This is a genomic window from Actinoallomurus sp. NPDC052274 (genome assembly GCF_040679475.1).
Taxonomy (GTDB): domain Bacteria; phylum Actinomycetota; class Actinomycetes; order Streptosporangiales; family Streptosporangiaceae; genus Actinoallomurus; species Actinoallomurus liliacearum.
The window spans coordinates 1-55353 of sequence record NZ_JBFAUT010000043.1; the positions used below are offsets into that span (position 1 = coordinate 1).

Sequence of the window (55353 nt, forward strand, 5' to 3'; positions counted from 1 at the left end):
GGCCTTTCCGCTCGACTTGCATGTGTTAAGCACGCCGCCAGCGTTCGTCCTGAGCCAGGATCAAACTCTCCGTTAAGGCCAAACGACAACCACCCAAAGGGTGGCCGCCAAACCTTTGTAGAGAAAAACAATCCCGGCAAGAATCATTCTTGCCAAAGGAATCCAAACCAACCATGACCAACCCCGAAGAGCCGACCACGATCAGCGAGGACCATAAAGGCACTGGCTTTTAGCACACTGTTGAGTTCTCAAGAAACGGACACACACCGTCCGAGACCCGACTCCCGCCGGACCCCGTCTGGGGCAACCCTTCTATCTTAGCACCCCCGCCCCGCTTGTCAACCCCGATCCGTAGATCTTTATGGGACCGACACACACAGCCGGAACGCCCCCTCCAGACAGCAACAACCCCGACCGGCGAACCGGCCGCAGCAGCACCATCCAGAAGTTCCCCACAGGCCGACCACCGCCTCAGCGATGTTCCGCATCCCGTCTCGGGGCGACCACACCATGCTACTCCGCTCCAGACACCGTCCGGACCAGAACAACTCCGTGTGGGCTTCCCCCGGGCCGGCCGCCTTCCGGCGTCCCGCTTCCCTTGGGGCGAAGAGAACATTACGTCCGCCTGGAAACCCCGTCAAATCGAGCGATCTACCGCGAGAACTTTCGAGTGAGAGTCCCGCCGATCTCTCGCCATTGACGCGGGCCCTCAACATCAGCAATGGAAACCCAGATCCAGTTCGTCGCCCGCCCAGCGGTGTCATGACCGAGGCGGCGTACGTACCGGCCGCGTAGCGGGTTGAACGATCACCTGTCGTGGACGGTCTCGCGCCGTGGGCTCGTCACCCCGGCCGGTGCGGCGGTCGAGCCGCGGACGACCAGCTCCGGCGTCACCTCGACCACCGAACCCGCGATGCCGTCGGCGCCGGTGTCGACGAACAGTTGCCAGGCCCGCAGGCCGAGATCCTGTTTGTTGACCGTCACCGTGGTGAGCCGTGGGGAGACCAGGCGGCTGAGCGCGATGTCGTCGAAGCCGGTGAGCGAGATCTCGTCGGGCACCGAGACGCCGAGCTCGTCGAACCGCGCCAGCGCGCCGAGGGCGACGTAGTCGCTGAACGCCATGATGGCCGTGGCGCCGGTCGCGAGGGCCGCGTCGGCGGCGGAATGCCCGTCGACACTGCTCGACCCGCAGGGGATCTGAACGATCTCCAGGTCGGGTCCGCCGGCTGCCCGCAGGGCCCGCTGCCGGGCGCGTTCGGACCAGGCGCGTGCGGGACCGCGCAGGTACGCGACGCGGCGGTGGCCGAGTTCGCGCAGGTGACGGCAGATCGACGCGACGCCCGCCTCGAAGTCCACCGCCACCGCGGGGATCCGAGTACCACGGCTGCGCCGGTTCACGCAGACCAGGCGAGGCACGGCGGCCGCCAGCTCGGTGAGCTCCCACTGGCTCATCCGCGGCGAGCACAGGACGATGCCGTCGGCCCACCGGGACAGCTCGAGGGCGGCGTCGCGTTCGGCCCCGGCCTTCTCGCCGGTGTCGGCGACGAGCGTGCGGAAGTCGGCGTGCTGGGCCGCGTTGGTGACGCCTTTGAGCACCTCCGCGAAGTACGGGTTGCTCAGGTCCGGGACGACCACGCCGACCGCGGAGGTGGTGCCGCGGAGCAGTCCCTGTGCCGCCGGGTTCGGCCGGTAGCCGAGCCGCGCGACGGCCGCGCGGACCCGTTGTTCCGGCTCCGCCGAGACGGGTTTGGAACCTGTGAGGACGCGGGACACCGTGGCGGGAGAAACGCCGGCCTCCCGTGCCACGTCGATGATCGTCGCCCGGGGCGGCCGCGCCCCCGTGCCGGTCTGCGCCCTGCCCATGGCGGCATTGCACCATACGTTCAGCCCGCCCGGCGCGGGGGCTCCGCCGTGAAAGGCGGTGGAAGCGGGGTTGACGTCCCCGGACTCGCGTGCGACGTTTGGAAAAGGTTTTCCCTCGGCCCTTCCCCGACGTGCCGCCGGCGCCCGGTCGGCGGCGGCGCGACCCGCCCACCGCGGCCGGAGAAGTCCACCGACGCAGCAGGGAGGCGGACATGCGTGGAGTGCCGGCTCGATGGACGTCACTCGTTGCGGTGGCCACGACCACCGCGGCGATCGCCGACGGCCCGACCGCCCCCACCGCCGACGCCGGACGGCGGGCCACACCCGCCAGGCTCTCCCCCGTCGGTCTCCGCCAGGACCAGTGCGTCGACGCGCCGTTGCGGCCCGGCGCGGACCGCCCGCTCCAGCCGGGGACCTCCGGCCGCATCGAGGTGCACCGCGCGGACGGCACCGTGGCCGACACGATCGACCTGGCCGACCCCCGCTCGTACCACCGCGCGATCGGGGACGCGGTGTCCGACACCGGGGTCCCGCACTCCTTCGCCTACCGCCCGCTCCTCGTCGACGGGAACACCGCGACGATCACGCTGCATCACCGGCTCGACTACGGGCGGACGTACTACGTCACGGTCGACCCGGAGGCGTTCCCCGGCCTGCCGGCATGCAGGACCCGACGACCTGGCGATTCCGCACCCGGGCCGCCCCGCCTCGTACGAGGGTCCGGCGGCTCACCGTCGCGGCGGACGGGCGGGGCGACTTCTGCACGATCCAGAGCGCGATCGACTTCGTTCCGGAGGGAAACGAGCGGCCGGTGGTGATCGACGTCCGCGCCGGGACGTATCACGAGATCGACTACGTCCGCGCCGACCGTCCGCACCTCACGGGCCGGCCCGCCCCGATCCCGTACGTCGCCGGCGAGGAGCGAATTCCAGGAGGAACGCACCCGTGATCCACCGCCGAACGCCCGCCCGATTCCGCCGCCGCGTGCCGGTCCTGCTCTCCGGTCTGGACCTTCACCTCCGGCCCGTTCGGCGGCGTCGTGCTGAAGCTGAGCCCCCACGGCCGCGCCGCGGACGTGACGATCCGTTGACGTCCGCGCCGTCACGGCATGACGTGCCGCGACGGCGCGGACGACCGACCCCCTGGAGGAAGAATGAGCGGATCATGGCCTCGACGGCGATTCCTCGGAGCGAGCCGCGCCGTCCTCGGCGGCGGCCTGCTGGCGCCCGCCGTCGGCGCACCCGCGTTCGCCGACGCGGACCCCTGGCGGACCGCCGGCCGGATCCGCCGCCGGGTGCGCGCGCCGCGCTTCCCGCACCACCGGTTCCGGATCACCGACTTCGGCGCGAAGGGCGACGGCACGACCGACTGCACGCGGGCGTTCGACGCGGCGATCAGCGCCTGCGCGCGGTGCGGCGGCGGCCGGGTCGTGGTCCCGCCCGGCCGCTATCTGACCGGGCCGATCAGGCTCCGCAGCCATGTCGACCTGCACGTCGGCGCGGGCGCGACGGTCCTGTTCGACACGGACCCGGCACGGTACCTGCCCGCCGTCCACACGCGCTGGCAGGGTGTGGAGTGCTACAACTACGCGCCCCTCATCTACGCGTACGGCGCCCGGGACATCGCGATCACCGGCACCGGCACGCTCGACGGGCAGGCGAGCACCACGGCGTGGTGGCCGTGGAAGGGCAGGCCGGAGTACGGCTGGAAGCCCGGCGACCCGCAGGAGGGCCCGGACTGGACGCTCCTGCAGCAGTGGGCCGACCAGGGCGTGCTCGTCCGCGACCGCGTCCTCGGCGGCGGGCACTACCTGCGCCCGAACCTCATCCAGCCGTACCGCTGTGAGAGCGTCCTCATCGAGGGCGTGACCATCGTGAACTCCCCGATGTGGGAGATCCATCCGGTGCTGTCGCGCAACGTCCTCGTCCGCGACGTCACGGTGATCAGCCACGGGCCCAACAACGACGGCTGCGACCCCGAGTCCTCCACCGACGTCGTCATCACCGGCTGCACCTTCGACACCGGGGACGACTGCATCGCGATCAAGGCGGGCCGCAACGCCGACGGCCGCCGCGTGAACACCCCCAGCCGGAACATCCTCGTCGAGGACTGTGAGTTCCGCGACGGCCACGGCGGCGTGACGATCGGCAGCGAGATGACCGGCGGCGTCGCCGGCGTCTACGCCCGGAACCTGCGGATGACCAGCCCCAACCTGAACAGTTGCCTGCGGCTGAAGAGCAACTCGATGCGGGGCGGCTACATCCACGACGTCCACCTCAAGGACGTCGAGGTCGGTCGGTTGTCCGTCGCCGCGATCCAGGTCGACTTCTACTACGACGAGGGCCCCGGCCACCCGTACAACCCCGACGTGAGCGGCATTCACGTCGAGAACCTGCACGTCGGCAGCACGCAGTACGTGCTGGACATGCGCGGCTACCCGGACGCCCCGATCAAGGACATCACGCTCGCGCACTGCCGGTTCGACACGGCGACGGCGGCGGACATCGTGGAGAACGTGGAAGGCCTCGTCCTGACCGACGTCACCGTCAACGGCTCCCCGGTCGGCGCGCCCGCCTGACCCGGCGCCGCGCCCGACCCGGCGCCTGGCCCGGCGCCGCGCCTACCCGCCGTGCCTACCCGCCGAGCCTGTCCCGGAGGTGGTCGCGGAGGACGACGGCCTGGTTGTGCTCGGTGTCGCGCGCGGAGTACAGCAGCGTCACGGGGCCCTTCTCCGCGGCCTCGAGCAACGGGCGTTCGGCCTCGGGCCGTTCGTCGAGTTCCCGGCGGTACCGCTCGGCGAACTCGGCGAACCGCTCGGGCCGGTGCCCGAACCACTGCCGGAGGTCCGAGGAGGGCGCGACGTCGCGCAGCCAGCCGTCGATCTTCAGGTCGGCCTTCCGCACCCCGCGCGGCCACATGCGGTCCACCAGGAAGGCCGCTCCTTCCCCGTCCTCCGCCTCGTCATAGACGCGGCGGATCTCGATAGGCCCCATGCCAGGGCTCTACCCGTCCGGGCGCACGGTGTCACGGGGACGACCGCGGGCGTCAGCGCCCCAGCCGGCGCAGGACGTCGGACGCCAGCTCCTTGACCTGGCGGTCGCCCTGCTTCATCGCCCTGCGCAGGTGACGCTCCGCAGCCGCCGTGTCGGTGTCGGCGAGGACCACGCCGACGTAGCAGTGCCCGAGCGCCGCGACGTTCCGGTCCGGCGAGCCGGCGGCCGTCTCGAAGCAGGCGAACGCCTCGGGCACCCGGTTCGCGTCCATGTAGATGATCCCGAGGTTGACCCCGGCCTTCGGGGCGAACATGCCGGTGCTCACGCCTGTGCCGGGGCCGCGAAGCGGACGGCCATGATGGGCAGGCCGGTGACGCCGAGCTCCCGCATCGGGCGGAGGCGGTTCAGCAGCGGGAACAGCGCGCCGTACAGCGGTCCGCGACCGCGCGGAGGACGCAGGTCGCGAAGCTCCGCGACGCCGGCGAGCGCCCGGATCCGGACCTTCTCCGCCGCGTCCACGGCCCACGGCATCGGCGGCGCCTGATAGCCCTGGGCCGTCGTCATCCGGCCCTCCAGGGTGCGGCGGCTGAACCACGGCGGCACCCCGTCGAAGATCATCTCGGCGCCCGGGAACCGCTCCGCGCATCTGGCGAAGAGCCGGTGGACCTGGTCGGGCTCGAAGTACATGAGCAGGCCCTGGGCCGACAGGAGCAGGCCGTTCGCGGGATCCGCGTGCCGCGTCCATTCGTCGTCCAGCGCGGAACACGTCACCGTCCGCCGGCGGGGCGGGTCGTCGGGCAGCAGGCGCGCCCGCAGTTCGGCGGTCTCCGGCAGCTCGACGGTGAGCCAGCGGACCCGGCCGTTGTCGACCCGCCAGAACTGCGTCTCCAGGCCCTCGCCGAGCGCGACCATCTGACCGTCGGGATGCTCGTCGAGGAACCGCCGGACCTCCTGGTCGAAGCGGAGCGCGCGCAGGGCCTGCCACTGGCCCAGCCGTCCCGCGCCGAACCGGTCCGCGAACGGATAGTCGAGTGCGTCGACCAGCTCGACGGCCTTGGGATCGCGCAGGACCGCGTCCGGCCGCCCGGCCTCGGCCGCGCGCTGATAGAGGTTCCAGAGCAGTGTCTCCGGAACTCCGTCGAGCGCGATCTTCTCCCGATCCGGCATCCCGCTCTCCTTCCGTACGGCGGGCCAGCGGATGAGACGGTGCTGCCGTCCCCACGGTTCCGCGCGGAGGTCCGCACACGAAAAAAAGAGGCCCGGAGAGTCGGACTCTCCGGGCCTCACTGGGTAGCGGGGGCAGGATTTGAACCTGCGACCTCTGGGTTATGAGCCCAGCGAGCTACCGAGCTGCTCCACCCCGCGTCGGTGTGCCCTTACGTTATGCGGACACGACGCCCCGCGCAAATCGATTCCGCGATCGGCCCGTCCCCGAAGGAGGCGGCGAGGAGCCCGGCCCGGTCGGCACGGGCCCTGCGGACCGCGTCGTGCGCCGGAGCCCATCAGGGGCGGCGCCATAGCAGGGCCGATCCGATAACACGCCGAATGGAACGTATACGGCATTGGCCTGGTTCGGCCGTCCGAAAGAACTCCTCAATTCCTCAAAAGGCACAGAAAGAATATCGAATGGCCTCTTAGCGTGTGCTCTTCGTCAACCGAACGAAGGGGTCATTCATGAAGCTTCCCGCGCGTTTACTCGCCGTCGGCGGCCTCGCCGCGGTGCTGGTCTCGACCGTCGGACTCTCCGCGGCCGACGCCTCGACGACGGACTCGACGGTCACCATCACCGCGACCCGCGCGGCGGGTCCCGGACTGCGGGCGGCCGACGTGATCACCTGCAAGATCACCACGCACAGCCCGCACTACTCCCACCACGCGCACGCGAAGAACCGCGACATCGTGAACGTCACCGCCGACATCAAGTGCACCAAGAAGGTCGCGGCGATCTCCATCCAGGTCGCGCTCTACAAGAACAACACCTTGTACAAGAAGAGCGGCGTCAAGCGGAATGCCGGCAAGAATTACCTCAGCCAGAACGCCGCCCGCCGATGCGTCAAGAAGCAGCACTACACCGGGGTCTCCGTCGGAACGGTGGTCTTCCCGGCCGGTTACACGCCGCCCTCCCAGAGCGGCAGCAGCCGGAGCAAGACCGTCTATATCTCGGCGTGCAAGAAGAAGTGATGACGCGGTCAGCCGAGCGGATCGGACAGCTCGGCGGGTAGCGCCTCGAGGCGGGATCCGCCCGTCAGGTCCTCGACCAGGCGGGCGGATCCGCCCACGTAAGTGGAGTCCAGGTCGACGTCGGTCGCGACGCACCACGCCCGGTCCTGGGGCCAGATGAGGTTCGGCGACTGCGGGAAGAAGTAACCCGGCCCTTGGTCACCGAACTCCGTCGCGGCGTCGAGGGGCCCCTCGTACAGCAGGTGGTCGCGCCCCGGCAGGTGGAACCGCGGGCCGTCGGCGTCGAGCCAGCCCCAGCCGTCCCACAGGCCGAAGTAGCACTGCCGCGGCGTCGCGGTGTGCGCCGCGAGGATCTCGCAGAGGACCGGCAGCAGCACGGCGGGGAACGACCCGGCCCACGGCTCCTCATCCTCCGGCCCGGCGATGTCCTTGAAGCGCGTGCGTGAGTCGAGGGCCCGCCCGGAGCGTTCCGCGATCTCCCGCCAGCGCAGCGGCCGCCCGTCGGCGGCCTCCGAGGGGTGCGGCAGCCGCGCGTACGCCGCGAACCCGGCCGGCAGCAGCGCGTGCACGCCGGAGTCGAAGTCACCGACCCCCGCTTCGAGCCACGCGGCGGGCGAGACGTCGGCGCGGGGCCGCAGGCGAGAGACCATGGCTCAAGCCTCGGCGCGGCCGGTGGATCGCGCAAGCGAATGAAACGAAAGAGGCCCAGAGGGTGATCCTCTGGGCCTCTTCACCTGGTAGCGGGGGCAGGATTTGAACCTGCGACCTCTGGGTTATGAGCCCAGCGAGCTACCGAGCTGCTCCACCCCGCGGCGATGCCCCAACTCTAGGGGGCCCGTGGTGTGCTTGCAAATCGACGGCCTCACCGCGTCGGCCTCGGCGTCGGCGTGGGGGCGGCGGGCGGGGTGGTCGTGGGCGTCGGGCTCGGCGTCGCGGGCGTCGTCGGCGCCGGTCGCGCGCTGCTCTGTTTCTGCAGCCTGCCCAGCTCGTCCAGGGCCGCCTTCAGCCGTTTCTGCGCCTCGCCGTACCCGGCCCAGTCGTTGTTCTTCAGCGCGGTCTGGGCGTCGCCGTACGCGCGGTTCGCCGCGTCGATCGCGGCACGGATGTCCTCGTTGGCCTGCAGCGGCGGACCGCTGCTCGCCGCCGCCCCGCCGCCGAGCACCTGGCCCAGCGCGTCCTGGAGGGTGGCGCCGAAGCCGATGTCGTTGCCGTACGAGACGAGGACCCGTTTCAGCAGCGGGTAGGAGCCGGCTCCGGAGTTCGCCTGCAGGTAGATGGGTTCGACGTACAGGAATCCGCCGCCGAACGGCAGCGTCAGCAGGTTGCCGCTCACCGTCCTGGATCCGGGACCGCGCAGCAGCGTGAGCTGCTGGGAGACGGTCGGATTGTTCTCGAAGGTGTTCTGCACCTGCTCCGGTCCCGGGGTCACCTGGCTGCGCGGCACCTGGAGGATGCGGATCCGGCCGTAGGTCGGACTCGTCGGCACACTGTCGACGGCCATGAAGGCGGTCAGGTTGGTGACCTTGCCCTTGGGCGTGAACGTCGAGGTCAGCGAGAAGCCGGGGTCGTTCTGGCCGGGCATCTTGACGCTCAGGTAGTAGGGCGGCTCGACGGTGCCCTCGCCGGTCGGGTCGTCGGGGATCTGCCAGAAGTCGCCGCCGCCGTAGAAGGCCTGCGGGTTCTGGACGTGGTAGCGGGCGAGGATGCCGCGCTGCACCTTGAACAGGTCCTCCGGGTACCGCAGATGCGCCAGGAGGTCGTTCGGGATCGCCGACCGCGGGCGTACGGTGCCGGGGAACGCCTTCATCCACGTCTTGAGGACCGGGTCGCCTCCGTCCCAGGCGTAGAGGGTGACGGTGCCGTCATAGGCGTCGACCGTGGCCTTCACCGAGTTGCGCATGTAGTTGATGCGGTCTCCGGCCTGGGCCGCGACCGACACCCGGCTCTCGGTGTTGGTGTCCCGCGTGGCGTCGGCCAGGCTCGTACGCTCCGAGTACGGGTAGTTCGCCGCGGTGGTGTAGCCGTCGACGATCCACACGATCCGCCCGTCGACGACCGCCGGGTAGGGGTTGCCATCGACCTTGAGCCAGGGCGCGACCTTCTGCACGCGCTCGCGCGGCGTGCGGTCGTACAGGATCCGGGATCTGGAGTTGATCGCCCCGGACAGCAGGAGGTTCTTCTCCTTGAACCGCAGGGCGTACAGGGTCCGGTCGAACAGCGAGCCGATCGGGACGCCGCCCTTGCCGTCGTAGGCGGTGTTGGCCTGCCCGCTGGGGTTCTTGTCGTCCGGGTAGTCGACCTCGCGTTGCGCCGTGCCGCCGACGATGGAGTAGCCGGGTGAGCGCTCGCCGAAGTAGACGCGCGGCTGGGCGATGTTCAGCGACCCGGACGGGGGGATGTCCTTCTCGGTGAAGACCGGCGCGCCCTGGACGTCGACCTGGTTGCCCGGGGCGGCGACGAAGCCGTACCCGTGCGTGTAGACGAGATGGCTGTTGATCCAGTTGTGCTGGCCGGGCGGTGGGCCCTCGAGCTCCCGTACGGCGACGACGGTGTCCCGCAGGGCGCCGCTGTCGTCCGGGTACCGGTCGATGTCCAGCGGATTGGCGAACTTGTACCAGCCCTTGATCTGCTGGAGCTGCTGGTACGTCGGCGAGACCACGGCGGGGTCGAGCAGGCGCACGTTGGGAAGGGTGGAGGTCTCCTGCCTGGCCTGTTCCGGGGACAGCTTGGTGTTCGGCACATAGTCGGTGACCTGGGCGTCCGCCACGCCGTACGCCTGGCGGGTGGCCGCGATGTTACGGCCGATGTACCGGGACTCCTTGTCCACCTCGTTGGGCTTGACCTGGAACGTCTGGATCAGCAGCGGGTAGACGCCGCCGATGAGGATCGCCGACAGCACGAGCAGGCCGAACGCCATCCCGGGTAGCATCGCGCCGCGCCGCACCAGCGTGGCGAAGAACATCAGCGCGCAGATCAGCGCGATCACCGCGAGGATGGTCTTGGCGGGCAGCACGGCGTTGACGTCGGTGTACGACGGGCCGGTGACGACCCCGCGCTGGGAGTCGGCCAGGCCCCACCGGTCGAACCAGTACGCGACCGCCTTCAGGAGCACGAAGACGCCGAACAGCACGGACAGGTGCGCGCGCGCCGCCGACCCGACCCGCTCCCCCGGTCCCTGCAGCCGTAGCCCGCCGTACAGGTAGTGCACGATCAGCGCCGCGACGAAGGCCAGGATGACCGCCGCGAACAGGAAGCCGAGCACCAGCCGCAGCAGGGGGTACGTGAAGACGAAGAACGAGATGTCCTTGTGGAACTGCGGGTCCTTGATGTGGAACGGCTGCCGGTTCACGAACGCGAGCCAGGTCCGCCACTGCCCGGACGCCGAGGAGCCGGCCAGCAGGCCCGCCAGCGTCAGCACCCCGGCCACCAGCAGCCGGCGGTACGGGTCGACCGCGGCGCGGTAGCGGTCGAGCCCCTGCTGCTCGACCGACGCCGGCCGGTCCGGCGGGCGCAGGCGGTAGGCGAGGACGACGTTGGCGCCGAGGACGAGGGTCATCAGCAGACCGGCGCACAGGAACAGCGTCACGCGCGTCGTGATCTGCTTGGTGTACACCGAGGAGAACCCGACGGAGCGGTACCACAGCACATCGGTCCATACCGCGGTGAACGCGAAGAAGACCGCGACCAGGATCGCCAGGATGACGATGACGCGCACCAGCAGCCGTGATCGGCCCACGCGGATCCGGCCGAAAGAGCCGGGGCTTCGGAAGGACACGGCCACTCCCCTTCGCCGGGTTTCTCTGAGGGCAACTTACCGACCCCTCCCCGGGTTCCCGCGACGGCCCGGACCACCTGTGGCCGAAAGGTGGCCGGCGGCGATGAAAAGATGAACGAATGACCCGATTGGAAGAGGTCGTCCGCGACCTCGAACGGCATGCGGCCGCCACCGGCTGGGACGCCCCGCCCCGGCTGTACGCCCTGGTGGCGGCCCCGGAGCTGAACCGCAACGAGCCGGATCTCGCCCGGCAGCTCGGCGTCCCGGACGAGCCCGACGGCATCGCCGCCCTCGAACAGCCGGACCTGCCGCTCGACCGGCCGATCGAGGACGTCCTGCACGGCATCGAATGGCCCGGCCAGGTCGCCGGCTGCGCGCTGATCCTCGAGCGGATCCTGCTACCGGAGGGCGCCGAGGAGGAGGCACCGGACGAGGACCCGGTGACCTGGGCCGCCCGGCACCCCGGTCGCGAGGACGTGCGCCTCGTCGTGGGCGTGCTGCGCGACGGCTCCCGTTACTCGGCCATGCGGTTGCGCGGTCACGACAGCGACGACGAGGTGCTCACCGGCCCCGAGCTCGTCCCCCATCTGACCGACGCGCTCGCCTCGACCCTCACCTGACCGGGCGTTTCAGCGGGCCCGGCCGGCGGAGACGCTCAGCCGGCCGGGCAGGCGGGGACGTTGCCCTGGCCGGTCCGGATGGCGGTCAGGGCCTGCAGGGCGCCGTGCATGGTGTCCACCCGGACCAGCCGCAGGCCCTTGGGCTTGGACGCGACGGCGTCGGCGCAGTTCAGCGTGGGGGTGAGGAAGACCGTGGCGCCCGCCTGCCGTGCGGCGACCATCTTCTGCTGGATCCCGCCGATCGGCCCGACCTGACCGTCCGCCGTGATCGTCCCGGTGCCCGCGATGAACCGGCCGCCGGTGATGTCCTCGGGCGTCAGCTTGTCGTAGATGCCGAGCGAGAACATCAGCCCGGCGCTGGGACCGCCTATGTCACCGACGCTGATCTTGACGGTGACGGGGAACTGGTACTTCTCCTTCAGGATCACGCCGACGATGGCCTTGCCGGCCCGGTCGCCCGTCTTGTCCGGCGAGACCACCGTCTTCACGGGAACCTGGGTGTCCTTGCCGTCCCGCTTGACGGTGAAGGTCACCGTGTCGCCGGGCTTGTGCGCGCCGACGGCCGCGGTGACGCCGGGCATGTCCTTGATCTGCTTGCCGTCGATCGCGGTGATCTGGTCGCCGGGCCGCAGCCGGCCGTCCGACGGGAGCCCCTTCTGCACGGAGTCGACCAGGACGGCGGTGGTCACCGGCTTGTGCAGCTCGTGCATCGCGGCGGCCGTGGCGGACTCCTGGGAGTTCGCCATCTCCTGGACGTTCTCCTGATCCACCTTCTTGCTGGAGACGTTCTTCGGGAAGATCGTCTCTTCGGGGACGACGGCGACGTCCGGGTCGAGCCAGCCGCGCAGCGCGGTGAACAGGTCGATCCGGTTGCCCGGACCCCCCTGGTAGGCGACCGTGACGAAGTTGAGGTGTCCCTCCGTCGGGTAGGTCTGCGCGCCGGTGATCTGGATCAGCGGCGTCTTGCCGAGCCTGCCCAGCGTGTCCGACGTCGGGCCGGGCCGGAGCGCGACGTACGGCACGGGCATGATCGCCGCGGCCAGGCCCAGTAGGAGGATCAGGAGGCTCGCGACGACCAGAGTGGCAGCACGGCGGGACATGCCCGGAAGCCTACGCGGTCGACCGAGGCCGCCGTCCCCGGGTCTTGCGGCGCGGCCGCTCCATGGCATCACGGAACCGCTGGAAGTGCTCGATCTCCTCGAACGACCTCCGCACACGCGGCCTGCGTCCCCGCAGGGTCATCAGGGCCCCGGTCAGCAGGGCCACGGCCACCGGGATGGCCCACCACGCCAGAATGGACATGCGCGTCACCTCGGTACGAAGCGTTACCACCCAGGGTAACCTGCATGCTCCGCCGCAGGTCAGCCTGCGCCCACCCATTCTTCGTCCCCGTCCGTGAAGCGCTGATGCTTCCAGATGGGAACCTCCGCCTTCAGGTCGTCGATCAGCTTCCGGCAGGCCGCGAACGCCTCCGCGCGGTGCGGGCAGGCGGCGGCCACGACGACGGCGAGATCGCCGATCTCCAGGTCGCCGACCCGGTGCGTCGCCGCGAGCGCGCGTACGGGGAACTCCGCGGCGACCTTCTCCAGGACCGTGCGCAGCGCCTCGACGGCGGTCGGATGCGCGGAGTACGACAGCCGCGCCACCGCGCGCCGATGATCCTCATCGCGCACGGTTCCGACGAACAGCGCCGTGCCGCCCGCACCGGGGTCGGCGACTGCGGCGAGCACCTCGTCCACGGAGAGCGCGGTGTCGCGGATTTCGGCCAAGCGGATCACGTCCACGGACGAACGGTACCCGCTGGCCGGAAGTCGCCCCTGGTCAGCATGGACGGGAGTTACGAGGCATAGGCGGACCCGCCGGTCGCATCCGCGAGGCGTTCCGGCCGTCGGCCATCGCACACGCGAAGCCAGAAACCGCTCCGGCGCGACGGCCGTCTCGGCCGCACCCCGCCGACGCGGCGACGGCCGGGCCGAGGCCGTCGCCCGCCGTTGAGACCGGGACGACGCGCCCCAGGGCCTGCTTCAAAGCCCCGCTGTCCTACTGCGCGGCGCTCGCTACGGACGGGGACCTTGAGACAGGCCCTAGCTGCGGCGCTTGCGCCGGGCGCGCCGCACGATCGCGGCGGTGCCGATGACGGCGACGGTCGCGCCCGCGGCGGTGGCCATCGTGGCCTCCTTCCGGGCCAGCCTGCGGCCGACCACGGCGTGCCGTCCGGAGACCTCCTCGAGCAGCGCGGCCAGCGCCTCGGCGTTGTCGTGCGCCGGTTTCCAGCCGGCCTGGCGCAGCGTCGCGCAGTCCGCGACCCAGGGATAGACCACATAGTGCAGGTCGGTGGCCGGCGCCGGCGTCACGCCGATGCGGTGCAGCCGCTGCGCGGTGCCGAAGGTGATCGCGGCCGGGAGTTCGAAGCGCCGCCGCCCGGTGATCTGCTCGACCTCGTCCTGGTCCAGCCAGCCTTCGCTGCCGACCGCGATCCGGCCGGAGATCTCCCCGGTGATGGCGAGTTCGAGGGCGCTGACCAGGTCGTCGACGTGGCAGAACTGCCAGCGCGGCTCGCAGCCCTTGACCGTGAGCAGCCGCGGCGCCTCGAAGTGACGGGTCACCACCGTGTCGATCCCGGGGCCGACCAGCGCGGCGGGCCGCAGGACCGTGACGGTCATGCCCGGGTGCGCCACCGGCGCCATCTTCGCGAGCTCCTCGATCTCCAGGAAGTCGCCGACGATGCCGTCGTCGGGCTCGGCCGCGAGCGGGGAGTCCTCCGGGAGCGGCACCGCGTTGTCCACCTGCGCGCCGTACACCATCGCGCTGGTCATGACGATCACCTTGCGGACCCGGACCGCCGCCGCCGCGGTGATGACGGTCTGCGCGCCGCGGACGTTGTACGCCCGCCGCTCCCGGTGATCGGTGTCCGGGGACAGGTCCATGTCGAGGTGGACGATCACGTCCACGTCGGAGATGCGGCTGGTGAGCTGCGGGTCGCGGACGTCGACCACGCGCCATGTGATCCCTGACACGTCCCCGCGGTGGTCGTCGAGGCCGACGACCTTCCTGATGTCCCCCGAGTCCGCCAGCCGGGCGACCAGGGCACGACCGATGCCGTCGGCCGCCCCCGTGACGGCGACGACCGGCCCCGTGCTACGCCGTGGGCGAACCTCTCGTGTACTCAAGTCGAGTGAGTCCTCCTAACGCACGCCCCCGGCCGTCGACCGGCTAACGTGAAGGTTGTGACCTATTCATCCTGCCTGAGGTCGAGCCTGTGAGCGACATCCCCTTCGGGTTCAACCGCCCGGACGAGCCCGGTGATGAGAACAAGCCCGGTGAGCAGGGCCCCTTCGGCCCGGGCGGCATGCAGGATTTCGCCGCCATGCTGCACCAGTTCGCCGACATGCTGGCCGGCCAGTCCGCGAGCACCGGCCCGCTGAACTGGGACCTGGCCAAGGACGTCGCCCGGCACACCGTCGTCGAGCGCGGCGACCCTTCGGTGGTCGACGCCGAGCGGCGGGCGGTCGTCGAGGCGCTCCGCCTGGCCGACCTGTGGCTGGACGAGGCGACGACCCTTCCCGCGGGGATCCGTAACCCGCAGGCGTGGAGCCGGTCGGAGTGGATCGAGAACACCCTCCCCGTGTGGTCGAAGGTCTGTGACCCGATCGCGGCGCGGATGGTCGACTCCATGGGCGAGGCCATGCCCGAGGAGATGAAGGCCGTCGCCGGCCCGCTCGTGGGGATGATGCGGCAGATGTCGGGCGCGATGGTCGGCGGGCAGGCCGGGCAGGCGCTGGGCGCGCTGGCGCTGGAGGTCGTCGGCTCCGCCGACGTCGGGCTGCCGCTGGCGCCCGAGGGCGTCGGCGCGCTGCTGCCGGCCGGGGTGACCGCGTTCGGCGAGGGCCTGGAGGTCAGCGCGGACGAGGTGCGCGTCTACCTGGCGCTGCGCGAGGCCGCCCACCAGCGACTGTTCGGGCACGTCCCGTGGCTGCGCGCCCACCTGCTCGGCGCGGTCGAGGACTACGCGCGCGGCATCACCGTGGACCTGTCCAAGATCGAAGAGGCCATCGCCGGGGCGGACCTGACCAACCCGGAGGCGCTGCAGGAGGCCCTCGGCGGGGAGCTGGCGCTGACCCCGGAGGAGACGCCGCAGCAGAAGGCCGCGCTGGCCCGGCTGGAGACCGCGCTGGCCCTGGTCGAGGGCTGGGTCGGCACCGTCGTCGCGGCCGCCGCCGACGGCCGGCTGCCGTCCGCGGGCAAGCTCGGCGAGGCGGTGCGCCGCCGGCGCGCGACCGGTGGTCCCGCCGAGCGCACCTTCGCCACGCTGGTCGGCCTCGAACTCCGGCCCCGGCGGCTGCGGGAGGCCGCCGCGCTGTGGGTCGCCCTGGGCGAGGCACGCGGGAACGATGGACGCGACGCCATCTGGGCGCACCCGGACCTGCTGCCCACCACCGACGACCTGGAGAACCCCGAGGCGTTCGTCGAGGGCAAGGGCGCCGACCTGGACATCTCGCAGTTCACCGAGCCGAAGGACGAGTCCGGCGACGACGAGCCCGGCTCCGGCGACTGACCACGCCCCGCGACAGACGGCGTCGGCGCGGCCGCGCCGGTGAGGTGACGATGACACTGCACGCCGACGCCGTACGCGCGCTGTCGGACTGGAGCGCGCCCGACGCCGCGCAGGACCTGCTGCGGCGCGACTTCCTCGCGCACCTGTCGGCGCACGAGAACGCCATGTTCCGCGAATGCGTGCCCGGTCACCTGACGGCCAGCGCGGTCGTCCTCGACCCGCCCGGAGAGCGGGTGCTGCTCACGCTGCATCCCAAGGCGGGCATGTGGCTGCAGCTCGGCGGCCACTGCGAACCGCACGACGCCACGCTCGCGGGCGCGGCGCTGCGCGAGGCCACCGAGGAGTCCGGCATCGACGGGCTGCGCCTGCTGTCCGAGCCGCTCCACCTCGACCGGCACCGCGTCTGGTGCCACGGCGGGTCGTACCACCTGGACGTCCAGTACGTCGCCGTCGCCCCGGACGGCGCCCGGGAGCGGATCAGCGAGGAGTCAGCGGACCTGCGCTGGTTCCCCCTCGACGGCCTCCCCGAGGACACCGACGAGGTCGTACGCCGCCTGGTCGTCCACGCCCGCCGGCGACAGCCCGCTCCCTGAACCCACCGACGGAGCCCCGTCGCCGGGTGCGCCGACGACAGCCCGGTCACCGCGCCGGCCGGCAGCAGGCCGGTCCCGTGGGCCTGGTCGAACCCGGAGTCCAGCGACCGGATGAGGAGCGCCGTCTCCTGATGCGGCTCGAGGCCCAGCTCAACCCCGAGAACGAGAGGTAGTCCCACCGCCCCAGCCCGCTGAGATGGCTTGTGCCGAGGATTTCGGTGGTCGGTGCGACGGAGATCCGGGGCGCAGGGTGACGATCACGCTGCGGGCGACGCCGCGGGGACGGGGCGCGCATCAGCCGTGCGAAGATCTACCAAGACCCTACCGAGCGGTGGTGGAGTCGTGACGCGCCTGGTCCTGTCCTCCAAGATCCTCGACGGTCTCGACTTCGGCGCGCCGTCGGCCGAGCGTGACATCGGGCGTGGCCTGGACAAGTGTTTCGTCGAGTCGGCCACGTACAACCGCGTCCACTCGGGTGCCAAGACCGTGCTCCTGGGCAACCGCGGATCCGGCAAGAGCGCCATCTTCCAGGTGCTCGCCAAGCGCGAGCGCACCGCGGGCAACCGCGTGATCGAGCTGTCTCCGGAGGACTACTCGTACGAGCTGCTCAGCTCCACGATGGCCGCCGAGAACGCCGGGTCCTGGGCGAAGCACGGCGCTTACGCCGCCGCCTGGAAGTACCTGCTCTACGTCATGGTCATGAAGGAGGTCGCCCGGAAGGGCATGCGGCTGGCGAAGGGCGCGGGCGCCGAGATCAACGGGTACATCCGCAACAACCACGCCAACGTCCAGATGGGCCGGCTGTCCGTCCTGGTCTCCTACCTCAAGCGGCTGGAGAACATCAAGCTCGGCCCGATCGAGGCGGGCGCGAAGACCCGGGAGCTGGACCGGCTGTACAAGCTCGAGGAGATCCACTCCCTGCTGCCCGCGCTCCGGAAGGTCCTCGACCGGCAGCGCGTCACGATCGTCGTCGACGAGCTCGACCGAGGCTGGGACTCCTCCGAAGACGCGAAGGCGTTCGTGGCCGGGCTGTTCCAGGCGTGCGTGTCCGTCAACGCGCTGCACGGCAACCTGTCGGTGTACGTCTCGCTGCGGCGGGAGCTGTACGACGACATCCCGGCCCTGTACGAGGACGCGCAGAAGTACCGGGACCTGCTGGAGACGATCCGGTGGAGCGAGGGCTCCCTCCTCGAGCTCATCGCCAAGCGCATCCGGTACTCCGCGCGGGAGATGGGCTACGACGCCCAGGTTCTCGACCGCGCCGACGATCTGACCTGCTGGAACGCCGTGTTCGCGCCGGCCCCCGGTGGACCCGTGGACGGTTCCTTCCGGTATGTGGTCGACCGCACCCTAAACCGGCCGCGCGAGATCATCGAGTTCTGCACGACCGTGCTCGAGGAGGCCCGGGACCGTGCCCCCGCCCTTCCGCTGCCGTTCGAGGCGGTCCGGTGGGCGGAGCGCGGCTACTCCGAGGAGCGGACCAAGGACATCGCCGCGGAGTACCGCTTCCAGTACCCCGGCCTGCTCGGCGTGTTCGAGGTGTTCCGCGGCCGGGACCACACGTTCGAGCGGGAGGACCTCCAACTGCTCTGCCTGGAACTGGTGCTCGGCGAGATCCCGACGAACGGCACCTCCTCCTGGCTGCCCGTCCGCGACCCGGACGGCCTGATCGAGATCCTCTGGCAGACGGGCTTCCTCACCGCCCGGCCCATCGGGGAGACCGATCCGGTGGGCGGCGGCCCGGGGGCGTTCATCGGCATGCATCAGGTGCAGCACCTGAACCTCGTGGCGGTCCAGCGGTTCCAGGTCCACCCGATGTTCCGCGCCTACCTGGGGATGCGCACCGAATAGGAGGACGATGTACGACATCGCGCAGCCGTACGGACCCCTGATCGAGACCACCCTGCGGGTGATCACCTGGAACGTCTGGGGCCGGTTCGGGCCCTGGGAGCGACGCGAACGAGCGATCCGCGAGACCCTGGCCCGGCATGACGCGGACATCGTCACGCTGGTCGAGGCGTGGGGCGGGCAGGAGCAGCGGTTCGGAATGCCGCACCACGTCTTCGCCGGGGACATCGTCAGCAATGGCGCGACCTCCGGGATCGCGGTGCTGGCGCGATGGCCGATCACGCGGCACGAGTGGGTGCGGCTGTCCGGCTCGGGAGACACCGGCGGCGACCTGCTGTTCACCGAGATCGACGGTCCACGCGGCCCGGTGCGGCTCTTCCTCGCCGCCCTCGCCTGGCGGCCGGAGCACAGTGCCGAGCGCCAGAAGCAGGTACGGGAGATCGCCACCTACATCGACGAGCGGCAGAGCCGACGGCACCCGACGATCCTGTGCGGCGACTTCAACGCCGACCCCGACAGCGACGAGATCCGGATGCTGACCGGCAAGACCGAACCGGCGGCGCGGGACCTGGTGTTCTACGACGCCTGGGCCACGGCCGGGACGGGCGGACCCGGCCATACGTGGGCGAACACCAACTCCTGGGCGGTCCCCGTGCTGTGGCCGAACCGCCGGATCGACCACGTCCTCTCCGCCTGGCCCCGCCGCGGCGGCGCCGGCCACCCCGTCCACTGCGAGGTCATCGGCACCGACCCGATCGACGGCGTTCTGGCGTCGGATCACTACGGCGTCCTCGCCGACCTCCGCTACTGACCTCGGCGACCTGGGATCACTGGCGATCGGTGACCCAAGACGGCAGTAGACACCAGTGATCAATGCTCTGGGCTCGCGGACACGCGAGCATACGGTGTCGAGGACCGCGCGTGTGTTGAAGTGGCGCTCGTCGCCGGCGGGTTCGCGACCACGGGCGGAGCGGTCGGCCTCTCCTCGACGGCGGGCTGACGGAACGCTCGGTGAAGCGTCGCGCTGATGCGGCGGAGTAGGACATTACGCACGCTGCACGGCTGCCTTCACTGAGTGTTCGGTGCGCGCCGGACCGTTCCCCACCGCGCGAAGACTTGGGAGACCATGTCACAGCCAGGCGGGCTGTCTCGTCTCGGGTCGCAGAGACGGTTCTGAGCCGGGAGGTGATGTCATGCGCGTGTTCGTGGCGGGCGGCACGGGGGTTCTGGGGCGGCGGCTGGTGCCGCGGTTGGTGGCTCGCGGGCACCACGTGACGGCCACGACGACGAGCGAGGCCAAGCTGGATCTGCTGAAGCGGTTGGGCGCGGATGGCGTCGTGATGGACGGGCTGGACGCGATGTCGGTCGGCGAGGCGGTGGCCAAGGCCCGGCCGGACGTGATCGTGCACCAGATGACCGCGATCTCCGTGGCGCACGCCGGCAAGCCGGACATGAAGCACATGGACCGGTGGTTCGCCGGCACCAACCGGCTGCGCACCGTGGGGACGGACCACCTGCTGGCCGCCGCCGAGGCGACCGGCGTGACCACCTTCATAGCGCAGGGCTACGCCGCCTGGAACGGTCTCCGCGAGGGCGGATGGGTGAAGACCGAGCAGGACGGGCTGGACCCGATGACGGGGACGCCGGCGGAACCGGGAATGGCGGCGCTCGGTCACGTCGAGGACGCGGTCGGCAGGGCGGGCGGCGCGGTCCTGCGCTACGGCTGGTTCTACGGGCCAGGTGCCACCGAGGACCTGGTCGAGCCCGTGCGCAAGCGGCAGTTCCCGATCGTCGGGAGCGGCGCCGGCCACTGCTCGTGGGTGCATCTGGACGACGCGGCGAGCGCCACGGTCCTGGCCGTGGAGCAGCAGGCCGACGGGGTGTTCAACATCGTCGACGACGAACCGGCCCCGGCCGGCGAGTGGCTTCCGCACCTGGCCGCGTCCGCGGGGGCGAAGCGGCCGATGCGGGTCCCCACCTGGCTGGCCCGGCCGCTGGCCGGGGATGTGGCGGTGACGATGATGACCGAGGGGCGCGGCTTCTCCAACGCCAAGGCCAAGCGGGAGCTCGGCTGGCGGCCGAGCCACCCCTCATGGCGGCAGGGCTTCGCGAAAGAGCTGGCATGACCCGCGCCGAGGAGTTCCAAGAGCTGCGGCCGCTGCTGTTCTCGATCGCCTACCGCATCCTCGGCAGCGTGGGAGAGGCCGAGGACGCGGTCCAGGAGACCTGGCTGCGTTACGCGGCCTCCCCGACACAACCCACGTCGACCAAGTCCTTCCTGTCGGCCGTGGTCACCCGGATCTCGATCGACGTGCTGCGCTCGGCCCGGGTCCGGCGGGAGGAGTACACCGGGCCGTGGTTCCCCGAGCCGCTGCTCAGCGATCCCTGCCAGGACCCCGAGCGCTCGGCGGAGCTGGCCGACTCGGTGTCGATGGCGGCCCTGTTGCTGCTGGAGCGGCTCAGCCCGCTCGAACGCGCGGTCTTCGTGCTGCGGGAGGTGTTCGGGTTCGACTTCCCGGAGATCGCCTCGGCGGTGGGCCGGTCGGAGGCGGCGTGCCGGCAACTCGTGGTGCGGGCGCGCCGCCACATGGACGCGGGCCGACCCCGGTTCCAGGCCGACCGCAGGGAGCGGGAGGAGCTCGCCGAGCGGTTCTTCGTCGCCTTCGCCGAAGGCGACGTCGACGGGCTGACCGAGTTGCTCGCCGCCGACGTTCGGATGATCGGCGACAGCGGCGGCAAGGCGCCCCGCTGGGGCACGGGCGTCTCCGGCGCCGGCAACGTGGCCCGGGTGCTCACCGCGCTCCTGGCGCCGTTCGTCCGGATCGGCGGCGTCGTGGAACCACACCAGGTGAACGGCCAGCCGGGCGCGATCTTCCGCGACCGGGACGGCAAGGTCGTCAACACCTGGACCCTCGACATCCTCGACGGACGCATCCAGACGATCCGCACCGTGGTCAACCCCGACAAGCTCGGACACGTGGGCCCGGTGGCCGACGCCTGGGCGGTCGTCCGCGAGACGGCCAGGATTCGCCAGCGTACGGGCTGACCGGGAGCCCCGGCGGCGCTCCGGACTCGGGGCGGTGCCGGCCGAAAAGCCCCCGCCGTGGGCATTCACCGCATCGAACCCTCTCGGGCAGGAGCTCTGTCATGAACGAATACACCGCGCACTAGCAGGTCGCGATGGTCACGGGGGCGAACAAGGGCATCCGCCCTTGAAGTCGACGGCGTGATAGACGAGCCAGCTCTCCTTGCCGTCGGGAGAGGAGAAGAAACGTTGTGTCCCGTGGCGTACGCCCCATTCCCGCTCTGGAACACCTTGCCGTTTCGCACCAGCGCCTCGGGGGCCTCATTGATCGGGGAGCCGTGCTTCTCCCAGCCATGGCCGGGCTTGGAGATGATGACCTGCTTCTTGGCCGGCTTCCACGGCTTGACCAACTGCGCGATCTGTCAAAGGGGGAGGCGGGAGGGCCAGTCGAGCAGGCGCAGCAGATCCTCGTTCCCACCGCTCGGCGATGGGCGGGAGGCTTGGCGGGACGCCTCTTCGCCGCCTCCGAAGCCGGCACGTACGGGCCTGGCGCCGGTCATGCGGGCGCTGGCGGCGATGTTCTCGTCCGTCCGCGGCCGTCGCAGCCCTTCGTACGCCTCCAGCGCCGCGTCGATCGTGTCGGCGTCGCGCAGCGCCTTGGCCAGCACGACCGCGTCCTCCATCGCCATCGAGGCGCCCTGACCGGTCGCGGGCGACGCGGCGTGGGCGGCGTCGCCGATGATCAGCATTCTGCGGGTGTGCCACGGTCCGACGGCCGGGAGGTCGTGGGCGTTGGTCGCCATGAGCCGGTCACCGGTCGCCACGACGATGTCCGCGGCCGGCGTGGCGTCCGGGCGCAGGAGCGGAAGGAGCTCCGCCTTCCAGCGCTCGGCCGTGCCCGCCGCGATCTCCTCGGCCGGCAGCTCCGCACCCGTGACCCGGGCGAACCAGTAGGTGGTCCCGTTCGGCGACACCGCGTACCCGAACGCGGCCTCGCTCCCCCGCACCATCTCGAACGTTCCCGGGCGCTCGGAACGCGGCGCCTCGGCGGCGTACCCGTAGAAGACGCGCTGGCCCGCGTAACGGCGTGGAGCGGCGGCCGGATCGATCAGTCTCCGCAGGGTGGAGTTGAGCCCGTCCGCGCCGATCAGCAGATCGGCGCGGACGGTGCCGCCGTCGCCGAACCGCGCCGTGACGCCGGTGGCGTCCTCGACCGCGGCGACCAGCCGCTTCCCGTGCCGGATCCGGATCCCCCGGCGGAGCGCCTCGGCCCGCAGCACCGCGCAGAGCTCCGCGCGGAGCAGGCAGCGGTAACGGGTCAGGGGATCGTCGTGCGCGCCCATCGGCCTGCTGGCGATCTCGGCTCCCGTGTCGTCGGTCAGGCGCAACGCGGTGAGCGGGAACCCGACCTCGGCGACCGGCCGGGCGGCGTCGAGCTGCGCCAGTGCGATCATCCCGTTGCTCGCCAGCGTGAGGAACGCGCCGATGTCCTCGTCGGCGACCGGATGCGCCTCGTACACAGTGACCTCGAACCCGGCCTTGTCGAGGGCCAGCGCCGCCGTCAGCCCGCCGACGCCCCCGCCGGCGATCACGATCGATGTCATCCCCGTATCTCCGTCCCCGCCCGACCACTCCCGCACATTACTCAGACGACGAGGCCCCGGCCGGTGATCAGGGGAAGGTCGAGGGCGGTGAGGAGGCCCGGGGCGGCTTGGACGACCGTCGGGACCGCGTTGACGAGGCGCATCGCGGTGGCCTTGAGGCCGGCCGTGTTGTGGTCGCCGTCGGTGCCGAGGAGTTGCAGGTCGACGGTGTAGTTCGGCTCGCCGCGCACCTCGACGCGGTAGCAGCCCTTGCCCGCCGGCCGCGGCCAGTCGGGGGCCAGGTCGTCGCGCAGGCGGGTGACGTGTTCCAGCACGATGACCGGGCGTCCGTCGCGCATGCCGCGCAGCTCGAAGCGCAGCGCGGCGGCGGTGCCCTTCTCGATCCGGCCGGCGTCGACGTCGAACGCCTCCGGGGCGGGCAGGCGGGTGTGCCACTCCTCCAGGCCGTCCAGCTCGACGTCGAGGCCGGCGGCGAGCTGGCGGACGACGCTGCCCCAGGCGAGGGACAGCACGCCCGGCTGGAGCAGCATCGGCACGTCGTCGATCGGGCGGCCGAAGCCCATGATGTCGAACAGCACCGTGGCCTGGTCGTACGTCGCGTAGTTGAGGATCTCCAGGCAGCGCACCTCGGTGATGCGCTCGCTGATGCTCGTGACGGTCAGCGGCAGCCAGTCGTTGGCGAAGCCGGGGTCGACGCCGTTCACCCAGATCGAGACGCCGCCGTCCAGGGCGGCCTGCCGGATCGGCGAGCCCATCGCCTCGTCGGGGAACTGCAGGAAGACGGGGCTGGACGAGACGACGTTCACGCCCGCGCGGAGGATGCGCCGCAGGTCGTCGAGGGCCTCGGCGAGGCGTACGTCGGCCATGGACGTGTGGACGACGCAGTCGGGCCGGAGGGCGAGGACGGCGTCGGCGTCGTTCGTGGCGGTCACGCCGAGCGGGCCGATCCCGGCCAGCTCTCCGGCGTCCTTGCCCACTTTGGCCGGGTTGGAGACCCAGACTCCCGCGAGTTCCAGGTCGGGGCGGGCGGCGATGCCGATCAGCGCGTTACGGCCGACGTTCCCGGTGCCCCACAGCACCACGCGATACGTCATCCGGCCACTCCTTCTCTACAGGTCGGGCAGGCCGAGGTCCAGGGTCGGCTGGTCGGTGCCGCCGTCGACCTCGAGGACGCGGCCGGTGACGAACGCGCCCGCGGGCGAGGCGAGGTAGAGCACGGCCGCGGCGATGTCCTCCGGGTCGCCGATGCGACCGAGCGGGGTGTTGTTCTCCACGGCCGTCCGCAGCTCGTCGTTGCCGGTCACGATCTCCAGCGCGGACGTGGCGACCGCGCCGGCGGCGATCGCGTTGACGCGGATCCGCGGCGCCAGGTCCCGCGCCGCCATCCGGGTGTAGTGCGCCAGCGCCGCCTTGACCGTGCCGTACGCCAGGAAGCCGCGGCCGGTGACGCGACCCATGACCGAGGAGATGTTGACGACGGCGCCCTCGGTCATGTGCGGCACGGCCGCGCGGGTCAGGGCGTGCGCGATGCCGACGTTGAAGTGGAACGCCTCGGCCAGGAACTCGTCGGTCGTGTCGAGGAACGTCTGCGGCAGGGTGCCGCCGACGTTGTTCACCACCACGTCGATCCGGCCGAACGCCTCGGCCGCCGTCGCGGCCAGCCCGGCGGCGGCCGTCAGGTCGGTGAGGTCGGCGGGCACGACGACCGCCCGCCGCCCGGCGTCCTCGATCTCGCGGGCGACCTCGCGGAGCTGGTCCGCACTGCGGGCGGAGACGAGCACGTCGGCGCCGGCCTGGGCGAGCGCGACCGCGGTCGCGGCCCCGATCCCGCGTCCGGCGCCCGTCACGATCGCGGCCCGGTCGGTAAGTCGGAAACGATCGAGGATCACGACGCGAGCCTAAGCAGAACTAGAACGCGTTTCAATACCGAAAAACTTGCCGAGACGGCATCTTTTCCATTTCGGCAAGATCAGCAACGGTGATCGCATGGTCGATGGCGAAGGAGCTCCCCTGGGGCTGCGGGAGCGGAAGAAGCGGGAGACGCGTACGGCGTTGAGCTGGGCGACGATCCGCCTGAGCGTCGAGCGCGGCTGGGACGCGGTGACGATCGAGGACATCGCCGCGGAGGCGAACGTCTCCGTCCGCACCTTCCGCAACTATTTCTCCGGCAAGGCCGAGGCCATCGTCGCCCGGCATCTCGACCGGATGCTGCGCGCCGCGGACGACCTGCGGGCCCGCCCCGCGGACGAGCCACTGCGCGAGGCGATCACCCAGGTGGTCCTGGCGCGGTTCGCTCCGGAGACCGGCGGGGGCGGGCAGCCGCCCCGTCAGGAGTGGGTCGACGGCATCCGCCTCATGCTCACCGAGCCCGACGTCCAGGGCGAGTTCCTCAGGGCCAACATGATCGTCCAAGGAGAGCTGGCCAAGGCGATCGCCGAGCGGACCGGCACGGACGCGGACCGCGACGTCTACCCGACCCTCGTCGCCGCCGTGACCGGCATGGCCGCCACGGTCGCCATCGACCACTGGCTGCGCGCCGACTCCTCCGTGCCGGTCGCCCGGCTGATGAGCGAGGTGTTCGACCGGCTCTGGGCCGGCCTGCCCGTCCCCTGATCCCCTCCCTTCGACAGCCCGCGCCGCCGCGAAGCGCCGGTGGCCGCCGGGCCGTCCCGTCATGCCCTTCGACAGGAGAGATTCGATGACCAACGACGTCGTCATCGCCGGCGCCGGCCCGGGCGGCCTGATGCTGGCGTGCGAGCTCGGCCTCGCCGGACTGCGCCCGATCGTGCTGGAGCGGCTGCCGCAGCCGAGCACGGAGCCCCGCGCGAACGGCCTGGTCGGCCAGGTCGTTCGCGTGCTCGACCGCCGGGGCCTGTACGAGCGCCTCAGCGGGAGCAAGGACCCGCCGACGCCCGTCCCCGGGTACGTCTTCGGCGCCCTGCCCCTGGACCTGACCGCACTGGAGGACAACCCGCTCTACACGCTCCCGGTGCCCCAGGTCCGCATCGCGCAGGTCCTCGCCGAGCGCGCGGTCGAGCTCGGCGCGGAGATCCGGTACGGCCACGGCCTCGTCGACATCGAGCAGGACGACGAGGCCGTCACCGCCACGGTCGCGGGACCGGACGGCTCCTACCGGATCCGCGCCCGCTACCTGGTCGGCGCGGACGGCGGACGCGGCGTGACGCGGAAGCTGTCCGGCATCGGGTTCCCGGGCGTGAGCAAGGACCGTGAACCTCGGCTGGAAGCTCGCCGCCGAGCTCCGCGGGCAGGCCCCGGCGGGACTGCTCGACACGTACGAGACCGAGCGGCGGCCCGCCGCCGAGCGCGTCGTCATGCAGACGCAGGCGCAGTCCACGCTGATCGCCCCCGGCAGCGGGGTCACCGCGCTGCGCGAGCTGTTCACCGAGCTGCTCCGCGACCCGGCCAACGTGAAGCGCATCGCGGAGATGATGGCCGGCGCGGACCTCCGCTACGACATGGGCGTACGCGACGCGCACCCCCTCGTCGGACGGTGGGCGCCGGATCTGACGCTGCGCACGGCCACGGGGACGGTGCGGCTGGCGGAGCTGACCCGATCCGCGCGGCCCATGCTGCTGGACCTGACCGAGGACGCCTCCCTCGGGCAGGCGGTGTCCGCCGACCGGATCGACGTCGTCACCGCGCGCGCGGACGGTCCCGAGCCGGCGGCCACCGCCCTGCTCCTGCGGCCGGACGGCTACGTCGCCTGGGCGTCGGCCGCCGCCCGTCCGGACGCCGCCGAACGGGACGAACTGCGCGCGGCCGTACGGCGCTGGTTCGGCTGATCAGTACGGCGAGCCGCCCGCGGTCAGCTCGGTCAGGTGCTCGACGAGCAGGTCGCGGAAGACGCGGAACTCACGGAGGTCCGGCCCGAACACCTCGGTGATCCCCAGGAGCGCGTCGACCACCTCGTCCGCCCGGCCCGCCCGGGAGACGGCCATGCGCAGGTGGTCCGCGAGCGGGTCGTCGAGCTCCTTCGCGGTCCAGACGTGCCGCATCCACGCCGCGACGGCCAGCGCGGCCCAGCGGGGCTCGGCGCCGGCCGCGAGGCGGTCGCGGACGACGCCGAGCAGCCGCTGCGGGAGCTTCTGCGAGCCGTCCATCGCGATCTGCGCGGTCCGGTGCCTCAGCGCCGGGTTGGCGAACCGGGTGAGCAGCGACGCCTTGTACTCCTCCAGGTCGAAGCCGGCCGGCACGGTGAGCGTCGGGGTGGCGTCCTCGTCCAGGTAGCGGCGCACGGCGTCGCCCAGCGCGTCCACCGCCTCGGCGACGTACTCGAACCGCGAGCCGAGGTAGGCCAGCATCGAGTGGGAGCCGTTGAGCAGCCGGAGCTTCATCAGCTCGTACGGCGCGACGTCGCCGGTGAAGATCGCGCCGGCCTTGTCCCAGGCGGGGCGGCCCGCCGCGAAGGAGTCCTCGATCACCCACTGCGTGAACGGCTCGGTCACGACGACGCCGTGGTCGCGGACGCCGAGCAGGCGCTCGGCCTCGTCCAGGTCCGCGGCCGTCGTCGCGGGCACGATCCGGTCGACCATCGTCGCGGGGAACGCCGTGGCGCAGGTGATCCGCACGCCCGCGCGCTCGGCGTACTCCTCGACCAGGCCGCGCAGCGTCGCGCCGTTGGCGGTCAGGTTGTCGCAGCACAGGACGGTCACCGGCGCCTCCCGCCGGGACAGGCCCCGGACGAGCCGGCCGAGCACCGTGCGCGGCTCGCGGCCGGTGAGGTCGAGGCAGATGTCCGGGTCGTCCATCCGCAGCCGCCCGGTGGCCGGGTCGTGCCGGTAGCCCTTCTCCGTCACGGTCAGTGAGACGATCCGCACGGCCGGATCGGCGATGCGCTCGGCGGTCGCGTCGCCGGTGCGCACCTCCCGTACCGCGCCGACGATCCGCGCCGACACGCCCTCGGGGCCGCGTTCGAGCACGCTGTACAGCCCGTCCTGCGGAGCCAGTTGGTCGACCACGGTCGCGCTGCGCTGGGTGATCCCGCAGATCCCCCAGCCGTCACCGGCGTCCTCGGTGTAGACCGCCTGGTGCGCCCGGTGGAACGCGCCGATGCCCAGGTGCACGATCCCCACCGACGACGGCACCGGCCGCGGCCGGGTCGTCAGGGACAGCCGCATGGTGTCCTTTCGTTGCTCGGCCATCACTTCAACCTCCGAAGGATGCCCCGGCCTTCAGGCCGGGAAGGGATTTGGACTTCGTCAAGAACGGCTCGGCCGGGCCAGAGCCGTCCTGCAAAGGAGTTCGCGAACGTACGACAAAATGCTTTACACATGAGCACGCCATCTGTGAGGTCGCCGTCATGCGGACGGCGTACAGGTGCCGGGCCTACCCGGACCCCGAACAAACGGCGGTGCTCAACCGCACGTTCGGGTGTGTGCGCCTGGTGTGGAACAAGACCCTCGCCGAACGTCATGCGGCCTACCACCAGCGAGGTGAGAAGACCTCCTACAAGCAGACCGACGCCGCGTTGACCGCATGGAAGAAGACCGAGGACCTGGCGTTCCTTTCGGAGGTGTCCTCGGTGCCGCTGCAGCAGACGCTGCGGCATCAGCACGCGGCGTTCGCGAACTTCTTCGCCGGACGCGCCAAGTACCCGCGGTTCAAGAACCGCAACTCCCGTCAGAGCGCGCACTACACCCGATCGGCGTTCCGTATGAACGACGGCGAGCTGTCCATGGCCAAGACCACCACGCCGCTGAGGTTCGTGTGGTCCTTCGACGACGTCGAGGTGTCCACGCTGAACCCGACCATGGTCGTCATCTCCCGGGATCCGGACGGCCGCTGGTACGTGACGTTCGCCGTCGACACCGACGCCCCCGAGCCCATGGACGAGGCCGGGCACGCCATCGGCGTCGATCTGGGCGTGAAGGACTTCGCGGTCACCTCCGACGGGAAGCGCATCGCCAACCCCCGGCATCTGGAGCGCAAGGCCCGCAACCTCGCCCGCTACCAGCGGCAAATGGCCCGCCGCGAACGCGGGAGCATGAACAGGCGCAAGGCCAAGGCCAAGGTCGCCCGCGCCCACCGCAAGGTCCGCAACGCCCGCGCCGACTTCCTGCACCGCCTCAGCACCAACCTGATCCGCAGGGCCGACACCATCGTGATCGAAGACCTCGCGGTCACCAACATGGTCAAAAACCGTAGCTTGGCGCGCGTCATCAGCGACGCCGGATGGGGCGAATTCCGCAGGCAACTGGATTACAAGGCCGAACGCGCCGGACGCACCCTCGTGGTCATCGACCGCTGGTACCCCTCCTCCAAGACCTGCTCGGCCTGCGGGCACCTGCTCGCCAAGCTGAGCCTTTCGACCCGGCACTGGACGTGTCCGGGCTGCCGCACCCGGCACGACCGGGACATCAACGCGGCCAAGAACATCCTTGCGGCCGGTCGAGCCGTAGCCGGGGACAACCCCGGTGATGCCTGTGGAGCTGGTGTCAGACGGCAAGGGTCCTCCCTTCCGCAGTCGGCGCTGAAACAGGAAACCCGCGCCGCGAGACGCCCGGCCTAAAGACCGGATCGGCCACAAGGCCGATGGGAATCCCCTCCTCCTTGAGGAACAGTCAAATGACCGCCCCGAGCTGCCAGGGCGCGAAGTCGTCGTCACCGAAGCCGAGCTCCTCGCCGGCCGTCCTGCGGCCCGAGGCGACCTCCAGCACGAGCCGGAACAGCCGGTCGCCGGTCACCGAGCCGTCGGACAGGTCGAGGTCGAAATCCTCGGCCGACGCACGGTACGCCGTACCGGTCGCGGCCAGGTTCAGGCCGGGCGCCGGGCGGCAGCCGTCGGCCGGCCCGCCGCCGGTCGTGCGGCACATGACGGTCGCGCCACCCGCCACCTGCCCGGTCGCGGAGACCTCGGGCCGCCCCGGCGTATCCATGAAGACGAGCCCGCGCTCGGTGACGGACTCGGCGTACTCGTAGACCGCGGTCAGCGGCGACGTGCCGCCCTTGGCGACCGCCTGCTCCGGCGCGGCCGGGGAGATCCCGGCGTACCGGTCCCACCAGCGGACCCGTTCGACGAGCCGCTCACCAACCCGCGGAGAGACGGCGCGGCCCGCGAGCAGGTGCTCCGCGCCGTACACCTGCGGCGTCCCGGCCAGGATCGCGGTGCCGCCGTGCCGTACGAGCAGGTCGGCCGCCGCGCCGAGCACCGCGTTCCCGGCGCCGCCCGTCCCGGTGCCGACCAGGCCGAGGACGAGTTCGGCGGCCGGCACCGCGACGCGCTCGACGCGGTTCGCCTCCGGCAGCAGGTCGCGGATCAGCTCGACGCCGCGTCGTACGGTCGCCGCCGTGCCGCCCATCTCCTGGATCGTCATCGTCGGCGTGCCCTCGGGCAGGTCGAACCCGGTGAGCTGGGCGACCTCGCAGCCGAGGCCGACCACGAGCAGGGCGGCGAAGTTCGGGTGCCGCGCGTAGCCGTTCAGGGTGCGCCGCAGCAGCCGGATGCCGTCGCCGTCGGCGGCCATCCCGCACCCGGTGCCGTGCGTGAGCGCCACGACGCCGTCCACGTTCGGGAACTCCTCCGCGAGGGCCGCCGACCGGCTCGCGATCATCTTCGCGACCGTCGCGGAGCAGTTCACCGACGTGAGGATGCCGATGTGGTTACGGGTGCCGACCCGGCCGTCCGGGCGGACGATCCCCTGGAAGGACGCCTCCTCCCCCGGACCCGCACCCGTCTCATCCGCACGCCGAGCATCCATGCGGTCAGCCGTTCTGCACCCAGGCGTGTTCGGGGTCGAGGTACGGGATCATCTGCCGGCCCTGCCCCGCCATGACCCACAGGTAGCAGAGCCGGTACCCGGGCGCCGCGACGACCGGGTGGTAGCCGGCCGGGATCGCCGCCACGTCGCCGTCGCGGACGGTGAAGCACTCCTCGCCCTCGCCGTCGTACCGGATCTGCACGCCGAAGCCGTTCTCCGGCTCCACCTTGAACAGGTAGACCTCCTCGAGCCTGACCTCGCGGGGCGGCTCATGGGTGTCGTGCTTGTGCGGCGGGTAGCTGGACCAGTTCCCCGGCGGGTTGATCGTCTCACCGAGCAGCAGCCGGCCGGCGGAGTCGCCGGGGCCGAGGATCGTCCGCACCGTACGGGACCAGTTGCCCTCGCCGCGCTCGGCGATCTCCTGGTCGTCCGGGCCGATGATCCGCGCCTCGCCGGGCGTGCCGTCGCCCAGCGGAGCGGTCGCGATGACGATCTGCGCAGGTCCGCCGGTCGCCCGGAACGTCAGCGGGTGTTCCGGCGGGGCGTACACCGTGTGGCCGGGACCGTCGAACACACCGCCGCGGCCGCCGGCCGTGCCCAGCCCGTCGACGTCGACGACGCCCGAGAGGACGACCGCGGCGACCTCCTCGTCGCGGTTCAGCTCCAGGGTCTCGCCCTCGGCCAGGTCGGCCAGGTCGAGGCCGATCAGCTCGGTGTCCTTGCCCGGGATCAGCAGGGTCTTCAATCTCTCTCCTTGATCTGGGTGACCAGCTGGGTGGGGTTGACGAAGCGCAGTGCCACGACGAGCAGCACCAGCATGGACAGGGTGTAGATGACCGCCATCGCGTCGGTCTCCTGCTGCGCGCGGATGCCCGCGGCCGAGACCGAGTAGTACAGCGCGACGACGAGGGTCTGGCTGTCCGCGCCCGCGGTGAGGAACGTCAGCTCGAACATGCCCACCGTACGCACGAGCACGAGGATCGCGGCGGCCAGCATGCCGGGGATCAGCAGCGGGCCGAGGATCCGCGTGAAGATGACCCGGGTCCTGGCGCCGCACATGCGGGCGGCCGCCTCGATCTTCGGGTCGATCTGCTCGATGAACGGCGTCATGACGAGGATGACGAACGGCACCGCGGGCACGAGGTTGGCCAGGATGACGCCGCTCAGCCTCCCGGCCAGGTGGAACTTGTAGAGCACGGTGGCCAGCGGCACGCCGTACGTGATCGGCGGGATGAGGATCGGCAGCAGGAACGCCACCATCAGCACCCGCTTGCCGGGGAAGTTCCGGCGGGCCAGCGCGTACGCGGCCGGGACGCCGACCAGGACGGAGACCACCACGACGGCGAGCGCGACCTCCAGCGTCACGGTGAGGACGCCGCCGAGGTCGAACTCCCGCCACGTCGCGCCGTACCAGTGGGTCGTCCAGCCCTTCGGCAGCCAGCCGCCGAACCACTTCCTGCCGAAGGAGTCGACGACGACCGCGCCGACGACGCCGAGCAGGATGAGCAGGAAGAAGACGACGGAGCCCCACACGATCCAGGCCCCGGGCCGCAGCGCGATCCGCCGCAGCGCCCTCTCCTCGGTCGCGGGCGGCGCTTCCATGACAGCGGTCATCCCTTGCCTCCCGTCGCTCCGCGGTACAGGCGGGCGCGCCAGCCGAGGACGAGGCCGATCACGATCAGCTCGACGGCGCCCATGATCATCGCGATGGCCGAGGCCATGGAGTAGTCGTACTGCTCGAAGGCGGCGTGGAACGCGGCGATCGAGATCACCCGCGTCTGCCGCGCGGGCTCCCCGACCATGATCGCCGAGGGGAACACCGAAAAGGCCAGCACGAACGACAGGCAGAACGTGATGGCCAGGCCCGGCGCCAGCAGCGGCAGCGTGATGTGCCGGAACCGCTGGAACCAGCCCGCCCCAAGCGTCGAGGCCGCCCGTTCCAGCGTCGGGTCGATCCCGGTCAGGTACGACAGGGTCAGCAGGAAGGCGAACGGGAAGCCGGTGATGACCAGCGAGAGGACGACGCCCCAGTAGTTGTGCGTGAGGCGCACCGGGTGGTCGACGATCCCGAGGTCCAGCAGGACCCGGTTCAGCCAGCCCGTCGGCCCCATGAAGGCCAGCAGGCCCTCCGCCGTCAGCACCGTGCCGAGCGTGATCGGCACCACGAGGATCGTGGTGACGGCCCGCTTGCCGCGGAACCTCCCGCGCATCCGGTACGCGATCGGCACCGAGGCCAGCACGTTGAACAACGCGGCCGGCAGGCCGATCTTCAACGTCGTCCAGATCGTGTCGCGCAGGTACGGATCGGCGAAGAACAGCCGGTAGTCCGCGAACGGCCCGGTGCCGTACCTGCTCGCCGCGTCCGAGCCGGCCTGCGGCTGGAACGACAACTGCAGGCCGTACACGAACGGGTAGATGAACAGCGCGACCACGAACACGACCGCGGGCAGCAGGAGGAGCAGCGTACGGTCGACGCCGCGTTCGGCGAGCCGGTGCCGCGGCGAGATCCGCGGCGGCGCGACGGCCGGCGCCGCCACCTACGCCACCTCCTCGGGCGCCGCCGGGCTCTCCGCGGCGAACACCAGCACCCGCTCCGGCGGCACCGACACCGTCACCCGGTCGCCGGGCGCCAGGCGCGTCCCGGCCCGCAGGTGCAGGTCGACGCCGTCGTCGGTACGGGCCTGGATCGCCTGCTCGCGGCCCTGGTACTCCACGACCTCGACGGTGACCTCGGTGGCGTTCGGGCCGTCGCCGACGGTGAAGTCCTCGGGCCGGACCGCGGCGACCGCCCGCGCGCCGAGGTCGTCGCGCCGTACGCCGGTGAGCCCGCCGCCGAACCCGTCCAGCACGACGGTCTTCTCGTTGACCTGCGAGACGGGCAGCTCCAGCTCGTTGCGGTAACCCATGAAGCCGGCGACGAACCGGTTGGCCGGCTCGGTGTAGACCTCCTCGGGCGAGCCGATCTGCTGCACCCTGCCCTGACGGAGCAGAACGAGGCGGTCGGCCAGGGAAAGCGCTTCCTCCTGGTCGTGCGTGACGTAGATGGTGGTCAGTCCCAGCGTCTGGTGGATGCGCTTGATCTCGGTGCGCATCTCCAGCCGCAGCTTCGCGTCGAGGTTCGACAGGGGCTCGTCCATCAGGACCAGCGGCGGTTCGAGGACGATCGCGCGGGCGATCGCGACCCGCTGCTGCTGGCCGCCGGACAGCTGTCCCGGGAACTTGTCCGCGTGCTCCTCCAACTGGACGAGTCCGATGGCCTCGTCCACCCGGCGCCGCGCGTCGGCCTTGGGAACCTTGGCCATGCGCAGGCCGAAGCCGATGTTGGAGCGCACCGACATGTGCGGGAACAGCGCGTAGTTCTGGAACACCATGCCGAAGCCGCGCTGCTCCGGCTGCAGGGTGTCGATCCTCCGGTCGTCCAGGGTGATCGTGCCGCCGGTCAGCGGCAGCAGCCCGGCCAGGCAGTTCAGCGCGGTGGACTTGCCGCAGCCCGACGGGCCGAGCAGGGCGACGAACTCCCCGCCCGTGATCGTCAGGTCGAGCCCGTCGAGAGCCCGTACGCCCCCGAACGCGCGGCTCACCTGGTCGAGCCGCAGTTCCGAGATCTTGGTCGGCGGCCGGCTCACTTGTGGACCTTTCCGCCGCCGACGGTCCGGTCCCACTGGTCGAACGCGGTGACCTGCTGCTTGGCGGGCAGGGACGTCTCCTTGGGGAACTGGGCGATCCATTTGTCGTACTCCGGACGCCCGAACTGCTGGATGACCTGCTGCGACTTGGCCGGAGCCATGGAGACGGTCACGCCGTTCACCGCGGGGCCCGGGTAGAAGTAGCCGGTGTCGTACGCCTTGGCCTGCTGCTGCGGGGTGAGCATCCACTTGATCAGCTGGATGTCCGCGGAGATCACGTCGGCGGACACGTCGCTCGGGATGGTGGCGTACTGCGCGTCGGTCACCCAGTGCATGCCCTTCAGGTAGGTGACCTTGTCGCCGGCCGGCACCTGGCCGAGCGCGCGCGGGTTGATGTCCCAGCCGGTGGTGGTGGCGATCATGTCGGCCGACCCGTTGGCCAGGTTGGTCATGGTCTCGGAGGTCTTCGAGGGGTAGTAGTCGACGTACTTGCCGAGCTCCGACAGGTAGTTCCAGGTCTTGGTCCAGCCGCCCTGCGGGTCCTTGGGGTTCGAGTCGCCGAGGAGGTACGGCAGGCCCATCAGGAACGTACGGCCGGGGCCGGAGTTGGCGGGCCGGGCGTACTGGAACTTCTTCGGGTGCGCCTTCGCCCAGGCGAGCAGTTCGTCGGTGGTCGTCGGCGGGTTGGACACCTTCTGCGGGTTGTACTCGATGAGCGGGCCGGACGGGTAGTACACGAGCTCGACGCCGTGCCCCTGCGCCAGCTCCTGCATCTTGGCGGCCGGCTCCAGGTAGTTCGGGTTCCCGATGCGGCCGGCGTAGTCGTCGGTCCTGACCCACAGGTTCTGGTCGACGCCCGCGGACAGGCCGTCGGTGCCGGTGAGAACGAGGCCGATCTGCACCTGACCGGCGCTCTGCTGCGCCTTGATCTTGCCGGGCAGCTCCGGGGCGGTGGCCTTCGTGTAGGTGACCTTCTTGATCACCTTGGGATGCGTTTTGACGAACTCGTCGATCATGCCCTGGGTGAGCTGCAGGTTGCCCGCGACGTCGATGATGTTGAGGGTCACCGGGTTCTTCGGGTTGTCGGGCACCTTGTCCGGCGTGACCGCCTTGGCCCCGCCCCCCGAGTTCGGCGAACCGCACGCGCTCACCGTGAGGACGAACGCCGTCGCGAGGCACCATTTCTTACCGCGCATGAGGGATCTTCCTTCCGATCACGACCGGGCGGGGACCGTGGTCGAGGCCCGCACGATCAACTGGCAATCGAGTTCCCGGCGGAGATCCCCCGCGTCGGCGCCGGAGACGGTCAGGAGGTTCACGAGCAGGTCGACGGCCGCGCGGCCGGCCCGCTCGTTCTGCATGGCGACGGTGGTCAGCGGCGGGGTGGCCATGCCCGCCATCGGGATGTCGTCGAAGCCGACGACGCTCATCTCCTCGGGTACCGCGACGCCCCGATCGGCCAGCCGGGACATCACCCCCAGCGCCAGCAGGTCGTTGAAGGCGATGATCGCGGTGACGCCCTCGGCGATCGCCAGGTCGGCCGCGTGCGGCCCGGCCTCGAAGCGCGGGGCGAACGGCCCCAGCTCCACGATCTCCATGTCGTACCGGGCGGCCTGGCGCAGGCCGCGCCGTCGCTCCCGGTTGGACCAGGACGCCTTCGGGCCGTTGAGGAACGCGACCCGGCGGTGTCCGAGCGCGGCGAGGTGGTCGATGGCCTGGCGCATGCCGCCCGCCGCCCCCATCAGCACGGCCGGGTTGTCGCGCACCTGGCGGTTGATGAAGACCAGCGAGGTCGTCCCGACCACGCGGTCGAGCTGGCTCTGGGTCATCCGCGACGAGCAGAGGATGACGCCGTCGACCTGCTTGGCCATGGCCTGGACGAGGGCCATCTCCTCGGTGGCGTTCTCGTCGCAGTCGGCGAGGAAGACGGCGTAGTCCGCCTCGCGGGCCCTGGCCTGCACGCCCTTCAGCACGGTGGGGAAGAACGGGTTGGACAGGTCGGGGACGATCACGCCGAAGTTCCCGGTCTTTCCAGTGATCAGTCCACGGGCGGCGCGGTTCGGGCGGTACCCGAGCCGTTCCGCGGTCTGCAGCACGTGCTGCCGGGTCTCCTCTTTGACCAGGTCGGGAACGGTGAACGCCCGGGACACGGTCGATACCGAGACTCCCGCCTCGCGGGCGACGTCCTGAATGGTCACCGGCACCGCGGCTCCTCAAGGATCGACCTGGATGCATGAAACTATGCAAACGTTTGCAGAGCCGGTCAATGTAACGTGCCGGGCATAAGGCCGTAACCCGCGCCGTGACCTGCTCGGTAACCCGCCCGGTGACCCGCTCAGTAACCCGCGAGCAGAGCCCGGGTGTTGTCCCACCCCTCCAGGCCGGGGTCGAGCAGCGAGACGTCGGCGGGCGTGCGCAGACGATGCCAGCCCGGCGCGGAGCGTACGGCGCCGGGGGTGCCGGCGGCCTTGCGCAGCCGGGCGGGGGCGTTCGGGGTGTCCAGGTCGATCCCGGACAGCCAGGCGGGTGCCGGAAGCCGGGCCGCGAGCGCGACCAGCCCCCCGCCGGCCGCCGGGCAGACGGCGACCTGCCCGCTGCCGAGGGCGCGGAAGAGCTTGCCGAGGAGCAGGGCCGGCAGGTCCGGCGCGTCGGGCGCGACGATGGCGGCGTGCTCGGCGCCCAGCTCGTGCAGGGCGTGCAGCAACGCGTCGAGTCCGGTCACCCGTAGCACGCGCGTGCCCGGCCAGGTGACGGCCTCGGCGTCGGGGTCGGGAGCGGGCAGGGCGAGCACCGGCGTGACGAACTCCAGCCCGGCCACCACCTCGTAGGTGTCCTCGAGCAGGGCGAGCCGGTATTCGTCGGGATCGGTGCCGGGCGGCGCCGCCGTGTCCGTCCCGGCCAGGACGGCGGCGTACCGGCGCGTCACCTCGCGCGGTCCCCGTCCAGCAGCGGCGCTCCGTCCAGCAGCGGGTCGCCGTCCCGGCCCGGCACGTCGTCGGTGCCGAAAGGGCGCTCGCGCGGCTGATCGCCGTCCGTCAGCGGAAGCCCGGCGGTGGCGGCCACGCCCTCGAGATAGCCGCGGGCCCGCTCCGTCCGCGGATAGCGGTTGACCAGCTCCCAGAACGGCGGCCCGTGCCCGGGAACGAGCAGATGGGTGAGCTCGTGCATGAGAACGTAGTCGACGACCCAGCCCGGCATCCCGCGCAACTGCGTGGACAGCCGGATCGTGCCGTCGTCGGGAGTGCACGAGCCCCAGCGGCTGCGCTGGTTGGTCACCCAGCGGACACTGGCCGGCGCGGCCCGGCCGTCGAGGTAGCGCCGCGACAGCTCCCGCGCCCGGTCATGCAGCGCGTCGTCGCTCGGGCGCCTGCGCCGCTCGCGATCGGCCAGCCGCTTGAGGACCGTGTCGATCCACTCGCGCTCTTCGGCCGCGCTCAGCCCGGCGGGGACCATCACCACCGTCTTGTCGCCGTCTCGGCGGGCGGTGACCGTCCGCCGACGCCGGGCACTGCGACGCACCTCTATCTCGCCTGTGGGGGGCACGCTAAGCACCGTACCGAAAACTTTGATTTCTCCACAGGGGGTGAGTCGCGTTTTCGCTGGTAGGGACGGCGCAATTTCGAACATCCCCAGGGCTGTCCACACGCTTTGCGCAGGTTTTCCACAGGCTCGGCGCGCCCTGTGGGCCTACGGTGGACGAACGGCGGCCGGGCGCGCCCGGCGACCCCGGCCACCGGGCGAGACGTGAGATAGCACACACCCGCCCGTTTGCGCTGGTCGTCCGGCTAACGCACGATGGAGGGAGCGGGCGGCCCCAGATGCTCCCCCGGCCGGATGTGGAACCAACGGCACGCCTCGCCGAGAATGAGGTGACGTGCGGAGCGAACCGGCAGGCACGGCCGCCTCGCGGATGCGCTGAGAGCAGGTACTCAATGAGCGATCTCCCCCGCCGCGCTGTGACGCGGACCGCCAAGCTGGCCTCCCTCCCCATCGGCTTCGCCGGGCGCACCGCCCTCGGTGTCGGCAAGCGCACCTTCGGCAGGCCCGCCGAGCTCGTCGCGACCGAGATCCAGCAGCGCACCGCCGAGCAGCTCTTCAAGGTGCTCGGCGAGCTCAAGGGCGGCGCGATGAAGGTCGGCCAGATGCTGTCGATCTTCGAGGCGGCGCTGCCGCCCGAGATCGCCGGCCCGTACCGCGCCACGCTCACCCGCCTCCAGGAGGCCGCCCCGCCGCTGCCCGCGGCGACGGTGCACAAGGTGCTGGCCGAGGCACTCGGCCCGGACTGGCGCGACGACTTCGCCGAGTTCGACGACCGGCCGGCCGCGGCGGCCTCGATCGGCCAGGTGCACAAGGCCGTCTGGCACGACGGCCGCACCGTGGCCGTCAAGGTGCAGTACCCCGGCGCGGGCAAGGCGCTGCTGAGCGACTTCAACCAACTGGCCCGGCTGAGCAAGCTGTTCGCGGTGCTCGCGCCGGGCCTGGACGTCAAGACGATGCTGGCCGAGCTGAGGCGCCGGATCGCCGAGGAGCTCGACTACACGATCGAGGCGGAGTCGCAGGCGACCTTCGCCGAGGCGTACGCCGACGACCCCGACTTCGTCATCCCCGACGTCGTCGCCCAGTCCGGGCACGTGCTCGTCACCGAATGGATCGACGGCACCCCGCTGTCGGCCATCATCAGCGACGGCACCCAGGAGGAGCGCGACCACGCGGGCCTGCTCTACTGCCGGTTCCTGTTCTCCGGGCCCGCGCGCTGCGGGCTGCTGCACGCCGATCCGCACCCCGGCAACTTCCGGCTGCTCGACGACGGCCGGCTCGGCGTCATCGACTTCGGCGCCGTCGACCGGCTGCCCGGCGGCTTCCACCGGCGCATCGGCGTCCTCATGCGGATCGGCACGATGGGCGACATCGACCAGATCATGAAGGCGCTGCGCGAAGAGGACTTCATCCGCGAGGGGGTCGAGGTCGACCCGGACTCACTGCACGCCTTCATCGGCCCGATCGCCGAACCGCTCGTCGAGGAGACGTTCAAGTTCAGCCGGGAGTGGCTGCGCCAGGAGGCCGCCCGGGTCACCGACCTACGCCCCACGAACGTCGTCCGGCAGCTCAACCTGCCGCCGTCGTACGTGCTGATCCACCGCGTGGTGGCGGCCGGCACCGGCGTGCTGTGCCAGCTCGAGGCCGAGGGCCGCTTCCGCGACGAGGCGCTGACGTGGGTGCCCGGATTCGCCGCGGACGACGACCCGGACTACACCGACGACTTTCCCGACGATCTCGCCGACGACGAGAACGACGACGAGATCGCGAGCTGACGAGGTCCGCGCGGCCGTCGCGCACCGGGACGTACGCGGCGTCGCGCGCGGACTCCCCGCCTACCAGTAGACGGGATCCAGCCGGCCCTCGATGGACCGGATGTTCTCCCGGCTGCAGCGGTCGCACAGGTAGACCGGCCCCCGCTCGGTGATCTCGGTCATCCAGCCCAGCGGTGCCTCAGCGGTGGCTCCACACGACGAACAGCTGACCATCCCCGCGCCCCCTCCATCCGGCTCCCTCACAGCATCCCCGATCGTCGACACGCGCGGAAGCCGAACGCGCCGTCCGAGAGCCACGCCACATCGTCCCGCCGCAGGCGACGGGCCCCCGGCCGTGTGGTGCCGGGGGCCCGTTTCCTTCGGGAGGCGCGTCGGCTGTCGCGTCAGCGCGTGGTCAGTAGGCGCCGGAGGCGGACCGCGGTCACCTCGGCGTCGCGCCGGGCCCGCCGCATGGCGCGGACCTGGGCGGCGTCGCGGCGGCTCGCGGCCACCCGCTCGGCGTCCCGTATTCGTTCCTGGGACAGTTCAATGCTGAGCAAGCTCATCTTCTGCTCGTTCTCCATGTCGATGGGAAGTTCCGGTCGGTGCGTCATGCCGCCACCACGTCGGCGTTCTTGCGCGGGCGACCCCGCGGCCGCTTCCGGGGGACGACGACGCCCCGTACGAACAGCTCTCCGCCCCAGACGCCCCAGGGCTCCCGGCGCTCCTTGGCCCCGGCGAGGCAGGTGCGCCGGATCGGGCACTCGGCGCACAGCGCCTTGGCCAGCTCGACGTCCTGCGGTGACTCGGCGAAGAACAGCTCAGGCTCGGTCCGGCAGGGAAGATCCAGGTTCTCGCTGATCGCGGTCAGCGCGAGTTCCACGGTCTTTACCCCTCTCTTGATGTGGTCTCGTTGGCTCGGACGGTCTGGCCAAACAAAAAGGCCGCGGTTCCCGGTTCGGGATCCGCGGCCTGGAGGCCTGCTCGGAGCTATTGCTCCGGTGGTCTCCAGGGGCACGGACCCACTCCGGCGCGCTTCTCAGCAGCGCCCTTGACCTGGGCATTCGTCTGGGTAGCCGGGAACATCCCAAGGACATGCCACGCCTGCAGATCGATGCCGCCGGGTCGCACACGTCCGCCTTCGACGGACGCATACCGGGACTCGAGGCTCGACAGCGACGCGGGGACAACGGTGGAGCCGCTCAGGGACACCATCGTCGGACGCGCGCAGGCGGCGGCCCAGGTCGTGGGAATCAGTGTTTTCCTCACCGGACTGCCACCTCCACTCATCCGATCGAGGCTCCGCGGAACGGAGCCGTTCAAGTGCTCGCGAGAAGCGTACGATCGCCCACAGGATCGGGGCAACGTATTTTCTACCTGCGACTTCTTATTTTTTCTCACACCGTCTTCGCGGCCACTCCGCGTTGCCGGGCGGCCTCGTAGAGGAAGACCGTCGCCGCGGACGCGGCGTTGAGCGAACTCGCCGCCCCCACGATCGGGATCCGGACGATCGCGTCACACGCCGCGCTCCAGGCACCGCTCATCCCGCGGGTCTCGTTGCCGATGACGAGCAGCACGGGACCCCGCAGGTCATGGTCTCCGACGTCCACGGTGCCGGACTCGTCCGTCCCCACGATGGCCAGCCCGTTCTCCCGCGCCCAGTCGACCACCTGGCGGGGGGCCGCCGCCCGTACGACCGGCAGAGCGAACAGCGACCCGGTGCTGGCGCGCACGGATTTGGGGTCGTACGGGTCGGCGGCGTGGCCGGTCACGATGACCCCGGAGGCCCCGAAGGCGTCGGCCGAGCGGACGACGGTGCCGATGTTGCCCGGCTCGGCGGCCCGGTCAAAGACGATCACGGGCCCCTCGGGGGTGATCCGCCCCAGGTCGTCCGGTGGCAGCGCCGCGACGGCCACCAGCTCGGCGTTCTCCTTGCCGGCCAGCTCGTCCAGCAACTCCGGCGCCATCTCGACCCGCTCGGCCGTCGTCTCGTCCAGCACGCCCTGCGCCCAGGAGGACAGCCGCCGCCCCTGGGCGTACAGCAGGGCACGAATCGGCCGCCCGTGCTCGACGGCGAGCGTGATCGGCCGCACGCCCTGCACCAGGAACTCCCCTGAGCGCTGGCGCTTCGTCCGGTTGGTGAGCAGCGCCGCCCACTGCTGAAAGCGCGCGTTCCGCGTAGTGATCCGCATCAGCCAGAACCGTACGCCACACCGGCACCGAACCGGCCCCCACCTCCGCTCCCCGGAGACGGGGTCACGCCGGCGTCTCCGGCAGGTCGAGGTCGACCTTGCTCAGGACCGCCTGGCCCTCGCGGAGCAGGCCGACGGCGCGGGGCAGGTCCTTCAACCGTGCGGCCAGCAGATCCAGGGTCAGGATCATCGAGCGCGCGGGGACGCCGCGTGCGGTGAGGATGTCGCCGATCCAGGCGATGAACCGGGTGAACAGCTCGGGATCATCCAGATAGAGGGCGGCGCTCAGGAAGTCCACGATGTGGGCGAGGTCCTCGGCGGTGCGCTCCCGCTGCTGCTCGTCGTACTCGGCCATCGCCGGCAATCGTTGCTTCAGCTCACCGAGGACCGCTGCGACGTGCCGGTGGGCGTTGTGGGTGACGAGCGTGTACTCCCGGTCGGCCAGATGCGGCAGGTCGTTCGCCGACCGCCGGGGATCCTGTAGGGCGAACCGGCGAGCGACGATCTCGGCGAGGAGGTCGGCAGCGGCACGCGCGTCGGGGGCCCAGCCGTCGGCGCCGAGCCGGTCGGCGTAGCACCCGCCGGGGCCGAAGGCCGCGCCGCCGACGATGACGGGGAAGCCCGCGGCCCGGCACGCGGCGATCGTGGCGTGCGCGGTGGGCAGGCGGGTGGGGATGGAAGAGGACAGGGCCAGCGCGTCGGGTCCCGTACGGTGCAGATGATCGACCAGGTACGGGACGGGTATCTGGCAGCCGAGGAAGTCGACCTGCCAGCCCCGCAGCCGGAGGGTCTCCGCCAGCAGGCGGGCGGGCAGGACGTGCCACTCCCCGTCGACGCAGGTCACCGTGACCCGGCCCGGAGACGGCCGGTGGGACGACGCGGACGCGTGGTGGGCCACCGCGGTGACGACATGGTCGTTGACGGCCGTCGCGGCGTGCTCCCGGGCGACGCTCATCCGGTTCGCGGCCCATTCGGTGCCGATCTTGGCCTGTACCGGCGCGACCACGTCCAGCAGCGCCGACTCGGCGTCCAGCCCGGCGTCCAGTGCCGACCGTACGGTCTGGACGGCGGCGCACTCGTCGCCCTTCCGCACGGCGTCCCACAACCGGGTGGAGAGGGCCCTGGTGTCCGGGCGGTTCGAAGCGGTCGTCATCGGTCTCCTCGCCTCGTGAGTGGCGCTCCGGTCACGGGCTCCGGGTGTACGGCGCGCTGATCGCCACGATGGCCATGTCGTCGTGGTCGCGGTTCCCTGCCCACTGCGCCGCGAGCATCTGCACGTGCTCCACGATGGCCGCGGCGGGCATCCCCTCGCATTCGGACAGCGCGTCCTTCAGCCGCCGCTCGCCGAACATGGCGTCGCCGAGCGGACCACCGCGGGCCTCGGTGATGCCGTCGGTGTACAACACGCAGGTCTCGCCCGGCGCGAGTTCTGTCTCGACGGTGGTCGCCTCGATCTCGGGGAAGGCGCCGATCAGGAGGCCGCGGGTGGCGGCCTCCTCGACGCCGCCGCCGGAGCGCACGATCAGCGGCGGCGGATGCCCCGCGCTGGTCAGCCGCAACCGTACGCGATCACCGGCCCGCACCGCGGACGCCAGTACGACGGTGGCGAACCGGCTCGATTCCGTTTCCAGCAGCGCCCCGTTGAGCAGGGACAGCATCCGCAGGTGATCTCCGGCCATGGGCAGCAGCGCGCGCAGCGTGGTACGGATCTTTCCGGTGGTGACCGCCGCCTCCAGCCCCTTGCCGCACACGTCGCCGAGGGCGACGAGGGACTCGGCCGTCTCATCCGCGCCGGGATGGACCTCGTAGAAGTCACCGCCCACGAGCTCGCTGCGTACCGACGCGCGGTACCGTCCGGCGAAGTCCACGCCGTGGACGCGGTGCAGCCGGGGCGGCAGCAGGTCGCGCATGAGGATCGTGGTGATCCCGGCCTGCTCGGCGTACATGCCGGCCGCCGAAAGCGCCGCGCCGGCCCGCGCCGCGAACAGCCGGGCGAACCTGTCCTCGTTCTCGCCGAACACCGGCCGGTCAGCACGGCACAGCAGGATGAGCGCGCCGGCCGGAGCGCACACGCCGGGCAGCGGTGTCACGACCGCCGTGCCGACCGGCCCGTGGAAACCCTCGGGAACGGCCCACGGCGGCAGCTCGCCCGGGTCGATCCAGCGAGAGGGAACCGGCGGGAAGTGCCACAGCGCCTCGTTCAGCCCGGGCACCTCGGCGAGGGCGACCGGCGCGGTGAGACGGGACACCTCGCCCCCGTGGGCCGCCAGGACCGTCGGCGGTCGGCGCCCCTCGGCGTGCGCGACGAGTACCGCGGCGTCGGCCAGATGCTCGGCCGCCAGCCGTGCCGTGGCCTCCGTGCACCGGTCGACGTTCAACGTCGTCAACAGGGCGTTGGCCGCCTCCGCCAGGAGCGCCATGCTCTCCCGTTCCGCCGCCAGCTCGGCCTCCGCCCGCCGCCGATCGGCCTCCGCCCTCTGCTGGTCGGCCTCGGCCCGCTGCCGGTCGGTCTCGTCGACCAGCCACCACATCACGTTCCCGTCCGGGGAGCGGGCCGGGTACGCCGTGAAGCTGCGTCGGCCCACCTCGCCCCGCACGGGCGCGGCATCGGCGCCGGACTCGTACGTGTCGCGGTGTGCCTCCGCCAGCCATCCGGGCGTCGTCGCCGCGAGGCTCGCCCCCGGCTCCGCGCGTGGGAACAGCCGGACGGCGGCCTGGTTCAGCTCCACCACCCGGCCGTCGGCGTCGGCCAGCACCACCGGGTACGGAGCCGCGCCCCACGCGGCCTCCGTCACCCGCCCGTGGCCCCGCCGTCCCGTAGAGGTAACGCCAGGAACGTCCACGCCGTCGGACCCGCGGGTCCCGCGAGCCCCACCACCTTCCCGATCTAGGACGTTGTCAGATGACACCGCCCATGCTGAGGTATGACCCGCAACCGCCGGTTCACCCCTTTTGCCACGCTAGCCGCTCACCCGGGATGCCCAGTTCGTAGCGTCGCGATGACCTCCGGTGGCACGGAACTCCTCGCGAGCCACGGGAGCATTCCCCTCTCGAAACGGTAGCTACCGTTAGGTCGAAGATGGGAGGTGGTGGACGCATAGCGCCGGTCCGGGACGTAGCGGCATACATCCTGCAGCAGCGTGGCCCCATGACCGCGATGAAGCTGCAGAAGCTCTGCTACGACGCTTACGGGACGCTTACGGCTACCATCTCGCGTGGGAGGAGCGTCCGCTCTTCCCCGAGCCGTTCGAGGCGTGGGCGAACGGCCCGGTCTCCAGCCCTGTACGCCTGCCACCGTGGCCGCTTCGAGCTCGAGGCCGGTGCGATCCCCGGCGACCCCTCAGTTCCGTCATACGTGACCGGCTTTCGAAACGACGGCGCACTGGAGGATCACACGTGAGCAGCCTGGACCTGTCTATCGTTCAGTGGCGCGTGAGCAGCTACAGCGGAGGCCAAGGCGGTGAATGCGTCGAAGTCGCCGATCTTCGGAACACGGCCGTCCTGAACCCGTAGCCCGGTCAGCGGCCGGTGATGCGGATGAGGCCTTTCTGGACCACCGAGACGTCGCACCGGTAAGCGCCGACTGGCTCGTCCAGCACGCCCTGCACCAGGAACTCCGCCGAGCGACGGCGCTTCGTCCGATCGGTGAGCAACGCCGCCCACTGCTGAAAACGCGCGTTCCGCGTGGTGATCCGCATCAGCCGGCCACCGTACGCCACCGCGAGCCCGAGCCTTGGAGCGTGTCAGAACTTGCCCGACTGTTCTTCGGTGCGGTGCCCCAAGTGCTCGCTGAACACCGCGCGGAAGCCGTTGCCGAGCGGCGGCCACCCCCAGAAATCGAACGCGAGCGCTCCGAGGGCGAAGCCGTCCCCGAACCGCCACTCGGTGACCGGGACGGAGGCTCCACAGGCGGGACAGAGGACGCTCCCTTCACCGGTCTCCTTCCAGGCGGCAATGCCGTCGCTGAACGGCTGCCAAGCCTCTTGGTCCGCCTCCAACTCCACCGGGTAGTCGATGATCACGGTTCTCGTGTCACACCGCGGGCAGGTAGCGGAGTCCGCCTCGCTCTGTCCCTGTCCCCCGACGTGATAATCCCGCCCGACGATGACCGCCACCGGACCCGGTATCCACGACGAGTCCGACGAATCTGCTACAGCCCGTTCCCAGTTGGGGCCTGGCTTATACCCATCGTCCACGGTCAGGCTGTACATCCCCTCGCGGGACATCTCGCGCATGATCAGCCCCTCGGAGACCATCCAGTCGACCATCTGCTTCGCGAGCGACCCAGCCTCCTCGCCGGTAACCTCGACATCGACGATCCGCTCGAAAAAGTCACCCATTAACATCGCCCATCGCCGTCGAACCCCTACTCGATCAGCAGCGCTGATCGTGCCGCTATCCTCCTACAGCCAGGGTGTCGTTCTCTCGCGGGGTCGAGAACCTGCCGCCAGGCAGGTGCCGGCCCGTAGGCCGAGACAATGACGTTATGCGAGAACAATTGGCCTTTTGAAATACGACGAACAGACGTGAGCAGCCTGGACCTGTCGGTCGTTCAGTGGCGCGTGAGCAGCCATAGCGGGGTCAAGGCGGCGAATACGTCGAGGTCGCCGATCTGCGGAGACGGCTGTTCTGGACGTGTATCCGCGGTCAGGAGTCGGTGACGCGGATGAGGCCTTCCTGGACGACGGAGACGACGAGCTCGCCGGACCGGGTGAAGACCTGACCGCGGGCCAGGCCGCGGGCGCCGGAGGCGTTCGGGGTGTCCTGGGCGTACAGCAGCCACTCGTCGGCGCGGAACGGCCGGTGGAACCACATCGCGTGGTCGAGGCTGGCGCCCATCGTCCGGCGGTCGCCCCAGGCGAGGCCGTGGTTGAGCAGGACGGTGTCCAGCAGGGTCATGTCCGAGGCGTACGTCATCAGGCAGACGTGCAGCAGCGGGTCGGCGGGCAGCTCGCCGGCCACCCGCAGCCAGACCAGCGACTCCGGCCCGACCAGCTCGGGGTCACGGGCGGCCTCCCAGGTCAGCGGGGTGACGTGCCGCAGGTCGATCGGCCGGTTGCGCATGAACTCGTTGTCCAGCTTGCCGAACAGCCGCTCCATCCGCTCCTGGAACGTCGGCAGCTCCTCCGGGCCCGGCACCTCGGGCATCGGCGCCTGGTGCGACGGGCCGTCCTCGGCGATCTGGAACGACGCCGAGAGGGTGAAGATGACCTTGCCGTGCTGGATGGCGGAGACGCGGCGGGTGGTGAACGACCTGCCGTCGCGGACCCGGTCGACGGTGTAGACGAGCGGCACGCTCGGGTCGCCGGGCCGGATGAAGTACGCGTGCAGCGAGTGCACCCGGCGGTCGTCGGGGACGGTACGACCGGCGGCGACCAGCGCCTGGCCGGCGACCTGGCCGCCGAACACGCGCTGCTGGCGCTCCTCCGGGCTGCGCCCACGGAAGATGTCGGCCTCGATCTGCTCCAGGTCGAGCAGGTCGAGCAGCTCCTTCAGCGCGGCGTTCATCGCTTCCCTACTCCTCAGGCTTGCGGGGTCTCTCCCCGGCACAGGGCGAGCACGGCCGAACCGTATCGCTCCAGCTTGACGGCGCCGACACCGGGGATCGCGGCCAGCTCCGCCTCCGAGGCGGGGACGCGCTCGGCGATGGCCTGCAGGGTGGCGTCGGTGAAGACGACGTAGGCCGGGACCTTCTGCTCCTTGGACGCCGTCACGCGCCAGTCCTTCATGCGGGCCAGCAGATCCTCATCGTAGTCGGCCGGGCAGCTCTCACAGCGGCCCAGCTTGCGCTCGATCGCGGCGGTCAGCGGCCGTCCGCAGACCCGGCACGGCTGCGGTCCGGAGGCGACGGGCCGGCGCTTCGACCGGTCGACGCGGGGCGGACCCGAGCTCTGCGGCGCGAGACCGTCGAGGAACCGCGACCTGCGGCGGCCCTTGCGGCCGCCCGGGGACCGGGCGAGCGCCCAGGACAGGGCGAGGTGCTCGCGGGCCCGCGTCACGCCGACGTACAGCAGCCGGCGCTCCTCCTCGATCTGCTCCGGGCTCTTCTCCGCGTAGATGATCGGCAGCGTGCCCTCGACCAGACCGGCGAGGAACACCGCGTCCCACTCCAGGCCCTTCGCGGTGTGCAAGGTGGCCAGCGTGACGCCCTCGAGGGCGGGGGCGTGCTGGGCGTTCGCGCGCTCCTCGAGCTCGGTGACGAACTCGCGCAGGCCCGCGCCCGGCCGGTCGGCGGCGACGTCCTCGGCGAGCTGGGCCAGGGCGGCCAGGGACTCCCAGCGCTCCCGGGCGGCGCCGCGCCCCTCCGGCGGCCGGTCGGTGAGCCCGGCGGCGGCCAGAACGTCGCGCACGGCCCGTACGAGCGGCTCGCCGTCGTCGGCGGACCGGGCGGCGCCGCGCAGGAGCACCACCGCCTGGCGCACCTCCGCGCGCTCGAAGAACCGCTCCGCGCCCTTCACGACGTACGGCACGCCGGCGTCGGCGAACGCCTGCTCGTACGGCTCCGACTGGGCGTTGATGCGGAACAGCACCGCGATCTCCCGGGCGGGCACGCCCTCCTCGATCAGCGCCCGCGCCCGCTTGGCGACGGCCTCGGCCTCCGCGACCTCGTCGTCGAACTCGTGGAAGGTCGGCTCGGGGCCGCCGGGCCGCTGCGCGACCAGCTCCAGGCGATGCTTGCGCGCCTCGCCCCTCGCCTGCGCCAGCACGCCGTTGGCCAGGTGCACCACCTGCGGGGTCGACCGGTAGTCGCGGACCAGCTTGACGACCTTCGCGTCGGGGTGCTCGACCGTGAAGCGCAGGAGGTACGCGGGGCTGGCACCGGTGAAGGAGTAGATCGTCTGGTTCGGGTCGCCGACCACGCAGATCTCGTCGCGGTCGCCGAGCCAGACGTCGAGCAGGAGCTTCTGCAGCGGGTTGACGTCCTGGAACTCATCGACGACGAAGTAGCGGTACTGGTCGCGCACCTGGTTCGCGACCTCCTGATGCTCGGTGAGCATCGCGGCGGTCAGCTCCAGCATGCCCTCGAAGTCGAGCAGGTTGCGCTCGCGGCGGAGCTCCTCGTACGCCTCGTAGATCCGGGCGACGTCCGACGCGTCGGCCGGCGGGGTACGCCCGGCCTTGGCGGCCGAGGCCGGGTAGTCCTCCGGGCGGGTCTGGGTGACCTTGGACCACTCGATCTCGGCCGCGGCGTCGCGCAGCTCCGTACGGCCGAGGGACAGACGGCAGGCCCGTGCCGCCTCCGCGACCAGGCCGAACTTCGACTCGATGAGCGTGGGAGGATCCCCGCCGATCACCTTCGGCCAGAAGTAGGACAGCTGCTTCAGCGCCGCCGAGTGGAAGGTACGGGCCTGCACGCCGGGCGCGCCGAGCTGCCGCAGCCGACCGCGCAGCTCACCGGCGGCCCGGGTGGTGAACGTCACCGCCAGCACCCGCTGGGGCGCGATGACGCCCGTCAGTACGGCGTACGCGATCCGGTGGGTGATCGCCCGGGTCTTGCCGGTGCCCGCACCGGCCAGCACGCACACCGGGCCCCGGGTCGCCTCGGCGACCGCGCGCTGGTCCGGGTCGAGCCCGGCGAGGATCCGCTCGGCCTCCATAGCCCCTCCCTTCACTCCTTTCCATCCTCCCAGGCCCGGTCGCCCGCCGTCGCCCGTGTGCGGCGCTCGGGGGAATGCCGGCCGTTGATCGGACGTTGGGACAGTCGACTCGAGCGTCGCCCCCAGACGAAGGAGAGCCATGACCGCGCCCGCGACGGGTGAGCTGACCATGTACACCACGACCTGGTGCGGCTTCTGCCGCCGGCTCAAGACCCAGCTGGCCCGTGAGGGCATCCACATGGTCGAGGTGGACATCGAGCGCGACCCGGCGGCCGCCGAGTTCGTCGAGAGCGTCAACGGCGGCAACCAGACCGTGCCGACCGTCGTGTTCCCCGATGGTACGGCCGTCACCAACCCGTCGGCCAAAGAGGTCAAGGCGCGCCTCGCCGCGCTCTGAGTGAGGTCCGGCCCGAACGCTCAGGAACTGCGGCTTCTCCCGTCCCGGTCGAGGAGCCGCAGGAGCGTTCCGCCGAGCACCAGGTCGCGCACCTCTCCTGGCCCGGTGACCCGTTCGACCGTGGTGCGGGCCACGACGGGATCGCCGTACGGCGCGTCCGAGCCGAACAGCGTCCGCTCCGGCAGCTCCTGGACGGCCAGCCGCACCGCGAAGATGAGGTGCGCGGTGGACAGCTCCAGGTAGATGTTCGGCGTCTCCCGCGCCAGCTCGACGGCGGTCATCCAGTTCAGCCCGCCGAGCTGACTCACGATCAACGGCACCGAGGGATGCCGTGCCGCACAGGGCGGCCAGCGTGCGCAGGTCCTCGGCGGTCGTCGGGGCGAAGCCGTGCACGACGACGGGCAGGTCGCCGTGGTCGTGCGCCGCCTTCAGCACCGGCTCGATCCGGGCGGCCCCGCCGGGAGGCGGGGTGAGCTCTCCGATGCCGTGCAGCCCGCGCCCCACGATGTCCCGCTCGACCGCCGCGGCGATCTCGTCGTCGGAGAGGTTCAGGCGCACGGAGCCGAACCCGATGAACCGGTCCGGGTGGGCCGCCAGCGCGTCGTCCAGTTCCCGCCACGCGGCGGCGTACCCGTCGTCGCCCGTACCGCGCCCGTCCAGCGCCCGGTCCAGCACGCTCATCTCCCGCCGGAGTCCTTCGAGGTCGGCGGCCCGTTCGGGGTGCGGCCGGGTGGGGAAGAGGACCGCGCGGTCCACCCCCGCGTCGTCCAGGAGACGAAGGTGGTCCGCGACCGGGTCGTGGACGTGGCCGTGCGCATCGATGATCACTGCGGGCTCCTCGTGTCGGCGGCCGCCGGAATGCGGCCGGCGGGCCCACTGTTGCCCCCTGACACAGTTGGAAGGTCAAGACGGGAGGGCCGACGGCGTGCTCATCGGGGAGCTGGCCGCCCGGACGGAGACCAGCGAACGCCTGCTCCGCTACTACGAGCGGGTCGGGCTGCTGCGACCGGAGCGCGAACCGAACGGATACCGGGTGTACGACGACGGTGCCGTGGAAACGGTCGCGCGGGTGCGGGCGCTCCTGGCGGCGGGGCTGCCGACCCGCGTCATCCGGCAGGTCCTCCCCTGCACGAGCGCCAGGAGCACTGTCGCCCCGTGTCCCGGGGTGCTCGACGCGCTCCGGGCCCAACTGGACGCCCTCGACCGGCGGTCCGCGCAGATCGCCACCGCGCGGGAGCTGCTCCGGCGGACGATCACGGCGACCGAGACCTCGCTCGACGACCCGGGCGGAAGACTCGGAGAACGCCGGGATCCGGCGGAGATCTGAGGCTTTCGTCCCGTGTCGCCGCCGTGTTCACCGAGCGTTCGGCGCCGGAGTGGTCGGCCCCGATCGGCGACCGCGCCGATCGCTCGGCGCGTCGGACGGTCAGCGGGTAGAGGACAGGCCGGTGATGACGACCTTTCCGATCGGGCGGTCCTCGACCAGGTGGCGCAGCGCCTCACCCACCGCCTCCAGCGGGTAGATCGAGTCGATGACCGGGCTGATCCGTCCCGCCGTCAGCAGGCCGGTGATCTGGGCCCAGGCCGCCGTCGACTCGGCGGTCGACGCGGCGTGCAGGGAGAAACCGTGCAGAGTGGTACGGCGTTCGATGACCTCGTGCAGTGGAAGCCGGGTGCTGTGGCCCGCTGAGCAGCCGACCAGGACGAGGCGTCCGGCCACCGCCATGGCGGCCACGATCTGCGCGGTCACCGGTCCGCCGACGCCGTCGACGGCCAGGTCGATGCCGGCCGGGAAGCCGTCGCCGAGCGCGTCCGGCAGCCGGTCGCGTTCGAAGTCGACGACCTCGATGCCACGCGCCCACGGGGCGGCCCGGATGGCCTCCGCCTTGGCCGTGGTCCCGACCCCGCCCGCGACGGCTGCCGCGCCGAGGGCGCGCGCCAACTGAACGGTGGCGTTGCCCACGCTGCCGCCGATGCCCGGCGCGAACACGCACCGCCCCGGCCGGAAGGCGCCCATGCGCAGGGCGAGCAGCCCGGTGAGGTAGGCGATGGGGACGGCGGCCGCGACCTCGTCGGAGACGCTGACCGGGATCTCGGCGAGATTCCGCGCGGGTACGACGGCGAACTCGGCCATCGTGCCGTCCGCGGTGACACCGCCGGGACCGGCGAAGAACATCACCCGCGTGCCGGCCCGCCAGTGTGCGGCGGGGTCGGCGACGACCACGCCGGCGCCCTCACCGCCCAGCGTGAGCGGGAGCAACCCCACCCGCGACGGCCCGCTCGTCGCCAGGGAGTGGTCCAGCGGCGTCACGCCCGCCGCCGTGATCTGGACGAGCACCTCGCCGGGAACGGGGACCGGGACCTCGACCTGCTCGATCCGCACATCCGTCGTGTGCGCGGTGATCGGATAAGCGCGCGCCGCCTTCACGTGTGTCGTCCCCCCCGAAGATCCCCCATACCCGCCCCGGGCGGACGGCACGCCCCGTGCCGACCCGAGCACCCCTGATCCACAAGCCCCGGCAGAAGGCAGGCTGCGAACAGACGAGCGGTCTGGACGGTCTCGTACGTGCCGTATGCGGCACGAGCAGACGCCGGAACCAGAATCTTCAAGGAGTGCACCATGGCATATGACCTCAACTCAGGCCTCGACGGCTTCCGCCTCTTCGTGGTCCTGGGCCGCGACATCGACGTCATCGTCCATGGCGAAGAGGGCCGCACCAAGCTCGACGTCCACATCGAGGCCACCGGCGACGTCTTCGAGACCGAGGCCGCCAAGGCCAAGCTGGTGCCCGTGGTCGACGAGCTCGAACTGGCGCTGTTCCCTGCGGTGACCCGCTCCAGCGGGCTCCAGGGAGGCGTTCACGTGGGAGGGACCCTCATCGTCCGGGCCGACCGAGGCAGCATCGCCGCCCCGATCATCAAGGGACCGGTTCGCCTCGGCGGTGGTCGAGTCACCATCGGCGAGCCGACCCCGGCTCCGGCCACGGACGAGGGTCACCTGACGGTCACCTTCAGGATCCCCTCCGACTTCAAAATCCGTGTCAGCCTCGACAGCGGCGACATCACCACGCATGGTGTGCCGGAGGACAACGCTCGACTGCGCACCAACGCCGGAACGGTGACCCGCCACTGAGCGGAGGCTCACCGGAACGGCTCACCTGAGGAGCCCTGCCGGGTCCGGCCGGGTCCCTCCGTCGAACCCACCTGGTCCCGCGGCTCGCTGCGGGACCAGACTCGTCTAGGGACGATGGCACGCCCCGTGCCGGTGCCCGGCGCGCAGCCGCGGGCACCGGCACGGGAGATCGGGGGTCAGCTCGGCAGCGTCCACTTCTGGTTGGCGCTGCCGGCGCAGTCCCAGATCTGCAGGCGCGTGCCGTTGGCCGAGCTCGGGCCGGTGGCGTCGAGGCAGCGCCCGGAGGCCGGGTTGACCAGCGACCCGTTCGCGCCGGCCTGCCACTTCTGCGCTCCGGTGCCGTTGCAGTCGTACAGCTGTACCTGCGTGCCGTTGGCCGTGCCGGCCGCGGTGACGTCCATGCACTTGCCGAGGGCGCGCAGGGTCCCGTCCGACCCGACCGTCCACTGCTGCGCCGACGTGCCGTTGCAGTCGTAGAGCTGGATCGCCGTACCGTTCGCGCTGTTGGCGGCGTTGACGTCCACGCACTTGCCGCCGTAGCCGGTGATCTGGCCGGTGCGCCCGCCCGGCGAGCTGGAGGTGGTGACGTGCACGTAGTCGACCACGAGCTGCTGCGGGAAGGTCGTGCTGCCGTCCGGGTCGCCGGGCCAGTAGCCGCCGACCGCGAGGTTGACGATGATGTAGAAGGGGTGATCGAAGACCCAGCGGTTGCCGTTCAGGTCGGCCGGCGTACGGGTCTCGTAGACGTTCCCGTCGACGGACCACTGGATCGAGTTCGGCGACCAGTCCACCGCGAAGGTGTGGAAGTCGTCGTAGAAGTGCGCTCCGCCCGGCAGGGTGTAGCCCGCGCCGATGCCGGCGGAGCCGGAGTAGCCCGGTCCGTGGATCGTGCCGTGCACGGTGCCCGGTTCGAAGCCGACGTTCTCCATGATGTCGATCTCACCGCTGTTCGGCCAGCCGACGCTGCCGATGTCGTTGCCGAGCATCCAGAAGGCGGGCCACATGCCCTGGCCACGCGGGATCTTCATCCGGCTCTCGAAGTGGCCGTACGCCTGGGTGAAGGTGGCCGCGGTCGACAGCCGGGCGGAGGTGTACTGGCAGGTCCCGTACCAGCAGTTGTAGTTGCCGGGGTTGTCCTTGCGGGCGGTGATCACCAGGTGTCCCTGGCCGTCGAGCGCGGCGTTGTGCGTGCCGCTGGTGTAGTACTCGCGCTCGTGGTTGTTGACGTTGTCGCCGGTCTCCGGGCGCCACTTGCTCGCGTCGACGGCCGCACCGGCGGGCCCGTCGAAGTCGTCGGTGAAGGTGGCGGTGGCGGCCGCCGCGGCCGGCAGGATCGTGGCGTGGGTGCCGTTGCCGGCGACCACCGTCGCGGCGCTGCCCAGGCCGGCGAGCGCCAGGGCCGCCAGGAACAACCGGCCGGTCCTACGTCGGCGGGGTGACGGGGACATGGCTCTCCTCTCGAGTTGCGGGAAGGGGTGTCAGCTGGGAAGGGTCCACTGCTGGTTGGCGGCGCCGGTGCAGTCCCAGATCTGCAGCCGCGTGCCGTTGGCCGAGCTCGGGCCGGTGGCGTCCAGGCACCGGCCCGACGCCGGGTTGACGAGGGACGAGCCCGTCCCCCGGGTCCACTGCTGGGCGCCGGTCCCGTTGCAGTCGTACAGCTGGACCTGGGTGCCGTTCGCGGTGCCGGCGGAGGTGAGGTCCATGCACTTGCCGAGGGCCCGGATCGTGCCGTCCGTTCCGACCGTCCACTGCTGCGCGGTGGTGCCGTTGCAGTCGTAGAGCTGGACGGCGGCGCCGTTGGCGCTGCTCGCCCCGGCGACGTCGACGCACTTGCCGCCGTACCCGGTGATCTGGCCGGTGGCGGTGCCGCCGCCGCTCTGGGTGCCGTTCCAGGTGAAGGTCGCGGTGGTGTGGGCGGGCAGCGAGTAGACGAACGACTGGCCGCCCCAGACGACCTTGACGGACTGGGTGCTGCCGCTGTCGTTGTAGGCGATCAGCGCCTTGGAACCGTCCGGGTTCTGCCAGGCGACGTTCGGGACGGCGGTGTTCGCGGTGGAGGCGATGCGGTAGGCCCCGGGCCGTACGAACTTGGTCAGGTGGCCCATGTCGTAGTACTCGATGGTGTAGTCGACCTGGCCGCTACGGGAGTCGCCGTTGTGCACGGTGACGAGGCCGGTGCAGGTGCCACAGCCGCCGTTGTGCGGGCCCATGTTCTGGTCGACGGCGAGGGACCACTTGACGACGCTCTTGCCCCAGTTGCGGGTGTAGTCGACGATGTTGTGCATGTCCTCCTTCTGCTGGTCGCCGATCCACGTGCCACCGGAGTGCTCGGTGTCGTAGG

Annotated in this window: 55 protein-coding genes, 2 tRNA genes, 1 rRNA gene and 2 pseudogenes (1 of these 60 only partly in view); 21 read left to right on the plus strand and 39 right to left on the minus strand. The window is 71.2% G+C overall.

Annotated elements, in window-relative coordinates; all coding sequences use genetic code 11:
• Positions 1–76 (minus strand): 16S ribosomal RNA (locus AB0K82_RS29985); the annotation flags it as partial.
• A 731-nt stretch (positions 77–807) separates the two neighbouring features.
• The gene (locus AB0K82_RS29990) at positions 808–1863 is read right to left on the minus strand and encodes a LacI family DNA-binding transcriptional regulator (RefSeq protein WP_364403453.1); all 1056 of its coding nucleotides are present in this window, start codon (positions 1861–1863) and stop codon (positions 808–810) included.
• A 212-nt stretch (positions 1864–2075) separates the two neighbouring features.
• Here AB0K82_RS29990 and AB0K82_RS29995 point away from each other — a divergent pair, with 212 nt between their 5' ends.
• The 3 genes from AB0K82_RS29995 (at position 2076) to AB0K82_RS30005 (ending at position 4441) form a co-directional block, all read left to right on the plus strand.
• Positions 2076–2681 carry a hypothetical protein gene (locus AB0K82_RS29995; protein ID WP_364403635.1) on the plus strand — a complete coding sequence of 202 codons (606 nt, stop codon included), beginning with the start codon at positions 2076–2078 and terminating at the stop codon, positions 2679–2681.
• Positions 2642–2812, plus strand: coding sequence for a hypothetical protein (locus AB0K82_RS30000; protein WP_364403625.1), 171 nt, complete (start codon positions 2642–2644; stop codon positions 2810–2812). The genes AB0K82_RS29995 and AB0K82_RS30000 overlap by 40 nt, the downstream gene beginning before the upstream one ends.
• Positions 2813–3016: 204 nt before the next feature.
• Positions 3017–4441, plus strand: coding sequence for a glycoside hydrolase family 28 protein (locus AB0K82_RS30005; RefSeq protein ID WP_364403456.1), 1425 nt, complete (start codon positions 3017–3019; stop codon positions 4439–4441).
• 55 nt (positions 4442–4496) lie between these two features.
• Here AB0K82_RS30005 and AB0K82_RS30010 read toward each other — a convergent pair whose 3' ends face one another.
• The 4 genes from AB0K82_RS30010 to AB0K82_RS30025 all read right to left on the minus strand — a co-directional run bounded on the left by AB0K82_RS30010 (position 4497) and on the right by AB0K82_RS30025 (position 6221).
• On the minus strand, positions 4497–4856 hold the full coding sequence (locus AB0K82_RS30010) for a DUF488 family protein (RefSeq protein ID WP_364403458.1): 360 nt from the start codon (positions 4854–4856) through the stop codon (positions 4497–4499).
• Between the two features lie 52 nt (positions 4857–4908).
• Entirely contained in the window at positions 4909–5169 is a 261-nt protein-coding gene (locus tag AB0K82_RS30015) for a hypothetical protein (RefSeq protein WP_364403461.1), read from the minus strand.
• An 8-nt stretch (positions 5170–5177) separates the two neighbouring features.
• Positions 5178–6023, minus strand: coding sequence for a class I SAM-dependent methyltransferase (locus AB0K82_RS30020; RefSeq protein ID WP_364403464.1), 846 nt, complete (start codon positions 6021–6023; stop codon positions 5178–5180).
• Positions 6024–6147: 124 nt separating this feature from the next.
• A tRNA-Met gene (locus AB0K82_RS30025) sits at positions 6148–6221 on the minus strand.
• A gap of 309 nt (positions 6222–6530) precedes the next feature.
• On the opposite strand from AB0K82_RS30025, the gene AB0K82_RS30030 reads away from it, so the two are divergent.
• The gene (locus tag AB0K82_RS30030; RefSeq protein ID WP_364403467.1) at positions 6531–7037 is read left to right on the plus strand and encodes a hypothetical protein; all 507 of its coding nucleotides are present in this window, start codon (positions 6531–6533) and stop codon (positions 7035–7037) included.
• 8 nt (positions 7038–7045) lie between these two features.
• Here AB0K82_RS30030 and AB0K82_RS30035 read toward each other — a convergent pair whose 3' ends face one another.
• From AB0K82_RS30035 to AB0K82_RS30045, 3 genes are all read right to left on the minus strand, one after another.
• Complete coding sequence (locus AB0K82_RS30035) at positions 7046–7687, minus strand: hypothetical protein (RefSeq protein WP_364403470.1); 642 nt, start codon at positions 7685–7687, stop codon at positions 7046–7048.
• 85 nt (positions 7688–7772) lie between these two features.
• Positions 7773–7849: transfer RNA gene (locus tag AB0K82_RS30040), tRNA-Met, on the minus strand.
• Positions 7850–7899: 50 nt separating this feature from the next.
• Complete coding sequence (locus AB0K82_RS30045) at positions 7900–10812, minus strand: UPF0182 family protein (RefSeq protein ID WP_364403473.1); 2913 nt, start codon at positions 10810–10812, stop codon at positions 7900–7902.
• A gap of 119 nt (positions 10813–10931) precedes the next feature.
• Here AB0K82_RS30045 and AB0K82_RS30050 point away from each other — a divergent pair, with 119 nt between their 5' ends.
• Positions 10932–11432 carry a PPA1309 family protein gene (locus AB0K82_RS30050; RefSeq protein WP_364403475.1) on the plus strand — a complete coding sequence of 167 codons (501 nt, stop codon included), beginning with the start codon at positions 10932–10934 and terminating at the stop codon, positions 11430–11432.
• A gap of 35 nt (positions 11433–11467) precedes the next feature.
• Here the strand turns inward: AB0K82_RS30050 and AB0K82_RS30055 are convergent, their stop codons facing one another.
• The 4 genes from AB0K82_RS30055 to AB0K82_RS30070 form a co-directional block, all read right to left on the minus strand.
• Positions 11468–12532 carry a PDZ domain-containing protein gene (locus tag AB0K82_RS30055; protein ID WP_364403478.1) on the minus strand — a complete coding sequence of 355 codons (1065 nt, stop codon included), beginning with the start codon at positions 12530–12532 and terminating at the stop codon, positions 11468–11470.
• Between the two features lie 10 nt (positions 12533–12542).
• Positions 12543–12734 carry a hypothetical protein gene (locus AB0K82_RS30060; protein ID WP_345353915.1) on the minus strand — a complete coding sequence of 64 codons (192 nt, stop codon included), beginning with the start codon at positions 12732–12734 and terminating at the stop codon, positions 12543–12545.
• Between the two features lie 59 nt (positions 12735–12793).
• Positions 12794–13216 (minus strand): molybdenum cofactor biosynthesis protein MoaE, encoded by a 423-nt coding sequence (locus tag AB0K82_RS30065; protein ID WP_364403481.1) that lies wholly within the window; start codon positions 13214–13216, stop codon positions 12794–12796.
• 300 nt (positions 13217–13516) lie between these two features.
• Entirely contained in the window at positions 13517–14602 is a 1086-nt protein-coding gene (locus AB0K82_RS30070; RefSeq protein WP_364403482.1) for an NAD-dependent epimerase/dehydratase family protein, read from the minus strand.
• Positions 14603–14691: 89 nt separating this feature from the next.
• On the opposite strand from AB0K82_RS30070, the gene AB0K82_RS30075 reads away from it, so the two are divergent.
• The 7 genes from AB0K82_RS30075 (at position 14692) to AB0K82_RS30105 (ending at position 21474) form a co-directional block, all read left to right on the plus strand.
• Positions 14692–15987: a zinc-dependent metalloprotease gene (locus AB0K82_RS30075; protein ID WP_364403484.1), complete on the plus strand. Its 1296-nt coding sequence runs from the start codon at positions 14692–14694 to the stop codon at positions 15985–15987.
• A gap of 50 nt (positions 15988–16037) precedes the next feature.
• Entirely contained in the window at positions 16038–16580 is a 543-nt protein-coding gene (locus AB0K82_RS30080; protein WP_364403487.1) for an NUDIX hydrolase, read from the plus strand.
• 26 nt (positions 16581–16606) lie between these two features.
• Positions 16607–16753 (plus strand): hypothetical protein, encoded by a 147-nt coding sequence (locus AB0K82_RS30085; protein WP_364403490.1) that lies wholly within the window; start codon positions 16607–16609, stop codon positions 16751–16753.
• Between the two features lie 169 nt (positions 16754–16922).
• Entirely contained in the window at positions 16923–18431 is a 1509-nt protein-coding gene (locus AB0K82_RS30090) for a hypothetical protein (RefSeq protein ID WP_364403492.1), read from the plus strand.
• A gap of 7 nt (positions 18432–18438) precedes the next feature.
• Positions 18439–19239 carry an endonuclease/exonuclease/phosphatase family protein gene (locus AB0K82_RS30095; protein WP_364403495.1) on the plus strand — a complete coding sequence of 267 codons (801 nt, stop codon included), beginning with the start codon at positions 18439–18441 and terminating at the stop codon, positions 19237–19239.
• A 382-nt stretch (positions 19240–19621) separates the two neighbouring features.
• Positions 19622–20554, plus strand: coding sequence for an NAD(P)-dependent oxidoreductase (locus tag AB0K82_RS30100; RefSeq protein WP_364403498.1), 933 nt, complete (start codon positions 19622–19624; stop codon positions 20552–20554).
• On the plus strand, positions 20551–21474 hold the full coding sequence (locus tag AB0K82_RS30105; protein ID WP_364403500.1) for an RNA polymerase sigma-70 factor: 924 nt from the start codon (positions 20551–20553) through the stop codon (positions 21472–21474). The genes AB0K82_RS30100 and AB0K82_RS30105 overlap by 4 nt, the downstream gene beginning before the upstream one ends.
• Before the next feature lie 401 nt (positions 21475–21875).
• On the opposite strand, the gene AB0K82_RS30110 is transcribed toward AB0K82_RS30105, so the two are convergent.
• From AB0K82_RS30110 to AB0K82_RS30120, 3 genes are read right to left on the minus strand one after another with little or no spacing between them, the layout of a single operon-like run.
• Positions 21876–23057, minus strand: coding sequence for an FAD-dependent monooxygenase (locus AB0K82_RS30110; RefSeq protein ID WP_364403502.1), 1182 nt, complete (start codon positions 23055–23057; stop codon positions 21876–21878).
• A 41-nt stretch (positions 23058–23098) separates the two neighbouring features.
• Positions 23099–24151 (minus strand): dihydrodipicolinate reductase, encoded by a 1053-nt coding sequence (locus tag AB0K82_RS30115; protein WP_364403504.1) that lies wholly within the window; start codon positions 24149–24151, stop codon positions 23099–23101.
• Between the two features lie 15 nt (positions 24152–24166).
• Complete coding sequence (locus tag AB0K82_RS30120; protein ID WP_364403507.1) at positions 24167–24946, minus strand: SDR family oxidoreductase; 780 nt, start codon at positions 24944–24946, stop codon at positions 24167–24169.
• A 97-nt stretch (positions 24947–25043) separates the two neighbouring features.
• On the opposite strand from AB0K82_RS30120, the gene AB0K82_RS30125 reads away from it, so the two are divergent.
• From AB0K82_RS30125 to AB0K82_RS30135, 3 genes and pseudogenes are all read left to right on the plus strand, one after another.
• Positions 25044–25670, plus strand: a complete 627-nt coding sequence (locus tag AB0K82_RS30125; protein ID WP_364403510.1) for a TetR family transcriptional regulator — start codon at positions 25044–25046, stop codon at positions 25668–25670.
• A gap of 130 nt (positions 25671–25800) precedes the next feature.
• Positions 25801–26223: pseudogene (locus AB0K82_RS30130) on the plus strand (FAD-dependent monooxygenase); the annotation flags it as partial.
• Positions 26224–26284: 61 nt separating this feature from the next.
• Positions 26285–26860, plus strand: coding sequence for an FAD-dependent monooxygenase (locus AB0K82_RS30135; RefSeq protein ID WP_364403512.1), 576 nt, complete (start codon positions 26285–26287; stop codon positions 26858–26860).
• On the opposite strand, the gene AB0K82_RS30140 is transcribed toward AB0K82_RS30135, so the two are convergent.
• Entirely contained in the window at positions 26861–28219 is a 1359-nt protein-coding gene (locus AB0K82_RS30140) for a mannitol dehydrogenase family protein (RefSeq protein WP_364403515.1), read from the minus strand. It lies immediately after the preceding gene.
• Positions 28220–28377: 158 nt separating this feature from the next.
• Here AB0K82_RS30140 and AB0K82_RS30145 point away from each other — a divergent pair, with 158 nt between their 5' ends.
• Positions 28378–29586: an RNA-guided endonuclease TnpB family protein gene (locus AB0K82_RS30145; RefSeq protein ID WP_364403517.1), complete on the plus strand. Its 1209-nt coding sequence runs from the start codon at positions 28378–28380 to the stop codon at positions 29584–29586.
• 52 nt (positions 29587–29638) lie between these two features.
• On the opposite strand, the gene AB0K82_RS30150 is transcribed toward AB0K82_RS30145, so the two are convergent.
• The 9 genes from AB0K82_RS30150 to AB0K82_RS30190 form a co-directional block, all read right to left on the minus strand.
• A complete protein-coding gene (locus AB0K82_RS30150; protein ID WP_364403519.1) occupies positions 29639–30775 on the minus strand; it encodes a UxaA family hydrolase in 1137 nt (378 codons plus the stop codon).
• A 4-nt stretch (positions 30776–30779) separates the two neighbouring features.
• The gene (locus tag AB0K82_RS30155; protein WP_364403522.1) at positions 30780–31520 is read right to left on the minus strand and encodes a 5-deoxy-glucuronate isomerase; all 741 of its coding nucleotides are present in this window, start codon (positions 31518–31520) and stop codon (positions 30780–30782) included.
• A complete protein-coding gene (locus AB0K82_RS30160) occupies positions 31517–32389 on the minus strand; it encodes an ABC transporter permease subunit (RefSeq protein WP_364403525.1) in 873 nt (290 codons plus the stop codon). Before AB0K82_RS30160 ends, AB0K82_RS30155 begins: the two co-directional genes overlap by 4 nt.
• Positions 32386–33312 (minus strand): sugar ABC transporter permease, encoded by a 927-nt coding sequence (locus AB0K82_RS30165; protein ID WP_364403528.1) that lies wholly within the window; start codon positions 33310–33312, stop codon positions 32386–32388. Before AB0K82_RS30165 ends, AB0K82_RS30160 begins: the two co-directional genes overlap by 4 nt.
• Positions 33313–34401 (minus strand): ABC transporter ATP-binding protein, encoded by a 1089-nt coding sequence (locus tag AB0K82_RS30170; protein WP_364403530.1) that lies wholly within the window; start codon positions 34399–34401, stop codon positions 33313–33315.
• Entirely contained in the window at positions 34398–35597 is a 1200-nt protein-coding gene (locus tag AB0K82_RS30175; RefSeq protein WP_364403532.1) for an extracellular solute-binding protein, read from the minus strand. Before AB0K82_RS30175 ends, AB0K82_RS30170 begins: the two co-directional genes overlap by 4 nt.
• Before the next feature lie 18 nt (positions 35598–35615).
• Positions 35616–36605 (minus strand): LacI family DNA-binding transcriptional regulator, encoded by a 990-nt coding sequence (locus AB0K82_RS30180; RefSeq protein WP_364403535.1) that lies wholly within the window; start codon positions 36603–36605, stop codon positions 35616–35618.
• Positions 36606–36736: 131 nt separating this feature from the next.
• Entirely contained in the window at positions 36737–37327 is a 591-nt protein-coding gene (locus tag AB0K82_RS30185; protein ID WP_364403537.1) for a DUF2064 domain-containing protein, read from the minus strand.
• Positions 37324–37944: a M48 family metallopeptidase gene (locus AB0K82_RS30190; protein WP_364403539.1), complete on the minus strand. Its 621-nt coding sequence runs from the start codon at positions 37942–37944 to the stop codon at positions 37324–37326. The genes AB0K82_RS30185 and AB0K82_RS30190 overlap by 4 nt, the downstream gene beginning before the upstream one ends.
• Before the next feature lie 389 nt (positions 37945–38333).
• Here AB0K82_RS30190 and AB0K82_RS30195 point away from each other — a divergent pair, with 389 nt between their 5' ends.
• Positions 38334–39713, plus strand: coding sequence for an AarF/ABC1/UbiB kinase family protein (locus AB0K82_RS30195; protein WP_364403541.1), 1380 nt, complete (start codon positions 38334–38336; stop codon positions 39711–39713).
• Between the two features lie 383 nt (positions 39714–40096).
• Here AB0K82_RS30195 and AB0K82_RS30200 read toward each other — a convergent pair whose 3' ends face one another.
• The 5 genes from AB0K82_RS30200 to AB0K82_RS30220 all read right to left on the minus strand — a co-directional run bounded on the left by AB0K82_RS30200 (position 40097) and on the right by AB0K82_RS30220 (position 44679).
• Positions 40097–40306 carry a hypothetical protein gene (locus tag AB0K82_RS30200; RefSeq protein ID WP_345353944.1) on the minus strand — a complete coding sequence of 70 codons (210 nt, stop codon included), beginning with the start codon at positions 40304–40306 and terminating at the stop codon, positions 40097–40099.
• Positions 40303–40575 carry a WhiB family transcriptional regulator gene (locus tag AB0K82_RS30205; protein WP_345353945.1) on the minus strand — a complete coding sequence of 91 codons (273 nt, stop codon included), beginning with the start codon at positions 40573–40575 and terminating at the stop codon, positions 40303–40305. The genes AB0K82_RS30200 and AB0K82_RS30205 overlap by 4 nt, the downstream gene beginning before the upstream one ends.
• Before the next feature lie 514 nt (positions 40576–41089).
• On the minus strand, positions 41090–41884 hold the full coding sequence (locus AB0K82_RS30210) for a TrmH family RNA methyltransferase (protein WP_364403544.1): 795 nt from the start codon (positions 41882–41884) through the stop codon (positions 41090–41092).
• A gap of 64 nt (positions 41885–41948) precedes the next feature.
• Positions 41949–43037 (minus strand): cobalamin-dependent protein, encoded by a 1089-nt coding sequence (locus AB0K82_RS30215; protein WP_364403545.1) that lies wholly within the window; start codon positions 43035–43037, stop codon positions 41949–41951.
• Between the two features lie 31 nt (positions 43038–43068).
• Positions 43069–44679 (minus strand): PP2C family protein-serine/threonine phosphatase, encoded by a 1611-nt coding sequence (locus tag AB0K82_RS30220; RefSeq protein WP_364403548.1) that lies wholly within the window; start codon positions 44677–44679, stop codon positions 43069–43071.
• Positions 44680–45316: 637 nt separating this feature from the next.
• Here AB0K82_RS30220 and AB0K82_RS30225 point away from each other — a divergent pair.
• Positions 45317–45397, plus strand: coding sequence for a DUF397 domain-containing protein (locus AB0K82_RS30225; protein ID WP_364403628.1), 81 nt, complete (start codon positions 45317–45319; stop codon positions 45395–45397).
• A 5-nt stretch (positions 45398–45402) separates the two neighbouring features.
• On the opposite strand, the gene AB0K82_RS30230 is transcribed toward AB0K82_RS30225, so the two are convergent.
• The 4 genes from AB0K82_RS30230 to AB0K82_RS30245 form a co-directional block, all read right to left on the minus strand.
• Complete coding sequence (locus tag AB0K82_RS30230; RefSeq protein ID WP_364403551.1) at positions 45403–45582, minus strand: hypothetical protein; 180 nt, start codon at positions 45580–45582, stop codon at positions 45403–45405.
• Between the two features lie 45 nt (positions 45583–45627).
• Positions 45628–46224, minus strand: a complete 597-nt coding sequence (locus tag AB0K82_RS30235) for a hypothetical protein (RefSeq protein WP_364403553.1) — start codon at positions 46222–46224, stop codon at positions 45628–45630.
• A 307-nt stretch (positions 46225–46531) separates the two neighbouring features.
• Entirely contained in the window at positions 46532–47392 is an 861-nt protein-coding gene (tesB, locus tag AB0K82_RS30240) for an acyl-CoA thioesterase II (protein ID WP_364403556.1), read from the minus strand.
• Between the two features lie 14 nt (positions 47393–47406).
• On the minus strand, positions 47407–49482 hold the full coding sequence (locus AB0K82_RS30245) for an ATP-dependent DNA helicase UvrD2 (protein WP_364403558.1): 2076 nt from the start codon (positions 49480–49482) through the stop codon (positions 47407–47409).
• Positions 49483–49621: 139 nt separating this feature from the next.
• On the opposite strand from AB0K82_RS30245, the gene AB0K82_RS30250 reads away from it, so the two are divergent.
• Positions 49622–49879: a mycoredoxin gene (locus AB0K82_RS30250; protein WP_252806155.1), complete on the plus strand. Its 258-nt coding sequence runs from the start codon at positions 49622–49624 to the stop codon at positions 49877–49879.
• A 20-nt stretch (positions 49880–49899) separates the two neighbouring features.
• Here AB0K82_RS30250 and AB0K82_RS30255 read toward each other — a convergent pair.
• Positions 49900–50205 (minus strand): annotated as a pseudogene (locus AB0K82_RS30255) (amidohydrolase family protein); the annotation flags it as partial.
• A gap of 569 nt (positions 50206–50774) precedes the next feature.
• Here AB0K82_RS30255 and AB0K82_RS30260 point away from each other — a divergent pair.
• Positions 50775–51206: a MerR family transcriptional regulator gene (locus AB0K82_RS30260; protein ID WP_364403561.1), complete on the plus strand. Its 432-nt coding sequence runs from the start codon at positions 50775–50777 to the stop codon at positions 51204–51206.
• 99 nt (positions 51207–51305) lie between these two features.
• Here the strand turns inward: AB0K82_RS30260 and AB0K82_RS30265 are convergent, their stop codons facing one another.
• On the minus strand, positions 51306–52307 hold the full coding sequence (locus tag AB0K82_RS30265) for a zinc-binding alcohol dehydrogenase family protein (RefSeq protein ID WP_364403564.1): 1002 nt from the start codon (positions 52305–52307) through the stop codon (positions 51306–51308).
• A gap of 192 nt (positions 52308–52499) precedes the next feature.
• Here AB0K82_RS30265 and AB0K82_RS30270 point away from each other — a divergent pair, with 192 nt between their 5' ends.
• Positions 52500–53012 carry a hypothetical protein gene (locus AB0K82_RS30270; protein ID WP_364403567.1) on the plus strand — a complete coding sequence of 171 codons (513 nt, stop codon included), beginning with the start codon at positions 52500–52502 and terminating at the stop codon, positions 53010–53012.
• Positions 53013–53188: 176 nt separating this feature from the next.
• Here AB0K82_RS30270 and AB0K82_RS30275 read toward each other — a convergent pair whose 3' ends face one another.
• A complete protein-coding gene (locus tag AB0K82_RS30275; RefSeq protein WP_364403570.1) occupies positions 53189–54460 on the minus strand; it encodes a family 16 glycosylhydrolase in 1272 nt (423 codons plus the stop codon).
• Positions 54461–54490: 30 nt separating this feature from the next.
• Positions 54491–55353: the final stretch of a ricin-type beta-trefoil lectin domain protein gene (locus AB0K82_RS30280; protein WP_364403572.1), read on the minus strand. Its footprint extends 1024 nt past the window's final position; only the last 863 of its 1887 coding nucleotides appear in the window; its start codon lies off the right edge, out of view; the stop codon is at positions 54491–54493.

Bases quoted from the DNA above. Each gene is read 5' to 3' on its own strand.
- AB0K82_RS30010 (WP_364403458.1), bottom strand. From the start codon at position 4,856: ATGGGGCCTATCGAGATCCGCCGCGTCTATGACGAGGCGGAGGACGGG.
- AB0K82_RS30125 (WP_364403510.1), top strand. From the start codon at position 25,044: ATGGTCGATGGCGAAGGAGCTCCCCTGGGGCTGCGGGAGCGGAAGAAG.
- AB0K82_RS29990 (WP_364403453.1), bottom strand. From the start codon at position 1,863: ATGGGCAGGGCGCAGACCGGCACGGGGGCGCGGCCGCCCCGGGCGACG.
- AB0K82_RS30020 (WP_364403464.1), bottom strand. From the start codon at position 6,023: ATGCCGGATCGGGAGAAGATCGCGCTCGACGGAGTTCCGGAGACACTG.
- AB0K82_RS30105 (WP_364403500.1), top strand. From the start codon at position 20,551: ATGACCCGCGCCGAGGAGTTCCAAGAGCTGCGGCCGCTGCTGTTCTCG.
- AB0K82_RS30060 (WP_345353915.1), bottom strand. From the start codon at position 12,734: ATGTCCATTCTGGCGTGGTGGGCCATCCCGGTGGCCGTGGCCCTGCTG.
- AB0K82_RS30175 (WP_364403532.1), bottom strand. From the start codon at position 35,597: ATGCGCGGTAAGAAATGGTGCCTCGCGACGGCGTTCGTCCTCACGGTG.
- AB0K82_RS30245 (WP_364403558.1), bottom strand. From the start codon at position 49,482: ATGGAGGCCGAGCGGATCCTCGCCGGGCTCGACCCGGACCAGCGCGCG.
- AB0K82_RS30095 (WP_364403495.1), top strand. From the start codon at position 18,439: ATGTACGACATCGCGCAGCCGTACGGACCCCTGATCGAGACCACCCTG.
- AB0K82_RS30140 (WP_364403515.1), bottom strand. From the start codon at position 28,219: ATGGCCGAGCAACGAAAGGACACCATGCGGCTGTCCCTGACGACCCGG.
- AB0K82_RS30150 (WP_364403519.1), bottom strand. From the start codon at position 30,775: ATGGATGCTCGGCGTGCGGATGAGACGGGTGCGGGTCCGGGGGAGGAG.
- AB0K82_RS30055 (WP_364403478.1), bottom strand. From the start codon at position 12,532: ATGTCCCGCCGTGCTGCCACTCTGGTCGTCGCGAGCCTCCTGATCCTC.
- AB0K82_RS30235 (WP_364403553.1), bottom strand. From the start codon at position 46,224: ATGGGTGACTTTTTCGAGCGGATCGTCGATGTCGAGGTTACCGGCGAG.
- AB0K82_RS30015 (WP_364403461.1), bottom strand. From the start codon at position 5,169: ATGTTCGCCCCGAAGGCCGGGGTCAACCTCGGGATCATCTACATGGAC.
- AB0K82_RS30100 (WP_364403498.1), top strand. From the start codon at position 19,622: ATGCGCGTGTTCGTGGCGGGCGGCACGGGGGTTCTGGGGCGGCGGCTG.
- AB0K82_RS30230 (WP_364403551.1), bottom strand. From the start codon at position 45,582: ATGCGGATCACCACGCGGAACGCGCGTTTTCAGCAGTGGGCGGCGTTG.
- AB0K82_RS30145 (WP_364403517.1), top strand. From the start codon at position 28,378: ATGCGGACGGCGTACAGGTGCCGGGCCTACCCGGACCCCGAACAAACG.
- AB0K82_RS30030 (WP_364403467.1), top strand. From the start codon at position 6,531: ATGAAGCTTCCCGCGCGTTTACTCGCCGTCGGCGGCCTCGCCGCGGTG.
- AB0K82_RS30160 (WP_364403525.1), bottom strand. From the start codon at position 32,389: ATGACCGCTGTCATGGAAGCGCCGCCCGCGACCGAGGAGAGGGCGCTG.
- AB0K82_RS30200 (WP_345353944.1), bottom strand. From the start codon at position 40,306: ATGACGCACCGACCGGAACTTCCCATCGACATGGAGAACGAGCAGAAG.
- AB0K82_RS30005 (WP_364403456.1), top strand. From the start codon at position 3,017: ATGAGCGGATCATGGCCTCGACGGCGATTCCTCGGAGCGAGCCGCGCC.
- tesB (WP_364403556.1), bottom strand. From the start codon at position 47,392: ATGAACGCCGCGCTGAAGGAGCTGCTCGACCTGCTCGACCTGGAGCAG.
- AB0K82_RS30250 (WP_252806155.1), top strand. From the start codon at position 49,622: ATGACCGCGCCCGCGACGGGTGAGCTGACCATGTACACCACGACCTGG.
- AB0K82_RS29995 (WP_364403635.1), top strand. From the start codon at position 2,076: ATGCGTGGAGTGCCGGCTCGATGGACGTCACTCGTTGCGGTGGCCACG.
- AB0K82_RS30050 (WP_364403475.1), top strand. From the start codon at position 10,932: ATGACCCGATTGGAAGAGGTCGTCCGCGACCTCGAACGGCATGCGGCC.
- AB0K82_RS30195 (WP_364403541.1), top strand. From the start codon at position 38,334: ATGAGCGATCTCCCCCGCCGCGCTGTGACGCGGACCGCCAAGCTGGCC.
- AB0K82_RS30035 (WP_364403470.1), bottom strand. From the start codon at position 7,687: ATGGTCTCTCGCCTGCGGCCCCGCGCCGACGTCTCGCCCGCCGCGTGG.
- AB0K82_RS30110 (WP_364403502.1), bottom strand. From the start codon at position 23,057: ATGACATCGATCGTGATCGCCGGCGGGGGCGTCGGCGGGCTGACGGCG.
- AB0K82_RS30270 (WP_364403567.1), top strand. From the start codon at position 52,500: ATGGCATATGACCTCAACTCAGGCCTCGACGGCTTCCGCCTCTTCGTG.
- AB0K82_RS30275 (WP_364403570.1), bottom strand. From the start codon at position 54,460: ATGTCCCCGTCACCCCGCCGACGTAGGACCGGCCGGTTGTTCCTGGCG.
- AB0K82_RS30080 (WP_364403487.1), top strand. From the start codon at position 16,038: ATGACACTGCACGCCGACGCCGTACGCGCGCTGTCGGACTGGAGCGCG.
- AB0K82_RS30115 (WP_364403504.1), bottom strand. From the start codon at position 24,151: ATGACGTATCGCGTGGTGCTGTGGGGCACCGGGAACGTCGGCCGTAAC.
- AB0K82_RS30215 (WP_364403545.1), bottom strand. From the start codon at position 43,037: ATGACGACCGCTTCGAACCGCCCGGACACCAGGGCCCTCTCCACCCGG.
- AB0K82_RS30210 (WP_364403544.1), bottom strand. From the start codon at position 41,884: ATGCGGATCACTACGCGGAACGCGCGCTTTCAGCAGTGGGCGGCGCTG.